General features: G+C 33.7%; 46 protein-coding genes, 2 tRNA genes and 5 pseudogenes (1 of these 53 only partly in view). 38 read left to right on the forward strand and 15 right to left on the reverse strand.

What is annotated here, in order from left to right:
• The 7 genes and pseudogenes from uvrA to GQ590_RS04815 form a co-directional block, all read left to right on the forward strand.
• Window positions 1-314, forward strand: partial view of an excinuclease ABC subunit UvrA gene (gene uvrA, locus GQ590_RS04785; protein ID WP_160406366.1) — the 3' portion only. The gene continues 2,536 nt to the left of window position 1, outside the view; only the last 314 of its 2,850 coding nucleotides appear in the window; the start codon falls outside the window, past its left edge; it ends in the stop codon at window positions 312-314.
• Between the two features lie 182 nt (window positions 315-496).
• A complete protein-coding gene (gene plsY, locus GQ590_RS04790; RefSeq protein ID WP_160406300.1) occupies window positions 497-1,099 on the forward strand; it encodes a glycerol-3-phosphate 1-O-acyltransferase PlsY in 603 nt (200 codons plus the stop codon).
• 211 nt (window positions 1,100-1,310) lie between these two features.
• On the forward strand, window positions 1,311-1,916 hold the full coding sequence (gene recR, locus GQ590_RS04795; RefSeq protein ID WP_065635214.1) for a recombination mediator RecR: 606 nt from the start codon (window positions 1,311-1,313) through the stop codon (window positions 1,914-1,916).
• A gap of 66 nt (window positions 1,917-1,982) precedes the next feature.
• On the forward strand, window positions 1,983-2,801 hold the full coding sequence (locus GQ590_RS04800) for a pyridoxal phosphatase (protein WP_160406299.1): 819 nt from the start codon (window positions 1,983-1,985) through the stop codon (window positions 2,799-2,801).
• Window positions 2,802-2,822: 21 nt separating this feature from the next.
• Window positions 2,823-3,530: a tRNA pseudouridine(65) synthase TruC gene (gene truC, locus GQ590_RS04805; protein ID WP_160406298.1), complete on the forward strand. Its 708-nt coding sequence runs from the start codon at window positions 2,823-2,825 to the stop codon at window positions 3,528-3,530.
• A gap of 866 nt (window positions 3,531-4,396) precedes the next feature.
• The gene (locus GQ590_RS04810; RefSeq protein ID WP_160406297.1) at window positions 4,397-5,290 is read left to right on the forward strand and encodes a hypothetical protein; all 894 of its coding nucleotides are present in this window, start codon (window positions 4,397-4,399) and stop codon (window positions 5,288-5,290) included.
• Window positions 5,291-5,435: 145 nt separating this feature from the next.
• Window positions 5,436-5,571, forward strand: a pseudogene (locus GQ590_RS04815) (IS481 family transposase); the annotation flags it as partial.
• A 275-nt stretch (window positions 5,572-5,846) separates the two neighbouring features.
• Here GQ590_RS04815 and pyrE read toward each other — a convergent pair.
• Both pyrE and rph read right to left on the reverse strand, forming a co-directional pair.
• The gene (gene pyrE, locus GQ590_RS04820; protein WP_160406296.1) at window positions 5,847-6,494 is read right to left on the reverse strand and encodes an orotate phosphoribosyltransferase; all 648 of its coding nucleotides are present in this window, start codon (window positions 6,492-6,494) and stop codon (window positions 5,847-5,849) included.
• A 13-nt stretch (window positions 6,495-6,507) separates the two neighbouring features.
• On the reverse strand, window positions 6,508-7,224 hold the full coding sequence (rph, locus tag GQ590_RS04825) for a ribonuclease PH (protein ID WP_160406295.1): 717 nt from the start codon (window positions 7,222-7,224) through the stop codon (window positions 6,508-6,510).
• A 157-nt stretch (window positions 7,225-7,381) separates the two neighbouring features.
• Between rph and GQ590_RS04830 the strand changes: the two genes are divergently transcribed.
• Genes GQ590_RS04830 through GQ590_RS12235 form a run of 3 tightly spaced genes read left to right on the forward strand, consistent with a single transcriptional unit; the run spans window position 7,382 to window position 8,607 of the window.
• Window positions 7,382-8,248, forward strand: a complete 867-nt coding sequence (locus GQ590_RS04830; protein ID WP_160406294.1) for a YicC/YloC family endoribonuclease — start codon at window positions 7,382-7,384, stop codon at window positions 8,246-8,248.
• Between the two features lie 11 nt (window positions 8,249-8,259).
• Window positions 8,260-8,442, forward strand: coding sequence for a hypothetical protein (locus tag GQ590_RS12230; RefSeq protein ID WP_202112877.1), 183 nt, complete (start codon window positions 8,260-8,262; stop codon window positions 8,440-8,442).
• A 27-nt stretch (window positions 8,443-8,469) separates the two neighbouring features.
• Window positions 8,470-8,607, forward strand: coding sequence for an EamA family transporter (locus GQ590_RS12235; RefSeq protein ID WP_202112878.1), 138 nt, complete (start codon window positions 8,470-8,472; stop codon window positions 8,605-8,607).
• 185 nt (window positions 8,608-8,792) lie between these two features.
• Here the strand turns inward: GQ590_RS12235 and GQ590_RS04840 are convergent, their stop codons facing one another.
• Complete coding sequence (locus GQ590_RS04840; RefSeq protein WP_160406293.1) at window positions 8,793-8,972, reverse strand: ribbon-helix-helix protein, CopG family; 180 nt, start codon at window positions 8,970-8,972, stop codon at window positions 8,793-8,795.
• Window positions 8,973-9,934: 962 nt separating this feature from the next.
• On the opposite strand from GQ590_RS04840, the gene GQ590_RS04845 reads away from it, so the two are divergent.
• Genes GQ590_RS04845 through GQ590_RS04855 form a run of 3 tightly spaced genes read left to right on the forward strand, consistent with a single transcriptional unit; the run spans window position 9,935 to window position 10,891 of the window.
• A complete protein-coding gene (locus GQ590_RS04845; protein ID WP_160406292.1) occupies window positions 9,935-10,444 on the forward strand; it encodes a hypothetical protein in 510 nt (169 codons plus the stop codon).
• Window positions 10,423-10,692, forward strand: a complete 270-nt coding sequence (locus GQ590_RS04850; protein ID WP_160406291.1) for a hypothetical protein — start codon at window positions 10,423-10,425, stop codon at window positions 10,690-10,692. The genes GQ590_RS04845 and GQ590_RS04850 overlap by 22 nt, the downstream gene beginning before the upstream one ends.
• Complete coding sequence (locus tag GQ590_RS04855; RefSeq protein WP_160406290.1) at window positions 10,685-10,891, forward strand: hypothetical protein; 207 nt, start codon at window positions 10,685-10,687, stop codon at window positions 10,889-10,891. The genes GQ590_RS04850 and GQ590_RS04855 overlap by 8 nt, the downstream gene beginning before the upstream one ends.
• Before the next feature lie 430 nt (window positions 10,892-11,321).
• On the opposite strand, the gene GQ590_RS04860 is transcribed toward GQ590_RS04855, so the two are convergent.
• A tRNA-Cys gene (locus tag GQ590_RS04860) sits at window positions 11,322-11,395 on the reverse strand.
• 327 nt (window positions 11,396-11,722) lie between these two features.
• Here GQ590_RS04860 and GQ590_RS04865 point away from each other — a divergent pair.
• The gene (locus GQ590_RS04865; RefSeq protein WP_160406289.1) at window positions 11,723-11,914 is read left to right on the forward strand and encodes a thermostable hemolysin delta-VPH; all 192 of its coding nucleotides are present in this window, start codon (window positions 11,723-11,725) and stop codon (window positions 11,912-11,914) included.
• A 211-nt stretch (window positions 11,915-12,125) separates the two neighbouring features.
• On the opposite strand, the gene GQ590_RS04870 is transcribed toward GQ590_RS04865, so the two are convergent.
• Window positions 12,126-13,271 carry a glycerate kinase gene (locus tag GQ590_RS04870; protein WP_160406288.1) on the reverse strand — a complete coding sequence of 382 codons (1,146 nt, stop codon included), beginning with the start codon at window positions 13,269-13,271 and terminating at the stop codon, window positions 12,126-12,128.
• A gap of 16 nt (window positions 13,272-13,287) precedes the next feature.
• A pseudogene (locus tag GQ590_RS12850) lies at window positions 13,288-14,531 on the reverse strand (GntP family permease).
• Window positions 14,532-14,889: 358 nt separating this feature from the next.
• On the opposite strand from GQ590_RS12850, the gene yegQ reads away from it, so the two are divergent.
• Window positions 14,890-16,233 (forward strand): tRNA 5-hydroxyuridine modification protein YegQ, encoded by a 1,344-nt coding sequence (gene yegQ, locus GQ590_RS04880; RefSeq protein WP_160406287.1) that lies wholly within the window; start codon window positions 14,890-14,892, stop codon window positions 16,231-16,233.
• A 69-nt stretch (window positions 16,234-16,302) separates the two neighbouring features.
• On the opposite strand, the gene proA is transcribed toward yegQ, so the two are convergent.
• The 4 genes from proA to gpt form a co-directional block, all read right to left on the reverse strand.
• The gene (gene proA / locus GQ590_RS04885; protein ID WP_160406286.1) at window positions 16,303-17,556 is read right to left on the reverse strand and encodes a glutamate-5-semialdehyde dehydrogenase; all 1,254 of its coding nucleotides are present in this window, start codon (window positions 17,554-17,556) and stop codon (window positions 16,303-16,305) included.
• Window positions 17,557-17,622: 66 nt separating this feature from the next.
• The gene (gene proB, locus GQ590_RS04890) at window positions 17,623-18,732 is read right to left on the reverse strand and encodes a glutamate 5-kinase (protein ID WP_160406285.1); all 1,110 of its coding nucleotides are present in this window, start codon (window positions 18,730-18,732) and stop codon (window positions 17,623-17,625) included.
• Window positions 18,733-18,759: 27 nt separating this feature from the next.
• Window positions 18,760-20,016, reverse strand: a complete 1,257-nt coding sequence (locus tag GQ590_RS04895; RefSeq protein WP_160406284.1) for an alpha/beta hydrolase — start codon at window positions 20,014-20,016, stop codon at window positions 18,760-18,762.
• Between the two features lie 20 nt (window positions 20,017-20,036).
• Complete coding sequence (gpt, locus tag GQ590_RS04900) at window positions 20,037-20,570, reverse strand: xanthine phosphoribosyltransferase (protein WP_160406283.1); 534 nt, start codon at window positions 20,568-20,570, stop codon at window positions 20,037-20,039.
• Window positions 20,571-20,718: 148 nt separating this feature from the next.
• On the opposite strand from gpt, the gene GQ590_RS04905 reads away from it, so the two are divergent.
• The 18 genes and pseudogenes from GQ590_RS04905 to serC all read left to right on the forward strand — a co-directional run bounded on the left by GQ590_RS04905 (window position 20,719) and on the right by serC (window position 36,225).
• Window positions 20,719-22,182 carry an aminoacyl-histidine dipeptidase gene (locus GQ590_RS04905; protein ID WP_065636665.1) on the forward strand — a complete coding sequence of 488 codons (1,464 nt, stop codon included), beginning with the start codon at window positions 20,719-20,721 and terminating at the stop codon, window positions 22,180-22,182.
• A 666-nt stretch (window positions 22,183-22,848) separates the two neighbouring features.
• A complete protein-coding gene (locus tag GQ590_RS04910; protein ID WP_160406282.1) occupies window positions 22,849-23,130 on the forward strand; it encodes a hypothetical protein in 282 nt (93 codons plus the stop codon).
• 54 nt (window positions 23,131-23,184) lie between these two features.
• The gene (locus GQ590_RS04915) at window positions 23,185-23,679 is read left to right on the forward strand and encodes a hypothetical protein (RefSeq protein ID WP_160406281.1); all 495 of its coding nucleotides are present in this window, start codon (window positions 23,185-23,187) and stop codon (window positions 23,677-23,679) included.
• A gap of 79 nt (window positions 23,680-23,758) precedes the next feature.
• Window positions 23,759-24,169 carry a GH-E family nuclease gene (locus GQ590_RS12455; RefSeq protein WP_202112879.1) on the forward strand — a complete coding sequence of 137 codons (411 nt, stop codon included), beginning with the start codon at window positions 23,759-23,761 and terminating at the stop codon, window positions 24,167-24,169.
• 16 nt (window positions 24,170-24,185) lie between these two features.
• Window positions 24,186-24,626 carry a hypothetical protein gene (locus GQ590_RS04925; protein ID WP_160406280.1) on the forward strand — a complete coding sequence of 147 codons (441 nt, stop codon included), beginning with the start codon at window positions 24,186-24,188 and terminating at the stop codon, window positions 24,624-24,626.
• Window positions 24,627-24,648: 22 nt separating this feature from the next.
• Window positions 24,649-25,068, forward strand: a complete 420-nt coding sequence (locus GQ590_RS04930) for a tol-pal system YbgF family protein (protein ID WP_160406279.1) — start codon at window positions 24,649-24,651, stop codon at window positions 25,066-25,068.
• Between the two features lie 56 nt (window positions 25,069-25,124).
• The gene (locus tag GQ590_RS04935) at window positions 25,125-25,973 is read left to right on the forward strand and encodes a hypothetical protein (protein ID WP_160406278.1); all 849 of its coding nucleotides are present in this window, start codon (window positions 25,125-25,127) and stop codon (window positions 25,971-25,973) included.
• Window positions 25,974-26,013: 40 nt separating this feature from the next.
• Entirely contained in the window at window positions 26,014-26,868 is an 855-nt protein-coding gene (locus GQ590_RS04940; protein ID WP_160406277.1) for a hypothetical protein, read from the forward strand.
• Window positions 26,869-27,149: 281 nt separating this feature from the next.
• On the forward strand, window positions 27,150-27,728 hold the full coding sequence (locus GQ590_RS04945; protein ID WP_160406276.1) for a hypothetical protein: 579 nt from the start codon (window positions 27,150-27,152) through the stop codon (window positions 27,726-27,728).
• Window positions 27,729-27,875: 147 nt separating this feature from the next.
• The gene (locus GQ590_RS04950; RefSeq protein WP_160406275.1) at window positions 27,876-28,436 is read left to right on the forward strand and encodes a hypothetical protein; all 561 of its coding nucleotides are present in this window, start codon (window positions 27,876-27,878) and stop codon (window positions 28,434-28,436) included.
• Between the two features lie 175 nt (window positions 28,437-28,611).
• Window positions 28,612-29,070 (forward strand): hypothetical protein, encoded by a 459-nt coding sequence (locus GQ590_RS12240; RefSeq protein ID WP_202112880.1) that lies wholly within the window; start codon window positions 28,612-28,614, stop codon window positions 29,068-29,070.
• 5 nt (window positions 29,071-29,075) lie between these two features.
• Window positions 29,076-29,780 carry a HEAT repeat domain-containing protein gene (locus tag GQ590_RS04955; RefSeq protein WP_160406274.1) on the forward strand — a complete coding sequence of 235 codons (705 nt, stop codon included), beginning with the start codon at window positions 29,076-29,078 and terminating at the stop codon, window positions 29,778-29,780.
• Between the two features lie 2 nt (window positions 29,781-29,782).
• Window positions 29,783-29,920, forward strand: a complete 138-nt coding sequence (locus tag GQ590_RS04960) for a hypothetical protein (RefSeq protein ID WP_160406273.1) — start codon at window positions 29,783-29,785, stop codon at window positions 29,918-29,920.
• 264 nt (window positions 29,921-30,184) lie between these two features.
• Window positions 30,185-31,195 carry an N-acetyl-gamma-glutamyl-phosphate reductase gene (gene argC, locus GQ590_RS04965; protein WP_160406272.1) on the forward strand — a complete coding sequence of 337 codons (1,011 nt, stop codon included), beginning with the start codon at window positions 30,185-30,187 and terminating at the stop codon, window positions 31,193-31,195.
• Between the two features lie 66 nt (window positions 31,196-31,261).
• Window positions 31,262-32,041, forward strand: a complete 780-nt coding sequence (gene argB / locus GQ590_RS04970) for an acetylglutamate kinase (protein WP_160406271.1) — start codon at window positions 31,262-31,264, stop codon at window positions 32,039-32,041.
• Window positions 32,042-32,146: 105 nt separating this feature from the next.
• A pseudogene (locus tag GQ590_RS04975) lies at window positions 32,147-33,364 on the forward strand (argininosuccinate synthase); the annotation flags it as partial.
• 243 nt (window positions 33,365-33,607) lie between these two features.
• Entirely contained in the window at window positions 33,608-34,981 is a 1,374-nt protein-coding gene (argH, locus tag GQ590_RS04980) for an argininosuccinate lyase (RefSeq protein WP_160406269.1), read from the forward strand.
• Window positions 34,982-35,139: 158 nt separating this feature from the next.
• Window positions 35,140-36,225 carry a 3-phosphoserine/phosphohydroxythreonine transaminase gene (gene serC, locus GQ590_RS04985; protein WP_160406268.1) on the forward strand — a complete coding sequence of 362 codons (1,086 nt, stop codon included), beginning with the start codon at window positions 35,140-35,142 and terminating at the stop codon, window positions 36,223-36,225.
• Between the two features lie 74 nt (window positions 36,226-36,299).
• Here serC and GQ590_RS04990 read toward each other — a convergent pair whose 3' ends face one another.
• Window positions 36,300-36,659 carry a DUF4156 domain-containing protein gene (locus tag GQ590_RS04990; RefSeq protein WP_160406267.1) on the reverse strand — a complete coding sequence of 120 codons (360 nt, stop codon included), beginning with the start codon at window positions 36,657-36,659 and terminating at the stop codon, window positions 36,300-36,302.
• A gap of 216 nt (window positions 36,660-36,875) precedes the next feature.
• Here GQ590_RS04990 and GQ590_RS04995 point away from each other — a divergent pair.
• The 5 genes and pseudogenes from GQ590_RS04995 to GQ590_RS05020 all read left to right on the forward strand — a co-directional run bounded on the left by GQ590_RS04995 (window position 36,876) and on the right by GQ590_RS05020 (window position 40,797).
• Window positions 36,876-36,952: transfer RNA gene (locus tag GQ590_RS04995), tRNA-Ile, on the forward strand.
• Window positions 36,953-37,004: 52 nt separating this feature from the next.
• Window positions 37,005-37,901 (forward strand): ParA family protein, encoded by an 897-nt coding sequence (locus GQ590_RS05000; protein WP_160406266.1) that lies wholly within the window; start codon window positions 37,005-37,007, stop codon window positions 37,899-37,901.
• 41 nt (window positions 37,902-37,942) lie between these two features.
• Window positions 37,943-39,239 (forward strand): annotated as a pseudogene (locus tag GQ590_RS12855) (replicative DNA helicase).
• Between the two features lie 16 nt (window positions 39,240-39,255).
• A complete protein-coding gene (locus tag GQ590_RS05015) occupies window positions 39,256-39,834 on the forward strand; it encodes a ParB family protein (protein ID WP_160406263.1) in 579 nt (192 codons plus the stop codon).
• Between the two features lie 38 nt (window positions 39,835-39,872).
• Window positions 39,873-40,797, forward strand: a pseudogene (locus tag GQ590_RS05020) (integrase core domain-containing protein).
• Window positions 40,798-41,037: 240 nt separating this feature from the next.
• Here GQ590_RS05020 and GQ590_RS05025 read toward each other — a convergent pair.
• Genes GQ590_RS05025 through GQ590_RS05040 form a run of 4 tightly spaced genes read right to left on the reverse strand, consistent with a single transcriptional unit; the run spans window position 41,038 to window position 44,229 of the window.
• Window positions 41,038-41,235: a hypothetical protein gene (locus GQ590_RS05025; RefSeq protein ID WP_160406262.1), complete on the reverse strand. Its 198-nt coding sequence runs from the start codon at window positions 41,233-41,235 to the stop codon at window positions 41,038-41,040.
• Between the two features lie 4 nt (window positions 41,236-41,239).
• Window positions 41,240-42,178 (reverse strand): hypothetical protein, encoded by a 939-nt coding sequence (locus GQ590_RS05030; protein ID WP_160406261.1) that lies wholly within the window; start codon window positions 42,176-42,178, stop codon window positions 41,240-41,242.
• A 4-nt stretch (window positions 42,179-42,182) separates the two neighbouring features.
• The gene (locus tag GQ590_RS05035; protein ID WP_160406260.1) at window positions 42,183-43,130 is read right to left on the reverse strand and encodes a hypothetical protein; all 948 of its coding nucleotides are present in this window, start codon (window positions 43,128-43,130) and stop codon (window positions 42,183-42,185) included.
• Window positions 43,105-44,229 (reverse strand): hypothetical protein, encoded by a 1,125-nt coding sequence (locus GQ590_RS05040; protein ID WP_160422550.1) that lies wholly within the window; start codon window positions 44,227-44,229, stop codon window positions 43,105-43,107. The genes GQ590_RS05035 and GQ590_RS05040 overlap by 26 nt, the downstream gene beginning before the upstream one ends.
• Window positions 44,230-44,276: the final 47 nt, after the last annotated feature.

Here is a 44,276-nt window from a genome sequence, read left to right on the forward strand (position 1 = left end):
AGCGAGATACTGGGCGCACTTTATATATATTAGATGAACCAACAACCGGTTTGCATTTTGCTGATGTTAAGCAATTATTAGAACAACTACATTCATTGCGAGATAAAGGCAATACCATTGTGGTTATTGAGCATAATTTGGATGTAGTTAAAACAGCAGACTGGATTGTGGACTTAGGACCAGAAGGTGGTAATGGTGGCGGAGAAATTATTGCCGAAGGGACACCGGAAGAGGTTGCAAAGTCTAAACACTCTTATACAGGAAAATATTTAAAACCATTGTTAGCAAATGTTAGCAAAACAAAAAATAAGTAGCTTAATTATGCACTTAACCTATATAAGGCAGGCAAAGTATGATGCTTGTCTTATTATATGGTTTAATTTATATCTATTTTAGTAAATATCAAAGATGAGTATGGTTATAGATTTATAATGTGTTTGATTAATGTTTAACATTCTATTATCAGCAGGATGTGGCCGATGAAAGGAGTTCTATTTTGACATTGCAAATTGTATTGATGATTATCATTGCCTATTTTTTAGGTTCACTTTCTGGGGCAATGATTATCAGTCACATCATGCATTTTCCTAATCCTTCTGAACATGGATCACACAATCCTGGAGCAACCAATATTTTACGACTCAATGGCAAATTACCAGCCATTTTTGTTTTAATCTTTGACATGTTAAAAGGTGCAATACCCGTTTATATTGCTTATCGACTTGGTATTACGCCTTTCTTTTTAGGGATTATAGGTATTTCGGCTTGTTTGGGGCATATCTTTCCCTGCTTTTTTCATTTTCGCGGAGGAAAAGGAGTTGCAACTGCGTTAGGTATGATGGCACCAATTGGGTTTGATTTTACAGGTTGCTTTATTTTAACTTGGTTACTTACTTTACTAATTACAGGCTATTCTTCGGTTGCGGCGATTGTTGGCTTCCTTATGGCACCAATTTATGTTTGGTTATTCAAACCTGAGCTTACTTTACCTGTAGCAATGCTTTCGTGTTTGATTATTATTCGCCATAATAATAACATTATGCGCCTTTTTAAAGGTGAAGAACCAAAAAGTTATCATCGTAGCAAAAACAAAAGATAGCCTAAAAATTTATACTTAATAATGTTATATATTTTAATATGTGCTTTTATAACATAGATTGTACGCTATAAAGCATCCTACCTACTTATTTTCTGTAATCTTTTTAATTTTATTGTTAGTTAATTAAACAATAGAATAATTCTTGTTTGATAGATTTTTTAAAAAAGGTATTATTATCTTAAAACTCAAATATGTGGAAACCAAATAATTCATGCAAATAAGTCCATTATTAGAATCGCTTATTGAAGCGTTACGTTGCTTACCAGGTGTTGGCCCAAAATCGGCGCAACGAATGGCTTTTCATTTATTACAACGAAATCGACAAGGTGGCATTAAACTAGCTCATGATCTGCATGATGCAATGATAAATATAGGTCATTGCAAAGAATGCCGAACATTTACCGAGCAAGATACTTGTACTATTTGTAAAAATGTTCGCCGCCAAAGCAGTGGCCAGCTTTGTGTGGTTGAAACGCCAGCAGATATAGTGGCAATTGAACAAACTGGGCAGTATAGTGGTCGCTATTTTGTATTATTAGGGCATTTATCACCTTTAGATGGTATTGGTCCTAGTGATATAGGCCTTGATTTATTAAAAAATAAGTTAGCAACAGAATCAATAAACGAAGTTATTTTAGCAACAAATCCAACAGTTGAAGGTGATGCAACAGCTAATTATATTGCGCAAATGTGTGCAGAATTTAATGTAACAGCAACAAGAATAGCTCACGGTGTTCCAGTTGGTGGTGAACTCGAAATGGTAGATGGTACTACCTTATCGCATTCGTTTGTTGGTCGTCAAAAAATTGAATTATAATTTTATTGAAGTTTTAGCACTTAGCTAATCCTTATAGCTAAGATCAGAAATGAAAAGAGGTATTATATGAAGTATAAAGCCGTTGCCTTTGATATGGATGGAACATTACTTAACAGTAATCGTTTAATTTTGCCAGAAACAGTAGATATAATTAAAAAAATCAGCGATAAAGGTGTGAAAGTGATTTTAGTTTCAGGACGTCATCATTCGGTGATTTATCCTTATTACTATCAACTAGGTTTATCAACGCCAACGATTTGCTGCAATGGTTCTTATCTTTATGATTTTGAAAACCACCAAACTTTTGCAGCTAAACCAATGACAAAAGATCAAGCTAAAACACTATTACAATTAGTTAAAGAGTATAAAATACATACTTTAATTTATACTGATAAAATGATGACTTATGAATTGTTAGATGATCATCTAGAAAGCTTTTTTAAGTGGGTGGATGCATTACCCTCCTTTTTACAGCCAGAAATTCAAAAAGTTGATAACTTTGAAAAAATGATTGACGATGCGGGTGCTATTTTTAAATTTGCAACAAGCAGTCATAACATACCGGCTTTACAACAATTTTCAAATGCAGTTGATTCCTTAGGTATGTTTTCGTGTGAATGGTCTTGGTCAAACCGTGCAGATGTTGCAGTAAAAGGCAATACCAAAGGAAATGGATTAACTCACTGGGCAACGCACGAACGTATTGATTTAAAAGAAATTATTGCATTTGGTGATAGCTATAATGATATCAGTATGTTATCTATTGCAGGATTAGGTATTGCGATGGGTAATGCTGATGATGAAGTGAAAGCCAAAGCTAGTTATGCTATTGGTGATAATAATAGCCCAAGTATCGCTCACGAGCTTGAAAAAATCTTTTTATAATTGATTTTTTTAAAATATTTTATGTTTGAAATTCTTTATCAAGACAATTATTTAATAGCTATTAACAAGCCATCTGGTTGGCTTGTGCATCGCAGTTGGTTAGATAAACATGAAACCACAGTTGTAATGCAAACCTTACGGGATCAGATTGGGCAACATGTTTTTCCTATACATAGGCTAGATAGACCAACATCAGGAGTTTTGTTGTTTGCGCTTTCTAGTGATGCTGCTAGGATGATGTCAGAGCAATTTGCGACAAAAAAAATTGAAAAAACGTATCATGCAATAGTGCGAGGTTATCTTGAAGGGGAATCTGTGATCGATTACCCTTTAGTTGAAGAATTAGATAAAATTGCCGACAAATTCACTAATAAGAATAAACCCGCACAAAACGCAGTGACTTCTTATCGCTCCATTAGTAAAATCGAAGTTCCAATTAAAGTTGGTAAGTTTGATACAGCAAGATACAGTTTTATAGAATTAAAACCACAAACAGGACGTAAACATCAATTACGTCGTCATATGAAACATATTTTTCATCCGATCTTGGGTGATAGTAAGCATGGTGATTTACATCAAAATCGTGCATTTGTGGCTTATTTTAATATCAAACGACTAATGTTACATGCCAGTAAACTAGAAATTACCCATCCCATCGACAATAAAATAATAACGATTGAAGCTAAATTAGACCAAAATTGGCAAGATATTCTTATCAATTTTAAATAAGAATTATGGCAACTTTATTATAAATAAAATAATTGTTACTAATTTGGCTAAACGCTTTATGGTTGTCCGACTATTTAAAACATGCTAAACAAAACCCGATTAGAGTTTTTCCCTTTAAGCAGTAAGAATAAACGTTATAAAACGATTAGCTGAGTATTAATATCTGTTTAAACTTGAAAAGTCCATTGAAAATAAATTAAGGCGACAAGCTAAAGGCGATAACAAAACTTATCTAAGCGAAATGCGACAGGCAGATACCTAAAGTTTGCCGTTACTTAAAAATCAAACCAAGCAACAAACCAAAGAATATTCATCTGTTTATATCTATTTGATTTTTATTATTTTTATACATAAACGTAGTGCACTCCTGAAACTTTTTCACAAAAGTTATAATATATTGATTTTTTTAGATAAACTGTGCGATAACCGGTATATCAAGCAAAAATCACCTTCCCATAAACCAGTGGAAAAGCCGAAAACGTGATACCAACTTTGAATTGAGATGCGGTATAAGCAGCCAATATTGGGCGATGCAAAAGAGTGAAAATAAAAGCTTAAACGTTTGATTAATTTTATCATACCGTTAAACCACATAAAGCGATTTCAGGAAAACACCTTATGCATTTTTAGCGGATTATTTTAATCATAAAGTGTAAATAACTTGGCGGTTTTCTACAAATAGCTTTAAATTTACTAAAACTTTACATTTTAAAAACTTTGATTAAAATACTGTAGCCACTAATAACCTATTTTTTTACTTATAAAAAATCATAGATAATTGATCATTATCATAAAAATTATTATTTTTATTAATAATAATTTAGACAGTTAAGATAAGGTTGATTATAAAAGCAAGGGATAAAATTATGGAATCATCTTTGAATCATTATCAATTCTCGCAAAAATTTAATTTAGCATTAACAATTGTGCTCACGTTTATTGGTATTATTGCTGCAATTGTACTAGGTATTATATATTCGATTATATCTTCGTATTCACCATTGATTATTATTGATGCTGGTATAGTAATCGGTATGGCTTATATCTTAACGTTTATCTCTGGTAAATTTACTAAATTGGCCAAAATTCGTAATGTAAAAGTCAACTTTTTGATGACGTTTTTTCTCTGCTTATTTGCTTATTATTCTAGTATTGTAACTTTTGAAACCATTATCTTAGGAATGGATTATTTTAACGCTTCACTATTTTTTTCACCTTGGAAAGTGGTTGATATTATGATGAATGATATCATTCCTTACCGTGAAATAACTATTACTAAAGGTAAAATGTCACGAGGGCAGATATCTGGAATTTTTCTTATAATCCTTTATTTAATTGAGATGGCTATCTTTTTTATTCCTGCTTTCTTTGCGTTATGTATAAATGATTATTTTTGTGAAGATTGTCAAACTTGGTATTCTAAATCAACGTTGAGCTCATTTAGTGACTCTACATTAGAGTCTCAAATCCTTAACAATCAACAAGGTAATTATGCAGATGTATTGAGTAATATTGTTTTTTATAAAAATGAGGATGATCTTATCAATAATGTAGATCCAAATATAGAACAACAAGATGCATTATTCTATTTTTATTGCCAATGTCCAAAATGCCATCAAAAAAGTATATTGACTATTGAGAAAAAACAACTCAAAAAAGGTGATAAAGGTTTTGAAGTAAAAGGTGCTCCTGATCCTATTTTAGTTAATGCTATTTTTATTGATAACAAAACTGAAGCACTTTTTGAATCGCAAAAATAAACATACTACAAAAAAGGGACTGCTGTCCCTTTTTTATTAGCCGATATAAATAAAATGTAATAATTATAGTATCGTGTTTTAAATAAAATATTTTTATTTAATCAGATATTTAATTTGTTTTATAACGTAAAAAAAAGAGTCAGAAATGAATCAAATAGCAGAAATTATTAAACCTAAATTAAGACTTTTAGAATTAGCCAAGCAACAAGGTAACATTCAACAAGCTTGCAAAGTCATTGGGGGAGGGGCGAGATAGTTATTATCGCTTTAAAAAACAGTATTGAGCAATGATTTAAGCTTTACAATCGAGAAGAGCGCATTCTGACAAATATTATTATAGAAAGACACCATGGCAAACGTGGAACGGAGCAAAGGGGCTAGTAAAGGAAAGCAATTAGAGAATTTATTTTGTGCATGGAAAACGCATTTTGTTAAAATGAATACCGATGAGTTAATAAGTTTCTGTCAGGTTAAGTTTGAGCTAAAACTTGTGGACAGAAATAAAAAGCACCTTTCGATGCTTTAATTTTTATAAGATAAAAAAAGTAAATAGCTATTACTTTATCCCATATTCAGACCGATAAGCCTCAACTAGCGTTACTTGATCTTTGCGAGCAGGATCTTTGTAAAGGTATTGGATCAAATCATCTAATGTAATAATTGAAATAACATCACAATGATAAGTTTGTTTAATTTCTTGAATGGCTGAAAGTTCACCACGACCTTTTTCTTGGCGATCAAGGCAGATTAATACGCCTGCAAGTTTAGATTTATTGTCTTCTAAGATCCGCATAGATTCACGAATTGCGGTACCAGCGGTAATTACATCATCAACTAACATGACGCGCTGTTCATAAATAGAGCTACCGACTAAGTTACCACCTTCACCGTGATCTTTGGCTTCTTTGCGATTAAAGCAATAAGGCACATCAACATTATGGTGTTCAGAAAGGGCGACCACGGTTGATGAAACGATTGGAATACCTTTATAAGCAGGACCAAAAATCACATCATACTCTAAATGAGCATCCATTAATGCGGCAGCATAAAAACGGCCTAACAATGCAAGATCTTTTCCGGTATTAAATAAACCAGCATTAAAGAAGTAAGGGCTTTTTCTACCTGATTTTAACGTGAATTCGCCAAATTTTAAGGCTTGCCTATTTAATGCAAATTCAATAAATTCACTTTTGTATGATTTCATTGATTTTCTCCAATTAATCTTTTAAGGCCTGTTTTTGAGCATCAATAATGGTTGCTATTCCATTTTTTGCTAATGCTAACAATTTTAATAACTCTTCATGACTAAATGGCTCGCCTTCTGCTGTGCCTTGTATTTCAATGATTCGTCCATCATCGGTCATAATAATATTCATATCGGTTTCAGCGTTTGAATCTTCTATATATTCCAGATCACAAAGCGCTTCACCTTCAACAATACCAACAGAAACAGCCGCAACTAGCGATTTAATTGGATTTTGTTTAATTTTGCCATTGGCTAGCATTTGGTTAATAGCATCATTTAAAGCAACACAAGCACCAGTAATTGAGGCCGTTCGAGTACCGCCATCGGCTTGAATAACATCGCAATCAAGTGTAATGGTATGTTCGCCTAACAGCTTTAAGTCAATCATTGCTCGTAATGAGCGAGCAATTAGGCGTTGAATTTCCATTGTTCGGCCTGTTTGTTTACCTTTAGCGGCTTCACGTTGTGTTCTTGAATTGGTTGCACGAGGTAACATGCCGTATTCAGCAGTTACCCACCCTTGGCCTTGCCCTTTTAAAAAACGAGGAACGCCTTCGTCAACAGTAGCATTACAAAGCACTTTGGTTTCACCAAATTCAACTAATACAGAACCTTCTGCATGCTTAGTATAATGACGGGTTATTTTTATTGGGCGGACTTGTTCCGCAGATCGACCAGACGGGCGCATGCATTTCTCCAACAGTTTCTGTTTAAAATTAGTTTTGAGTTAATCATTTAGGAGGACATCAACAAGATAAGTCGATGTTTAGCCTAAGCTAAGAGCGCATTATACAGAATTTATGATACAATGCCCAGCAAGTTTTTTACAATTTTAGGATGTTATTATGATTTCAAGTATGACTGCTTATGCAAGAAAAGAGCTAAACCAACCATGGGGGAGCGCTTCTTGGGAATTACGTTCAGTTAACCAACGCTACTTAGAAACATATATTCGTTTGCCAGAGCAATTTCGTTCACTTGAACCTATCATTCGTGAAAGATTACGAAACCGCCTAACTCGTGGAAAGATAGAATGTAATTTACGCTTTGAATTAGAACCATCAGCACAACATCAAGAGCTTTCATTAAATAAAGAGCTAGCTAAACAAATACTTAATGCGGCAAGTTGGGTACAAACGGAGCATGACTCAGCGCAAATTAACCCTATTGATGTATTGCGCTGGCCAGGTGTAATGTCGGCAAAAGAGCAAAACTTAGATACCATTTCGCAAGAAATTTTAGCGCTACTTGATACTGCAATTGATGAATTTATTACGGTGCGTGAACGCGAAGGTAAAGCACTTTGTGATCTTATTATCAAACGATTAGAAGCAATTACAGCAGAAGTCGGCAAAATCCGTCAATGGATGCCTGAAATTCTTGAATGGCAAAAAGAGAGGCTAAAAAGTAAATTAGAAGAAGCCAATATTGAACTTGATAATTCTCGTTTTGAACAAGAAATTGTTATGCTTGCACAACGTATTGATGTTGCTGAAGAACTTGATCGTTTAATGACACATGTTAAAGAAACCTATTCTATTTTAAAGAAAAACGAAGCAGTAGGACGCAGACTTGATTTTATGATGCAAGAGTTTAATCGAGAATCTAACACAATTGCCTCTAAATCAATTAATGCTGATGTGACAGCAAGTGCGATTGAACTTAAAGTGCTTATTGAACAAATCAGAGAGCAAGTACAAAACATTGAGTAATCACCCATTTAATGAATAATACATTGGGTATTTTAGCTGTCATATTAGCATCTATTTTATGGGGCACAACGGGCACAGTCGCTAGTTTTGCGCCCTCACTTTCCCCTTTGCTTATTGGTTCGTTAGCAATGGGCGTTGGTGGCATTTTACCCATACCCGTTATGTTACTCACAAGGACTGCATTATTTGACTAACTAACCAATATTGTGGTTTGTATTTATATGGCATTGATCCTCATGTTTATGGGGTATTTATGTTATGGCTATGGTTTATCTAAAATATCGGCTAGCTCGGCTATTACAATCAGCTTATTAGAGCCTGTTATTGCAGCTATATTAGCGATGCTAATTTATTGGTGAACAGATGTCTTTAGCCGGGTGGCTTGGCGTTATATTGATTTTTCTATATCTTATTGTTGTGACTCTATCAAGCGTCACAACAATATCAACTTCGAGATAGAAAGGAATTAAAAGAATTTTGTTTTCTTTTTAGTTTTACTAAAGATAGTCTAATAACTGATCCTCGCCTACGTTTGTAGGCTTTTTTATAGTGAATCTTTATACAATTGAATAGCTTCTTCTATAATTTTGCTTTGTGATTTGCCCGTTCCGTTGCTTAACGCTATTATTGTATCTATCGTTTCAATCGGTAGTTTGTAGCTTTTGGATTTTACGCCTCGCTTGTCATCACTTCGCTTTTGAATTTCAGCCCTTGATAATGCCATTTCGTCACCTTGATTTTTAATTAATCAATTGATATATTAAGGTCATCGGCGGGGTCGCACCCCCGCCTTTGATTGGTTAATAGACTGGAAATGATACCAGCACTATAACCAAGAGAATTAAGATCCGAATCATCTTCTTTCTCCCTTAAGCCCCCGTCTTAGGTCGGGGGTTTACCTCATCAGTGCCTTACTGATGTTTATCATTATAGTAATACCTACCTACAAAGTCAACACTTTTCTTAAATAAATTTCAAATAAAATCAAAATAAATCAATAACACGCTTGAACTATTGGCTATTTTCATATCTGAATTATTAAAAATGAATAATCGGGAACAAAATCGATCAGGTGACCCAAAGCGTGCTACACCGCACCCGCCTACAGGGTTTTTTACGTGAAATTTTTCAGTTAGATTTTATTACAAAACAAAGTGTAAAAGCTTATTGAAAAAAGGATCCTAAAGAATCAATATAAAACTGAAATAAAAAATATTAACTCATAGCGCGGCCTTATGTTGTCATAATAGAGTTAGAAATAACTAACTGTTCTGGCAGACTCGAAAATTACTAAAAAGTAAATAAAAATATGCATGACTAGTTAATTAAATATGAAAAATTGTTACCAAATAAAAACTTTTCTGCTAAAACTCTAAGTGAAAAGAGCCGGCATCTTATGATTATAAAGAGCAAGATCGGCTTTTTAAAATTAAATGAAATAAAACTATTCATCTGAAAAATGTTATTGATGAATATGTTATCGCAGATAAGCCTTGCATGGCTAAGATAATGTATTCATTGTTAGGAGATTTTTTAATGACGCAATGATTTACGGTTTTATTGATAACAATTTTGGCTGAAAAAATACCCAGCTCAACATGTAAAGCGTGCGCGTTTGCTGTTTGATGAATTTATGCTAATGTATAATCGCGCCAAAAAACATCACCGGCATACTTAAGCGGCGCTATGATGCTTGCGCTTGTTACAGCACAACGACCGGGCGATTTGCTTGGGATGGGGTTTGACAAAGAAAATTGTTTTATAAGAGATGAACATTTATTTATTCATCAATTAAAGGGCAGAAAGTATATAGAAGTTGATGGTGAACAACGTTTAATAAAACACGGATCAAAACTTGCGCTACCGCTTGATTTAACTCTTGATCCTGTAAAAATAAGTATACAAGATGCGATTATTTTATGCGGCGGTAATCATTATTTTATAGAAACTAATGATGAAAAAGTGCAGTACTGGCGGCTAAATAGGGATTTTTGTAACTTACGTGATTCGTTATTTAAAAAAAATCAATGGGAGGGTTATAACCCGCCTAGTTTTTTTGAAATTAGATCGTTGGCGGAACGTTTATACCGAGATCAAAAAATTAACACCCAAATTTTACTTGGTCATAAATACCGAAGCACTACCGATCTTTACAATGACTTAAGAGGGAGAGAATGGCGATATCTGAAAATATAAAAACTTACCGGGTTTATGTACTAAAACAAAGAAAAGGCGGTAGCGAAATTCTTGCAGAAACAAGAACGAATACCGTCAGCTTTGAAATAGCAAAAACAGCTTTTTGGCAATTATACAATCAGCAGTACGATAGCAAACACCTTTTATTAATGACATGCAATAGTAAAAAAATTAATGTATATCGTTATCAGTCAAAAATGGGGGACGATTGCTATCTTTCGAAAGATGCAGAGCTGAATAATGAATAGAGAAAAGCAACGAAAAAACGAACAAGCGTACCGATCTCGAAATGCTGGGCGACCGCGTCTACCGGGTGCGTATTTGACAGAAGAAGAAAGTTTATTATTAAAAGAATTAGCTGTTATTTATGGAGCTCAGAAATCAGCAATATTTGAAGGTCTCGCATTGCTGAAAGAAAAATTGGAGAAAGATAACAATAATAATTGACTCATGGTTCGGCCATTATGTTGTCATAATAGAGTTAGAAACAACTCAACTGATCTGGCAGATTTCAGAATTACTAAAAGGTAAACTATATGAAAGGTTTTCAATTCTCTCACTATATTTCAAGAATGGCGCTAAATAACGTATCTATTGCAGTTGTGATAAGTCGGCTTATAAACTAGTTGCAGAAAAAAGCAGCTATAAAATTTGTGGAACAATCACAGTTTATTTAACATTTGAAGCTTATGACGCTTTACCGCACGATCCTTATAATAGCATTGATAGATTTTTTACATGTGCTTCGTTTTATGGAATTGAATATCATTAACAAAAAGCTAGCTCGCTAGCTTTCAGTTTATCTAAACTGACCGCCATTTTACAGCCACTTGTTGTTATCTACTTAAGAAATTGTTAGATAAATTATTAATTTTAATGGAGGCGCGTCCCGGAGTCGAACCGAGGTAGACGGATTTGCAATCCGCAGCATGGCCACTCTGCCAACGCGCCTTAGAGGGCTATCTGAATAGGTTGCAGATATTAGCATTGACCTAATTAGCCGTCAAGTTTAAATAGGTTATAATTACATCAATCACCTCATTTTTATTCTAATTTCTAATAATCTTTATAACATGTTAATTTTTGATTTATAAATATAGAAGTAATAATTCGACTATTGAGTAGAAATAATTCCAATTTAAAGTGGATATATTTTATAAAAACCCTTTTTAATCAAGATTTTTTATTTACTTCTATCTAAAATAATATTAGCTAGGTTTTAGCTGTGATATGTTAATATCAAATTTTATTAAATTTACCAAACGGAACCGTAAATCTATGGGGTATTTTAATTATCATGCCAAAGCAAAGAAGTTAATCAAAGATGGGGAGCTTGTTAAATATGAATTTGTTGATAATTGGAATGGTATTAAACCTGCTTTAGTTTTATATTTTAAAAATACTAACCCTATGCCAATTAGAGAATATCGATGGAATGAATATTTACCATTGTTGAATAATAGCGATTAATTTTATACCAAAAAATAGCTTAGGATTTTTTAAAATAATTATTTATCTAGTTGAAGTGCAATATATAGCCGTATTCGATCATCAAATTTAGACAGATTTAACCCAGTTAATTTAGCAATACTATTTAGTTAATATCATTATGTTAAATAAAAAGAGGAATAGTATTGTCAATATGCTATTCCTCTTTTGATATTAATTTATTTGTCAGATGCTATATTTGAGTTATTTTAATTAAACGAGCTATGTTTTCACTAGCTCGTTCTATATTTTTAAAACCGCCAGCAAGTAACTCTTCTATTGTTGCAGCAGTTGGAATAATGCCAAAAATAGTATCAATACCTTCAGGATAGAGATCTTCAATATTTTTTCCAATTGTACCAGCTAAAGCTATTACAGGAACTTGCTGTGCTTTAGCAACTTGAGCTACGCCAAAAGGTGTTTTGCCAAATTTAGTTTGGAAATCAATTCCTCCTTCACCAGTAAAACAAAAATCAGCACCTTTTAATTTGTTTTCTAAATCACTATAACGAATAACAATATTAATTCCTTTTTCCATTTTACTGTTAGTAAATGCCATTAATCCTGCGCCCAATCCACCAGCAGCTCCTGCACCAGGAATTGTTGAAACATCTTTTCCTAATTGTGATTTTATTACAGATGAATAATGCTGTAGATTTTTATCTAATTGCTTAACCATTTCAGGTGTTGCACCTTTTTGTGGTCCAAAAACTTTTGATGCGCCTTTTTCTCCACATAATGGGTTTGTAACATCACTAGCAACAATAAATTCTACATTATCAAGTAATGAGTTAACTTCAGATACATCGATTTTTGCTAATTTATCTAAGACCCCACCACCTTTACCTAATAATTGATCGTTTTTGTCATAAAACTTGACGCCCAAAGCTTGTGCCATTCCTGCACCACCATCATTGGTGGCGCTACCGCCAATACCTAAAATGATCTTTTTTACCCCATGCTTTATACAAGCCAAAATTAATTCACCTGTTCCATAAGTGGTTGTGATTAGTGGATTACGGCTTTCTTTGGGTACAAGTTGAATTCCACTTGCTGACGCCATTTCAATCACTGCAGTGGTTTTATCTCCTAAAATACCAAAATGGGCCATAACTTTATTGCCTAGAGGTCCAGTTACTTCACAAGTATGTAATGTTCCATTTGTAGCATCAACTAATGATTGTGTAGTGCCTTCGCCGCCATCGGCCATTGGTACATGAACAAATTTAGCATCAGAAAATACTTTTTTTATACCTGATTCCATTGCTTCACAAACTTCTTTTGCTGTTAGACTTTCTTTGAAAGAATCTGGTGCAAGTACAAATGTTTTTTGTTTCATAAAGTTAATCCTGATATTAAATAATAAAGCCATATAATAAAGTTGCAATAATTGTCATTGTTCCACCAACAAGCGCTTGGTATGGGATTAATTTCATACGCTGTTTAATTGACATATTCATGCTGTTACCAGTGACATGGAAGTAATTTCCTTGAGGTAATGAATCAATAACTGTAGCACCTGTATGCATCATGACAGCAGCACTAATTGCTGGTATGCCCATATTCGTAATTGTAGAACCGAAAGTTCCTGTTGCTAAAATAACTCCGGTTGAAGTTGAAGCAGTCGCTGTAGCCATTAGGATGCCTGAAATTGGTGATAAATAATAACCAGAAATCCCCATTGATTGAATTATATGAATAACTTGTCCAGCAAGATTTGATGCACCAATTAAACCTGCAATTGCTCCTGCACCGATTAAAATAAGAACAGTAGGTGTCATCTTATCTATTCCTGATTTTGTGTACATTGCTATTTTACGATGTTGATCCATAGCAAACATACCAATCATTCCCACTATTGGTAGTACATATAATGCGTCAATTTTTAAATTAGCCAAGGAATCAATATGACAAATATTACCAATTGGGCTAATCATTAGCAGTATTATTGCGGTAACTGGAGCAACAATAGCTTTGATTAAAGACGGAGTATTTTTTTTACTTTCTGGTTCATCTTTTGCTAAAGCAAGCACTTCTTGAACAGCGATTTTATCTCCTTTATTCTTGATTAATGAGGCAATAACAACAGTTGCAGTTAATCCAAATATAGCTAGAATAAAACCACCTATCATGATATCACTTAAACTTAAATTAAACCATTTGCTGCGGCAATGGTGTTAGGGTTAGGCGATATAATATTTCCTGCTTTACCTCCAACAGATAAAGCTAACAATAGAGCCAATCGCGATATACCCATTTTATTCCCAACAGATAAAGCAATCGGTGCAACAATTAGCACCGCTACAGGAATAAATACACCAGATGCAGTAATGATTCCTGTTGCAAGCGCTAAAGCTAATAGCGCTTTCTTTTCCCCTAACTTTTTAACCACAGCTTGAGCTATAGTTTCGGCTGCACCTGATTCCATCATGACGCCAGCTAAAATACCATCAGCCAATACTCGAATTACTGTACCCATAATACTTTGTGTGCCACTAACTAAGATTGAGACCGTTTGAATTAAATTTGCACCGCCAATAAATGCTCCAATTATTGCACCAAAAAATAATGAATAAACAGGATTTATTCCTCGTAAAATTTAAAATATTGCAAGAAATAATCCTATTAGAGCACCATACCAAGAAATTATTTCATTCATTAGATTTCCTCTTATTTTATTTCTATACAGATAATTTGTGATATTGGTTAATTTTATTATTGTACTAGGCATTATACTATGTAGTTTTGCATAAAAATCATATTTTAAAATTTAAAAAAATTAGGCATAGTTACAAAATAGTGTGAATTTAATCACATTCTTTACTAAAAAGATGTTCTAATAAGCATAACTATTTAATTAATTTGCCAACTGATAAGCTAAAGCGTAAAATGCCCATCCTATTTTGCTTAACCTATTACTAATAAGTAATACTGACTTGAAATCAGAGGCATTTTTAATGACAACTTTATATACAAAACCAGAGTTACTTTCTCCTGCCGGTTCTTTAAAAAATATGCGTTACGCTTTCGCTTATGGAGCGGATGCGGTTTATGCTGGTCAACCTCGTTATAGTTTACGTGTACGAAATAACGAATTTAATCATGAAAATTTAGCTATTGGTATTAATGAAGCTCATGCTCAAGGCAAAAAGTTTTATGTGGTAGTTAATATTGCTCCTCATAACTCTAAACTAAAAACTTTTATTCGTGATTTAGAACCTATTGTAAATATGAAGCCTGATGCTTTTATCATGTCTGATCCAGGCTTAATTATGTTAGTTCGTGAACATTTTCCTGAAATGGAAATTCATTTATCGGTGCAATCCAATGCGGTTAACTGGGCAACGGTTAAGTTTTGGCATCAAATGGGATTAACTCGTGTTGTGTTATCCCGTGAATTATCGCTTGATGAAATTGCTGAAATCCGTGAAAAAGTTCCTGAAATGGAGCTTGAAGTGTTTATCCATGGTGCACTTTGTATGGCTTATTCTGGTCGTTGTTTGCTTTCTGGTTATATTAATAAGCGTGATTCAAACCAAGGCACTTGCACTAATGCTTGCCGTTGGGAGTATAAAGTTGCAGAAGGTAAAGAAGATGAAGTAGGACAAATTGTTCATAAATGTGAACCAATTCCTGTGCAGGAAATTGAACCTACGTTAGGAATTGGTAAAACTACCAATAAGGTCTTTATGCTTGAAGAATCAGGTAGGCCTGGCGAATATATGCAAGCTTTTGAAGATGAACATGGTACTTATATTATGAATTCAAAAGATCTAAGAGCGGTCGAGTTGGTGGACGATTTAACTAAAATTGGTGTGCATTCTCTTAAAATAGAAGGGCGCACTAAATCATTTTATTATTGTGCAAGAACCGCACAAGTGTATCGCCAAGCTATTGATGCGGCGAGTGAAGGGAAGCCATTTGATCCACGTCTATTAGCCGAACTTGATTCTTTAGCTCATCGAGGCTATACCGAAGGTTTTTTACGTCGCCATAAACATGAAGATATGCAAAACTATGTACATAGCCATTCTGTGTCGGACAGGCAACAGTTTGTCGGTGAATTTAGTGGTGAGCGTTTAAATGGTCTTGCTGAGGTTATTGTTAAAAATAAGTTTTCAGTTGGTGATAGTGTTGAAATGATGACACCAAAAGGTAATAAAACCTTTATTATTGAACGTATGGAAAATAAAAAAGGACAGCCTGTACCTGCTGGATTAGGTGATGGACATATTGTTTATATTCCAATTCCTGAAGAAATCGATTTAAACTTTGCATTATTGATGCGTAATTTTGCTTAGTTTTATTAAGCAGAATAACTGTTCGGGTGACCGAACGGTTATGTTAGCTTTTATGCTAATTTTGATTTTTTATTGGCGAATCAAATCATCACCATAACCGATCCATTTATAAGTCGTTAGCGCTTCAAGTCCCATTGGCCCACGAGCATGCAATTTTTGTGTACTAACCGCAACTTCAGCACCTAACCCAAATTGCCCACCATCAGTAAAACGTGTCGAGGCATTGACATAAACAGCAGCTGCATCAACTTGATTTACAAATTGTTCTGCGTTAATTAAGCTACGCGTTAAAATTGATTCTGAATGACCTGTACCATATTCGCGAATATGTTCTATAGCCAGTTCAAGCGAATCAACAATAAGCACATTCAAATCTTTTGATAACCATTCTTGTTTTAATTCCTCGTCTTTAACGGGCAAGACAGCTGCTGTACCTGTTTTTAATATGTCATAACAGCTTGCATCAGCATGTAAAATCACATTATTATCTGCCATGATCTGGCTAAATTTAGGTAAAAACTGCTTTGCAATATTTTGATGAATTAATAGCGTTTCAAGCGTATTACATGTGCTTGGACGCTGAGTTTTGGCATTGACAATAATTGGTAGGGCTTTATCAAAATCAGCTGTTTCATCGACAAAAATATGACAAACGCCTATACCGCCCGTAATAACAGGAATTGTTGAATGTTCAAGGCATAATTTGTGTAAAGATGCACCTCCACGGGGAATAATCATGTCAACGTATTTATCAAGTTTAAGTAGCTCATGAACATATTTACGATCAGGATCATTAATACATTGAACAGCTGTTTGCGGTAAACCAGCTTGTTTTAATGCTTTTTGGATAACAGAAATTATGGCTGCATTGGTATTGATTGTTTCTTTTCCACCACGAAGTATTGCTGCATTACCTGTTTTTAAGCACAAGGCTGCAATATCAATTGTTACATTTGGCCGTGCTTCATAAATCACACCAATAACGCCTAAAGGCACTCTATGACGTTGTAGCTTTAATCCATTATCTAAAATTGAACCATCAATCACTTGACCAATAGGATCAGTTAAGGAAACCACTTTACGTACATCATTGGCGATAGATGTTAACCGTTCAGGTGTTAAAAGTAGACGATCTAAAATAGCTTCGTTTAAACCTTGTTCTTTTGCTGTTTGGATGTCTTTTTCATTTGCACTAAGTATGCTTGCACTATACTGTTCTAATAAATCAGCAATAACTATCAAAGCATTGTTTTTTATAGTGGTAGAACATTGCGCTAGTTGATATGAAGCAAATTTAGCTGTCTTTCCAATTTGATTTAACATATGTTTGCCTTTATCTGTATTCTTTAATTTTTGTTATGCTATGTTTAATTTAATTGTATTATTATGTTAATTGACAATCATATCATCACGATGAACAGCTACAGAACCATATTCATAGCCAATAATTTGACTAATTTCTTGAGAATGATGCCCTGCAATTTGTCTTAAAGCATCACTGTTATAGCGACTGACACCACGTGCAATGCGTTTGCCTGATTTATCACAAATATCAATAACTTCACCACGAGAAAAATCTTTTTCTACGTTGATAATCCCTTTAGGTAACAGCGAACTACCATTATTTAATATTGCATTAACTGCACCATCATCTAAGCGCACTATGCCTGCTTTGGGTGCACCAAAAAGCCAGTGTTTTCGATGCTCTAGTGGGGTTTTCTGTGGTATAAATCGTGTACCGACAGATTGATTATTGATAATATCAATAATGACGTTGGCTTTGTTTCCTGCGGCAATTATGACTTCAATGCCAGCACTACCAGCAACTTCAGCAGCTTGTAGTTTTGTACTCATTCCTCCAGTACCTAGCCCTGAAACACTATCACCTGCGATGCTTCGTAAATTATCATCAATATGATCAATTGTATGAATTAGTTTGGCACTTTTATCAGATCTTGGATCAGCAGTGTATAGACCTTCAATGTCGGTTAATAAAATCAGTTTATCAGCTTCAGCTAAAATGGCGGCTAGTGCTGATAAGTTATCATTATCACCAACTTTAATTTCTGCGGTTGCAACAGCATCATTTTCATTGATGACAGGAACGATATGATTATCTAACATTGCTTTTAAAACGTCTTGTGCATTTAAAAATCGTTCACGATCTTCCAAATCGGCTCGAGTAAGTAACATTTGACCGATATAAATCTTATAGATGGAAAATAGCTGTTCCCAAAGTTGTATTAATTTGCTTTGTCCAACAGAGGCAAGTAATTGTTTGGATGCAACGGTATTAGGTAGAGTAGGGTAGTTAAGATATTCACGACCTGCGGCAATTGCGCCTGATGTAACAATAATAATTTTATGCCCATCTTGATGTAAAAGTGCGCATTGTTGAATAATTTTAATTATTTGTGCTTTATCTAATTGCTTAGTGCCACCAGTAAGCACACTAGTACCTAATTTAACAACAATTGTTTGTTGTTTTTTGTTGCTCATAATATTACTCTTTTGTTTAAACGTGAATTATAGAACTGACTCCATCCATTTTACTGATTGTGTTAACGCTTGATGCAAGCTTTTTTGTAATTGTTTTTTAGGAACAGTTACTACTTTGTTTTGTTTCGTTGAATGAATCAATTTTGCTTCGCAAAGGTTACTGAGCTTATCATCTTCAAAAATGATATTCATAACAGGAACTTGGCAAGCATGAGTTAAAAGCCCTTGATTTTTTAGTGAAAAATAATTTAATTCTGCTGCCAATTGTTGGTTGGATATTGATGGTAATCCTAAACGACTAGCTAGCATATCTTTGTAACTATTAGGTAGATTTTTTTGTAACGTTTTATCAACAAAAATTTGGTGGATGAGTGGAGTAAAATTAAATAACCCTTTTATTTTATTTGGCATTAAATATGCTAAACGTGTTGCAATGTGTGAGCCAAACCGAAATCCTGCAACAATAATACGATTATTATCAACCCAAGGAATGGATGGAAGTTGTTCTATTATAGCTTGATGAATTTGGCTACTATTTTGTGATAAAGCAAAGTTACGGCTATAACCAACAGTTGGCAGATCAACCGTTAGCATAGCAAACCCATTAGGTGCTAAAAATTCACTAAAATAACGGTAATAATCAATTTGTAAATTACCTAATGCGTTACAAATTAGCACAACAGGACAAGTCTTTTCCGTCTTTGGTAAATGTAACATTGTCTTAATATTACGATTATCAACTTTAAATTCAAGTTCTTTAATCAAAAAAGGGGAAAAGTTAATTGCTTTTGCATAAGTTTGGTAAGCGCAAGTTTGGGCGTGCATTGCAAGTTCGTCAGTTTTAAAATGTGGATAGCTAGCAATACTTGATAATTCACTGGCAATAAGATAATAATTGAGTAAATTATTTTTATCTTCACCGGTAAGATTCGTTTTATCAATCGATTCCGCTTTAGCTTGCCATGCTGCTGCTTGATTTAAAAACTCATAAACCCAGTTACCAGATTGGTAACCAACGACGGTATCTAACCATTTATCATTGGTGTGTAGTTTAGTTGAAGCGGCAATTTTTGCTAAAACCGCTTCAGCTTCTAATTTTGGTAATCCTCGCCAATGCCATAAAACCGCATTAATAATTCGATACCATCTTGAGTCAATCTCACCGTCTAAGGCGCTAATGCTACTACCATCACCACTATCGATACGATTAATAAGCGTTGATGTTTCGGGGTAATCAAATTGTGGTTTAAATATTTGTGCTGTTAGATTTTCGATGGCTACCATAACGAATTTAATTTTCTTGATTATTTGTTATCGCAAATCGGTTTAACAAACATGACACCGGTATCCCAAGGCTGTTCTATCCAAGTATCTTGCGCAATATCAATCACATAATCATCAACAAGGGGCTTACCAGCTGGTTTTGCAAAAATAGTGACAAAATGAGCTTTTGGATACATTTCGCGAATTGTATGAGCGGTGTTACCTGTATCAACTAAATCATCAACCACGATAAAGCCTTCTCCATCACCGTTGGCTTGTTTTAATATTAGTTTTTCACGTTGGTGATCATGATCATAGCTTGAAATACAAACCGTATCAACATAGCGAATACTTAATTCTCGCGCTAAAATAGCAGCTGGAACAAGCCCACCACGGCTAACGGCAATAATGCCTTTCCATTGGTTTGCAGGTAATAAACGCTCTGAAAGTTGACGACCATAGGATTGTAACATTTCCCAGGTGACGTTGAATTTTTTCTTTTCAGCAATAAGTTCTGCTTTTTGTTGTTTTTTGGCTTTAATTTCTTCTTCTGTTAATGTTTGTTCTATTGACATGAGTAACCTGCAATTTTAATCGGATATACGAATATAATAAATTAATATTAATGGACTAAAAATAGATGTAAAATTGCACCTTATTATAGAGTGGTTAGATAAAAAAAACCACTCAAATTTATTACTTACTTAATATTGGGGTTATATTATGCTTTCTACACTAAAACCTAGTTCTGTTTGGCAAATTTTTAATGATATTTGTAATATTCCACATCCATCTCATCATGAACAAATGATAACTAAATATATTGTCGATTTTGCCAATACACATCATATTGATTGCAAACTTGATAAAGTGGGTAATATTTTATTAACTAAGCCCGCTACCAAAGGTATGGAACAGTGCCCATCAATTGCTTTACAAGCACACATGGATATGGTGCCACAAAAAAATGAAGGTACTATTCACGATTTTTTAACCGACCCAATTCAAGCTTATGTTGATGGTGACTGGGTAAAAGCCAAAGGTACTACATTAGGCGCAGATAACGGAGTGGGGCTAGCATCTGCACTTGCTGTTTTAATTGATCCATCAGTTGAACATGGACCGATTGAAGTATTAGTAACCGTGTCAGAAGAAACCGGCATGCATGGCGCTTTTGGTTTACAACCTAATTGGCTAAAAAGCCAATATTTAATTAATACCGATTCTGAAGATGAAGGTGAAATATTTACGGGTTGTGCTGGTGGCGTTGACTTTACAACCACCTTTGCTATTACTTATGCGGTAATGCCAGAAAAGCACGATTGCTATATGAATCTTTCACTTAAAGGATTAAAAGGTGGACATTCCGGGTGTGATATCCATCTTGGTCGAGGTAATGCAATTAAATTAATGGCTCGCTTTTTAGCGCAATATGCGCAAGATATTTCCTTTAGATTAGCTGATATAAAAGGTGGATCATTGCGTAATGCGATTCCAAGAGAAGCCTTTGCTGAAATCACACTAAATAAACAAGATCTACCTAAATTACAAGCCATTGTTCAACAGTATCAAACTATCTTACACAATGAGTTAGGTCATGTTGAACCGACTATTGAAATCACTTTATCAGAAGTCCAGTCCAATAAAGTAAAACGCGTATTAACTACTGAACATCAAAATAAAATCATCAATTGGCTAAATACAGCACCTAATGGCGTGGTTAGAATGAGTAAACAGCTAGATGGTGTGGTTGAAACTTCACTTAATTTAGGTATTGTTAATATTGAAGATAATCAATTGAATGTTCATTTTTTAATTCGTTCTCAAGTTGATAGCGCAAAAGATGCGGTTGTATCAACATTGATATCGCTTAGCCAATTAGCAAATGCTAATTATGAAATTAGTGGAGGGTATTCTGGTTGGGAGCCTAATTTAGATTCACAATTGTTACAACTTGCAAAAAATAAATATCACGAAATTTTTTCTCAGAAAGCGAAAATAATGGTGATTCATGCAGGGCTTGAATGTGGTTTATTTAAGCAGAGTTACCCAAATATGGATATGATTTCAATTGGACCAACAATTGTTTCGCCGCATTCTCCAGATGAAAAAGTCAATATTCAAAGTGTTTACCGATATTGGGAATTATTAATAGCGATCTTAAAATCGGCAAACCATCTAAAATAATCTAACGCGTACCTACCGATCTTTATCGGTAGGTATTTACACTCCATAATTAAAATAATCCCCTAAAAACTCATAAGCCGTTTTGCCTAAAATTTCTTTATGCGGTTTAACCGTATTATAAAAATCAATAAAACAGTTAAGCTTTTGTTTTCTCTCTTTTTGAATCGCTAAATATTTGTTGATTAGGCCACCTTTCAATTTAAAGCTTGTATCACTCTTTTCATTTTTTTATCTCAAGACGGTATAGACTCCTGAATATTTTTTACAAAATTTAACTTAAAAAAAGAACAGTCGAGTAAATACCCAATAGTGATTACACCGTTTACCTAAAAAATTACACTTTTATTAGTGTGTTATATTCAGAGGAGTGATGTTATTTAATGTTAAATGAGTTTTTTGAGATTATAAATAGCATGTTTTAGATAGAGATCGCATTTTGACAGGCTGTTTTTTATAGCGTTCATTCTAGCAGATTAAAAGAACTGATAGCTTCAATCGGGCTTTATTTAGCACATTATAAGTGGCTAGGTTATTGAATATAAAGCGTTTAGCTAAATTGGTAACAGTTATTTTTCTTGATGATATCAGCGACTATCGCTTGTTTGCGATAATAAGTTAATTTTTTTATGTATATTTATTATAGTATTATTCAAAAAGTGATTAATTATGAGCAAATATAACTTTCAGTTTAAAGAGTACAATTGGATAAAGAAGAGTTTAGATTCAGAAGAAAACACACTCAACAATATCAAAGAAAACTATTTAGATAATAATCTTAACAAAGAAGAATTAGAATTAATTAAAAACCCTAAAAAATGGGCTGAATATGCCTTTTCAAGCCTTAATTATCAACAATATTATGTGACAATCTTAGCCGGAGAAACTCCCTTAGCTTGCATAAACAATTCATTTTATGGAATAGACATTACATATTATAAAAAATCCTGATGGCTCAACTAATATTTTAACTACAGCTTACCCTAAAATAATACCTTAAAAAAAATGAAATTTGATTTAATCATTGAAAAACCATTAACGAAACTAACTGACTTTAAGTTTGAGTTATATGATAAAGATTCCTTAACAGAGGCACTTTCTATCATTGAAGATGCTATTTATGAAACTCATAAAATAAAGTTTTATTTCAATTTACTAGGTGAAGTATGGAACGTTACTGTATTTGGTGATCTCTCTGTTTTCTTGGAACAATTAGATGATATATTAAAAGTCACAAAAGGTATTAAAAAACAACATATCTTAGATTTTTACGAAGTAGGAACAAATAGAAAATTACTTTTAATTCATGATAAAAAAATAGTTGAAATTAAAAACATTTCAACTACTGGTTGGAAACCTTCTATAACCGCCGAAACACAAGATGACTTAGACAATCAAATATTATTTTTTGTGAAGAAATTAAAAGGTATTGTAGAAATAATATGCCCAGAAGTGAATCAAATAGCTATAATAAAAGAGTGGTACAACTTATTTCAATAAAATTAAACGTGAATTGTAAAACTAAACAAGACAAATAGAAGACTGGCACACCTACTTTGTTGGCAAACTCGCTTGGTGGGTGCATAATGCTAAGCCTTGTTTGAGCGGTGGCATAAAAAAACTGGAAAATTCCCTAAAAAATATTAGCAACAGGCTTAAATACTTAGGGCGAACACCCGGTAAAAACAGCAGAACCGGCAGGGAAGTATTTGAAAGGATGGAGAAAAAAGGTACAGCAAGAATAAAAGACGGGCAAAAACAATTTTGGGATAAACATTCTAATAAGTGGAGGGATATAAAATATGCGGATATGTCCCATAAAGTAGACGCCGTAAGTTGGTGGAACAGAGTAGGACGAAAATTTGGCGCCAAAAGCGAAGAAGTACGAGAATGGATGCTAAACAGTAAAAATTACGAACTCGAATATTATAAAATTAACCGCAGCAGAGGTGGAAAGTTAAAAGAAACGTATAAACCTCCGCTAAAATAAAAAAGAGATAAAAATTATGGCAGTATTAGACAAAAAATTACAGGATGAAATTGAAACATTAACCGATTTGGCTTATGAAAAATTTCAAAACAATGAAATTGAACAATCTTTTAAATTGTATGAACAAGCATGGAATTTATACCCCGAACCCAAAGAGAATTGGAATGAAGCATACAATACCGCAAGTTATGTTGTTAATAAATGTTTTGTAATAAAAGATTTTGAGCGGGCAAAAAAGTGGCTTAATAATATGATTATGGTCAATAATAACTTACATTTAGATGATGAAGACTTAGGTTTCTATCTTGGCAGGTATTATTTTGAAACCGGCGACTACGTAAAAGCCAAAGAAGAATGGGATGATGCTGTGTCTGAAGCAGGCTATAGAGTTTTTAAAGGTGAAGACCCCAAATATTTAGATTTTTATCGACATCCTGAAAAGTACATAAAAAATTAAACAGCAAAAAGGTATAAATAATATGGAATTATCAGATGAATTATACGATCAAATCGTTTCCAAATTAGAACAAGGAGACCAATATGCCGAAGCAGGAGAATATAACAAAGCGATTGAAAAATACGAATCTGCTTTAAATTTAGTTCCCCTCCAAAAAGAAAACTGGGAAGTCAGTTTACATATTTACACGGCAATGGCAGATAGTTATTTCAATCTAGGCAATTATCAACAAGCCAATAACAACTACGAACAAGCCTTAAAATGTCCTGACGGATTAGAAAACGGCTATGTGTGGTTAGGACTTGGAGAAACGTATTATGAATTAGAAAATATGGATAAAGCCAAAGATGCGCTTATGAGTGCTTATATGCTGGAAGGAAAAGAAATTTTTCAGGACGAAGACGACAAATATTTCTCCCTGATACAAGATTCTATTGGATAAATATAGAAGCGGAAGCCATTGCAAGGGTGGGAAGACTATCCAGAAGCATTAAAATTATGAAAATAAAATATAGAATTGTTAAGAATTTTAATAAAGAAGAACAAGATGAATTAGAAAGGTTAGGAATTAATGTATCAGAAGGGTGGGATTCATTTGAAATCGAGGAAAATAATCAAAATTTTGAACGAATCAAAAATATGCTGAATAAGGATTGGGATAATATAACCCAAAAGAAAAGTTATTTTTCAGAAAAAGATAGAGCATTAGCCCCGTATTTAAATATATATGCAAATAAAATGTTGGGATATGCAAAACCAGATGACGAATCTATTGTAGATGAATACGAATATTCATTTGATATATACCCTTATTACAAAGGTGTCTTTGAAATAATTAAGACTGACAAACAATTTGGAATATTAAGAGGAAATCAAATCGGCTATTATTCTTTAGAAGATGAACCTAATTGGAGAGGAAATGAAATTGCCTCGGCAAATAACATTGAAGATGCTTTTTTTGTAAAACCCGAAGTTTTTGAAAAAATATTTAGACCTTTAAATATTAAATCTTTGCCAGTTATAAACTATAAAACTCAAACCAAATTAGAAAATGTTGTACAAATAGTTCAACAAGGAATCAGTAAATCTCACTTAATTATTAATAAAACTCAAGTCAAAGAAAAAACACATATTGTAAATTGGGATATTGATAAATATGTATTAAGCGATGATTCTTATTATCCATCTTTTGATTCTTCACCCGGTGAATTTGATTTTTTTTATACTCATGAGTATTTTGGTACAGGAGGATTAACTCAAAGAAATACAATAATTTCAAAAAAACTTTATAACATATTAAAAACTAACAATATTAAAGGTTTAAATTATTATCCTATGAAAGGATAATAGAAAAAGTTTAAAAAATTGATACATGGATTTAATCAATATGAAAATAAAATATCGATTTTTTAAAAATTTTTCCTTAAAAGAAGTTTGTAAATTAAAAAATATAAATATTTATGTCGATGTGGGATGTGATGCTTTTACATTCTATGAAAATGACGAAACGAACGAGCAACTTCAATCCATATTCGGAAGCAACTATAAAAACTATGTTACTGTTGTCAAAACAGAATTTTCAGAAAACGAAAGAATTAATGCCGATTATTTATCAATTAAGTCTAGTAAAATTTTGGGATATCCTCAACCAGAAGACTTAGATGGAAATGATGAATTGGAAAAATTTCCTTTTAATGTTTTTCCTTATTTAAACAATGTATTTGAAATAACAAAAAGAAGTGAAAATTTTGGAATTATTAGAGGAAAGCAAATTGGAAGTATCTCACTATTAAGCGAACCTAAATGGAATAAAAAAAGTATAGGAACAATATATTGGCTTGAAGATACATTTTTTACTACACCTTCAATTTATGAAAATATATTTAAACCACTGAATATACAAAGCAAAAGTGTAATTGGGTATGGTAATCAAAAACCTCTAGTTACAGTAGTTCAATTGTTACCACAAGGAATATCCTCATCTAAATTAAATATAAATGATAATAATGTAGATGAGAAAACACATATCCCAGAGTGGGAAATGACTAGGTTTCATTTAAACAATAAAGGATTTTTTCCGTCTTTTGAAAATCATCCTGGAAATTTTGATTTTTTTGTATCTCAAGAAAATTTTGGTTCCGGTCATGCCAATTATAAAGAAGTCTTTGTATCGCAAAAGCTATATCAACTTTTAAAAAATAATAATATAAAAGGACTAGATTATTACCCAGTAAAGAAATAGTAAGCCGAAAATTTACACAGTTAGGGAAAGTAACAGAAAGAACAGCAAAAAAATATATTGATGAACTCACTAGCAAATACGCCCCCGGTACGGTTATCAAAAACACCGAACGTAATGCGGAAGCCATTGCAAGAGCAGGAAAAAAATTAGACGGGCAAATGATTTTAGAAGTACCTAGACAAACAGAAAAAATTTCCAAAGAAGTTTTAGAGTACGCGGCAAATAAAAAAGTTACAATAAGAGATATAAACGGAAACATATTAAATTAAAAGAAGCAAATTATGATAAAATATACAGATTACTTCCGAAAAAAAGTAAGAGAAGAATATCTTGCAGTTGGTTGTTGGGACACATGGAATAATACTAAATTTGAGAAAAAAGTAGAAAAAGGCAAACTCACCTCTGAAGAAGTCGCTAAATATAACCACGAGCATTTATTGGGATATGAGTTTTGCGTACTACACTCCGAAAAATCACTTTACCCCTATTGTTACGTTACGATAGTGCCTAGAAATAAACATGTTGGCGTTTATTTTATCGATAATGAAGGAAGAACATATCTAAAATATCTTTTCGATGAAGTAAAAGAAGATCGCACCCTATTTTTAGAAGAAGTTTGGTTTTATCAATTTATCCCAGGAAACAGCAGCGAAGAGCAAGAGTACCGTATGCACTTTGCATTTGATCAGGACGGAACATACGCTGCCCGAAAATATATCGATTCTAAGGGGAAATACGAAGATTACAAAGGCAATCAAAAACTCGACTTTTCAGGCTTATACGAAAAATATCCCGAATTTGGACAATACGAAGGCATAATCCAACTCGAACGCCCGGTATTGAATGATATTATCTCTTGATAACAAATCAAAAATAGGCATCTTATAAAGGTGTACGTATACTAGATGATATTTCTAAATTACCCGGATTATAAAATTAATTAATAATATTAAGCACATATGTACACATTAAAATTCGCAGAATACAATGACACTATGAAAGAAGTAATGTCTGAAGAAGATACTTTAGAGAATATAGTAGATCTTAGCCTTGATAGGAAACCAACAGCAGAAGACAAAAAACATCTCAAGAATGCAGAAGATTGGGCCAAATATGCTTTTGATAATGATAAAGAATACTATGTCACCTTTTTTAAAGATGGTGAGCCTATAGCATGCGTAAATAATTATTTTAGAAAGATAAGTATTGATTTTCTAACTTATCATAATGGTGAATTGTTTATTTATCTTTTTATGGTCTACGATAAAGGTAAAGATTCACATAATAAGGATGTGGATGGAAAGATATTTTTACGTCAGATTGAGTTATATGATGAAGATGCAGATAAAAGAATAACCAACAAAGTTCTTTTTAGAGATAATGGCATTATGAATGTTAAGACCATTACAAAAACAAAAAGACCGGAGTTTGGAATGAATTATGAAGAAAAAGAAACCCAAGTAAACTTATCACATAATTGGCTAAGAAAACCCCAAAATTACACAGATTACGAATACTTATTTGATTATCAAAACATTTTAAAACCTGAATATTTAGATTTACCATAATATTTTATTGTGCATTCTTTTAGTTATCAAAAACACCGAACGTAATGCGGAAAAATTTCCCAAAAAGTACTAGACTATGCTGAAAGTAAAAACGTTACAATAAGAGATATAAAAAGTCTATAATTTTGAAGTTGAAGACTGGCACACCTACTTTGTTGGCAAACTCGCTTGGCTGGTGCATAATGCTAAGCCTTGCTTTACTGATACAATTAAAAAAGTTGTAAAAGACCCAGTAGGTACTTTTAGGGATATAAATGGAAGACTACACAATAGTAAAACAGGGCGTTTTACCGAAGATCCTAACAAGAAAATTAAAGCTCCAAGTTATAGGAGAAATATGGAAGAAAGAAGAAAAGCCCTTTTAAGAGATGCGAAAGACCCCAAAAGTGGATTGAGTAATAGAGCTAGAAGACAAATATTGGATTCAAAAGGGAAAAAAGTTCCAGAAGGTTATGAAGTTTCACATGAAAAACCTCTTTATATAAGAACTACACATGCGGGTAAAAGAAAACTAGATAAGGCGAAATATATGAAAACACAAAGAAAATCGGTTCATAGAGATAGACATAAATTCTGTGGTGATCAATACCATAAATATGGACCAGCAAATAAACCCAAAAATCCTAAACCATAAAGCATATGAATATTAATTTATTAAAGGAAAAATATTTAGAATTAATAAAAATGGAAGATACTGATGACGGTATATTCGATTTTGGTGATCTATTATTAAAATCTGATGATGAAAAGGTTTTAGAATTTCATTATGAAATAATAAAATCTACAAAAGATAAATATTTACTTACAGATTTATTAACTTTTTTCGTAAAAAGAAAAGATAAAAACAAAGTAGGTAATTTTTTAGTAAAAAAATATGATAAAGAACAAAATGTATCTCTAAAAAGTGAAATAATAAAAATTCTAGGAGAAATAAAATATTCAGGAACAGAAGAACTCGCCATCCAAGAAATAAAATCTCCTGAATATGAATTACGATATGCCAGTATCATTGTATTGGGCTGGATTGGTAATTCAAAAGACTTAGGGTATTTAAATGAACGTATGTTAAATGATCCGGAAGGAACATTACGTCAATGTGGAGCTGCTGCGATGAGGCAAATTTGGTTTCGTCATAAATCAACGAAATTAAAAATAACCCAATATATCAATAGTGCGATAAGAAATGAAACAAATCCCGATGCTTTAACCGGCATGATTATCACCATTCAAGATTTATATAGAAAGAAATTAGGAATTAAAGAAAGTCATTATGGCGATCTATCGGGAGATGTTACCAAAGCAAAAGAAAAATGTATTAAAGAATTAGATAAAATATTGAGTTAAAGATGAAACTATTTTTATATGACATTGAAACAGACGAAGAAATAGAACCCGAAGAATATGCATTAGATGAAGCATTAGATGAATTTTATTACCTGTCGGAAGAGGAACATTCTGCTTCTTTTAATATTGATACAATTTAGTGTTCGGTTATTTTTTATGTTTTAATCCTCTTTTACTTTTATTATGGGAAATTTTCTACTTTTTTGCTGTACTATTTTAAGGATAGCTACTGTAAACAACGCGAGGAGTTTTTAAACATAATACGTTGAAATATTAAAAGTCTGCAAAAAAATTAATGAAATTAAATTCAAAAAAAGTGAATAAAAATTCATTTTATACTTGTGCTAGTTTTATAAATAGCCTACTATATATCCATTATTGCATAATAATAGATAAGGATAGGTATGTTAAAGGCAATTATTATTGGTGCGAGTGGCTATGCTGGTGCAAAATTAGCTTATTATCTACACAAACATCCACATATTGAACTTATTGCATTAACTGTATCAGAGAACAGTCAAGATGGTGGCAAGCTGATTTCTGATTACGATTTACATCCCCAATTAAAAGGTGTTGTTGATTTACCACTTACTGCTACCGCAGATTATTCCTCTTATATTAATAGTGTTGATGTCGTTTTTTTAGCAACTGAACATGCTGTCAGCCACAATATAGCTCCTTATTTTTTAGAACATGGCTGCACTGTTTTTGATTTGTCGGGTGCGTTTAGAGTTAATTCTGCTACTTTTTATACCGATTATTATGGTTTCACCCATCAACATCAAAAATGGTTAGATAAAGCAGTTTATGGTTTAGCTGAATGGAATAGCGAAGAGATCAAAGGAGCTCAACTTATTGCAGTTCCTGGGTGCTATCCTACGGCTTCTCAATTACCGCTAAAACCATTAATCGAGGAGGGGCTATTAGATAATTCACAATGGCCTGTTATTAATGCTGTGAGTGGGGTAAGTGGAGCAGGAAGAAAACCTTCACATAATAATCTATTTTGTGAAGTCAGCTTACACGCTTATGGATTATTTACGCATCGTCATCACCCCGAAATTGCAACACATTTAGGTCAAGAAGTGATCTTTACACCTCATTTAGGCAGTTTTAAACAAGGTATTCATGCCACAATAACTTGCCGAGTAAAAGAAAGTGTAACATCACAAGACGTTTTGAATGCTTTAAATAAATACTACCAAAATAAACCGTTAATTAGAGTTTACCAAAAAGATTGGCCAGCATTAAAGTCTGTCATTGGTTTGCCTTATTGCGATATTGGTTTTGTATTGAAAGATCGTCATTTAATATTAATTTCTGTTGAAGATAACTTATTAAAAGGTGCTGCAGCGCAAGCGGTGCAATGTATGAATATTCGATTTGGTTTTGATGAAACCACATCATTATTATAAAAATGAACTAATTCTATGCAAAATTTTGAACGTGTTAACAATAAGTTAAATTAATAGGGAACTAAAATGAAACCATTAGTTATAAAACTTGGAGGCGTATTACTCGATAACAAAGATGCTTTAAGTAAATTATTTGTTGTCATTAGCGAATACAAAAAAAATTTTCAACGTTCATTAATCATTGTTCATGGTGGGGGTACGGTCGTTGATTCCTTGATGGACAGGCTTTCTTTACCTGTGGTACGCCGAAATGGACTGCGTGTAACGCCCGCTGACCAAATCGATGTTATTGTTGGTAGCCTTGCAGGTAGTGCTAATACCACGTTGTTGTCAGAAGCAAAAAAACAAAAAATAGCTAGTGTTGGGCTCTGTTTAGCTGACGGTAATAGTGTGGAAGTTAAACAAATTTCAGAGGATTTAGGTTATGTTGGTGAAGCCAAAGCTGGCGATCCTACATTAATCAATCTACTTATTAATTCGGGTTACCTTCCCATTATTAGCTCGATTGGTATTACTCAAGCGGGACAAATGATGAATGTTAATGCCGATCACGCAGCGGTAGCACTAGCTAAGACCTTAAATGCCGATTTAATATTATTGTCTGATGTCGTTGGCGTACTTGATGAAAATAAACAACGCATCGAATCATTAACACAATTGCAAGCTGATCAGCTAATTGCCAAAGGTATTATTACCGAGGGGATGATAGTGAAAGTCAATGCTGCTTTTGAAGCGGCTAAAGCCTTAGGGCGAGCTATTGATATTGCTAGTTGGAAAGAATCTGACAAATTAATTGAACTATTTAACGGACAATCAGGTATAACAGGCACAAGAATTATTGCTTAAGTATTGAGCTGCTAGTATATTAATTTAGCTATCTATATTTGAATATTAAAAGAAAACATCTTTAACTCATTTATTTATCGTCAGTTAATTTAGAAAGGGTATAACATGAAAAAAAGTGGAACAAAAAAGGTTGTGTTGGCTTATTCGGGCGGTTTAGATACATCAGCAATTATTCCTTGGCTAAAAGAGAATTATGGCGGATGTGAAGTTTATGCCTTTGTTGCCAATGTAGGGCAAGATCCTAAAGAATTAAAAGATGTCGAAAAGAAAGCCAAAGCATCGGGAGCAGTTGCTTGTAAAGTGGTTGATTTACGAGAAGAATTTGTTAAAGACTATGTATATCCAGTATTAAAAACTGGGGCGTTATATGAAGGTACTTATTATCTTGGTACCTCAATGGCTCGTCCAATTATTGCAAAAGCGCAAGTTGAATATGCGTTAGAAGTCGGGGCTGATACACTCTGTCACGGTGCAACAGGTAAAGGTAATGACCAAGTGCGCTTTGAAACCACTTATACTGCACTAGCTCCACAACTTAAAGTGATTGCACCTTGGCGTGAGTGGGATTTACGCTCACGTGAAGCTTTAATTGATTATTTAAAAGCCCGTAAAATTCCAACTACTGCAACAGTTGAAAAAATTTACAGCCGTGACGAAAATGCATGGCATATTTCAACCGAAGGCGGTGTCCTTGAAAGCACATGGAACCAAGCTAATGCCGATTGCTGGGCTTGGACTGTTTCGCCAGAAGATGCACCAAATAAACCAGAATTAGTGACTATTGGTATTGAAAAATGTGAAGTCGTTTCAGTTAATGGTAAAAAATTATCACCTTATAACTGCGTTGCAACATTAAATAAAATTGGTGCTAAACATGGTGTTGGTCGAGTTGATATTATTGAAAACCGCTTAGTTGGTATCAAATCACGAGGTTGTTATGAAACGCCTGGTGGTACCATAATGATGACAGCATTGCGTGGTTTAGAGCAATTAATCTTAGATCGTGACAGCTTTAAATGGCGTGAGCAATTAGGTTTAGAAATGGCCTATGTTGTTTATGACGGGCGTTGGTTTGCTCCATATCGTCGTTCTATTCAAGCTGCAGCCGAAGTCTTAGCACAAGACATGACTGGCGAAGTCGTGGTTAAACTCTATAAAGGCAATGCAACAGCGGTACAAAAGAAATCGCCAAATAGTCTATATAATGAAGAGTTTGCTACATTTGGGGAAGATGAAGTTTATGATCACAGCCATGCAGGTGGGTTTATTCGTTTATTCTCGTTGTCATCACGCATACGAGCTTTAAATGAAGAAAAGAAAAAACAACCAGCCCAAAAGGCTAAAACAACTAAAAGTCCAAAACCAGCGACTAAAAAAGCAGTCACAAAAACGAAAAAATAAGCGCTAGTATCAAAAAATCAAACTACTATAATAAATATATACAGGTTAAATCCTGTATATATTATTTTTATTGTTGATAAAATCAAATTTTATTATAAATATAAACACATAAAAACGATAAATTAAAATCGTATAACTAATCATTAAAATAATATTGAGGTAATTATGGCATTATGGGGTGGACGTTTTAGCCAAGTGGCAGATCAAAGGTTTAAACATTTTAATGACTCATTGCGCTTTGACTATCGTCTTGCTGAGCAAGATATTATCGGTTCGATTGCTTGGTCAAAAGCATTGGTGACCGTTGACGTTATATCTTATGATGAGCAAAAAAAACTAGAAAAGGCCTTAAACGAATTATTACTTTCGGTCCAACAAGATCCCAAACAGATTTTACAAAGCGATGCCGAAGACATACACAGCTGGGTTGAGCAAAAACTAATCGAAAAAATCGGTGATTTAGGTAAAAAATTACATACAGGACGAAGTCGTAACGACCAATCGACAACTGACCTAAAACTATGGTGTAAAATACAAGTTTCATATTTAATTAACGCCGTTAATCATTTGCGACAATCACTAGTTGCAACAGCCGAACAACATCAAAATGCGATTATGCCAGGTTACACTCATCTGCAACGAGCCCAGCCAATAACGTTTGCTCACTGGTGCTTAGCCTATTTTGAAATGCTTAGTCGTGATATTAGTCGCTTAGAAGATACACTAAAACGCCTTGATGTAAGCCCTTTGGGCTCTGGTGCATTAGCAGGAACTGCCTATCCAATGGATCGTGAACAATTAGCGCATTGGTTAGGGTTTACGCAAGCTACTAATAACAGTTTAGATTCGGTGTCTGATCGTGATCACATTATTGAACTATTAAATAATGCTTCAATAGGCATGATACATCTATCGCGTTTTGCTGAAGATCTTATTATTTTTAATAGTGGCGAAGCCAATTTTGTTGAACTATCTGATCGCGTGACTTCGGGGTCTTCACTCATGCCACAAAAAAAGAATCCCGATGCATTAGAGCTGATCCGTGGCAAAGTAGGGCGAGTTGTTGGTGCACTAACAGGAGCAATAGTGACTTTGAAAGGATTACCTTTGGCTTACAATAAAGATCTACAAGAAGACAAAGAGCACCTATTTGATGCGCTTGATACTTGGCTTGAGTGTTTAGATATGGCTATGCTAGTGTTAGAAGATATTAAAATTAATTACACCAATTGCCAAGAAGCGGCCAAACAAGGTTATTCTAATGCAACTGAATTAGCTGATTATTTAGTTGCCAAAGGTATACCGTTCCGTGAAGCTCACCATATTGTTGGTGAAGCGGTGATAGAGGCTATTGCAAAACAAAAAGCACTTGAAGAACTTTCGCTTGAAGAACTACAAAAATTTAGTCCAGTTATAGATAATGATGTTTATCCAATATTATCATTAGAATCATGCCTAGCTAAACGCTGTGCCAAAGGTGGCGTTTCACCACAACAAGTAAAATTAGCAATTGAAGTTGCAAAGCAACAATTATCATAATTAACTAAACTCCTCAATAACATTATGCCAGCATCTGCTGGCGTTTTTATGCCAACATATTCACTTCTATGCTATTTTTTTATAAAAAATCTGATTGTATATCAGTGCAGACAGTGCAAGAATAGAACTCTTTTTTGAATGGATCAAAGTGAATTGCAATGAATAAAAGTTATAATTTTAGTGCAGGTCCTGCAAAATTACCTGCAGATGTATTAAAACAAGTTCAAGTTGAATTATTAAATTGGCATAATACTGGCGCATCAGTCATGGAATTAAGCCATAGAGGTAAAGATTTTGATGCATGCGCTATTGAAGCAAGCAATGATCTGCGTCAAATCTTAAACATCCCTAATAATTATAAAATCCTTTATTGCCAAGGGGGAGCTAGAGCACAATTTGCCGCTGTACCACTAAATATTTTGGGAAATAAAACCAGTGCAGATTACATTAACAGCGGTTACTGGAGCCAATGTGCTGCCAAAGAGGCTAGCAAATATTGCCAAATTAATGAACAAAATGTCATCATTAAACAAGATGGATTAACAGCAATAAAACCCATGTCCGAATGGCAATTAAATGATGATGCAGCTTATATACACTATTGCCCAAACGAAACAATCGACGGTGTTCAAATCTTCGAAGAGCCTAATTTTAACAACAAAACTGTTGTTGCCGACTTATCTTCATGCATATTATCACAACCTATTGATATAAACCGATATGGCATCATTTATGCTGGAGCACAAAAAAACATCGGCCCTTCAGGTATCACTATAGTTATTGTGCGTGAAGATCTAATTGGCTATGCACAAAAAATCCTACCATCAGTATTAGACTACAAAATCTTATTAGACAATGACTCCATGTTTAACACACCACCTACATTTGCATGGTACATGTCTGGCTTAGTATTTAAATGGATCAAAAAACTTGGTGGACTAAAAGCAATGCAACAACGAAACCAAACCAAAGCGCAATTACTATATCAATTTATTGACCAATCTGATTTTTATCAAAATACGGTTGCTAAAGCCAATCGATCAATAATGAACGTCACCTTTTTATCGCCAAATGAAGATCTGGATAAAAAATTTGTAAGTGAAGCAACGCAAGCTAACATTATAGGTATAAAAGGTCACCGAATTGCTGGAGGAATGCGTGCATCTCTTTATAATGCCATGGATCAAGACGGCGTAAATTATTTAATTGATTTTATGCAGCAATTTGAAAAACAAAATAGCTAAATTAACTCAAAATATTACAAGTCATTACTATCAGCAAAAAGGGAGACAAACCTCCCTTTTTCATTTAATCAGCATTATTTACAGCTATAAACTTCACCAACCATAACGGCATCTGTTGGTGCAATATCAGAAATATATTGCATTGAAGTATCCTGTGCATTATAAATCACATTGCCACCCATCGCAGCCGCCTTATTCATCAATTCTGTTGCAGCATCACGAATAAGTTCGCTATGTGTTTTAAGACCAGAAAAGAAACTACTACGGCGTCCTTCTGCTTTACCCAATAATTGACAAGAAGCAGCAGGTTTAGTATCTATGAATTGAACATGACTACCGGCAGAAGTAGTTTGATAGTTAGAACTACTACAAGCACCTAAAAACAAAGTCGCAACCATCGCAACACCAATGAATAATAATTTTTTTATAGACATAATATTTCCTCAACCAATAAAACAACAATCAATAATAAACTAAATTATTGTAGCAGTTTAATTAAATAAAAAATATCAGTAATTAAACTTGTATAAAACCCAATAAATAACAGGACAATAAATAATCAAACCGTTCTATTTTATTAATTAACTATAGCAAATTCGATTTAACTCTATTATAATCGCAACCCTACTAACTCAGTAGCACATCCAAATGGCCCCTTAGCTCAGTTGGTCAGAGCAGTCGACTCATAATCGATTGGTCACTGGTTCAAGTCCAGTAGGGGCCACCATCTCATGATTTTAATGTTTAATAAATTTTTTAATTTTTTAAGGGTTAATATCATGAAAAAAAATGCAACAGTGATAACTATAGCCGATACTAAAGGCGGTTCTACCAAATCTACTACAGCAGTTAATATTGCTGCTTTTATAGCACATTCGGGGTTAAAAACACTATTACTGGATTTTGACTTAGAGCAGCCTACAGCTTGTTCATATTTTCCATCGCAAAAAGAGGCTCCATATGGCATTTATGATTTTCTTATAATGCATGAAACAGATTTAGATAAACTAATATCTGCGACAACAACACAAAATTTAGATGTTATGTCATCAAACAGTGTTAGACAAGAAATTGTTTCCCATTTAAACGCTTCGGCCGATGGTATTATCCGTCTAAAATCATGCTTAAAACTTCTCAAAAACGAGTACGATGTGATAGTTATTGATACGGTCGGAACAATTGATCCAACGGTCAATATGGCAGTACTTGCTTCTGATGTGGTTTTATCTCCGCTAGATCCTTCCATGCCAGGCGTTCGAGAATATCTGCGAGGCACTATTTCTAATTTATTTAGAAGTTTGATTCCTTTTACGGATTACGGAATAGAATTACCTCCTGTTTATACGTTTTTTAATCGAGTAGAAGAAAATAATGATTGCCGTCGTATAAAAGAACTTTTTAATCAACAAATCAAATCTCTGCCACCCTTACCCTTTAAAATTACTGTTTTAGATAAAGATATTAAAAAGAAAAATAGTTACAAAGTTGCCGCATCCCTCGGTATTGCAGCATTTCAACATTATACCGAACCAACAAATAAAGTAGCTCATCCATATAAAATAACAAAAGCCCAAGCTCAAAGTATCAAAGACGATATTTATTATTTGTGTCAACACCTATTACCTAGGTATCAGCCACAATTTGATGCATTTATGAAAACCGAAATTACTCATTAATCATTTTTATTTCTGTTCACAATAAATAACAAGGTGATTATATGAATAAGCAATTTTTTTATTCTAATGATACTGAGCGATCAGTATTAGGTGCATTATTAATCGATAATAGCTGTATTGATGATACATTTGAAATAAAAGTGGATGATTTTTATATACCACAGCACAAATTGATTTTTAATGCCATAGTTTCTTTAATTCAAGAAGGTAAGCATGCGGATATTCTGACTGTATCTCAGGCTCTTTCCGAAGAACAACTAAAAAATTGTGGTGGTTTAGCATATTTAGCTGAGTTGAGTAGAGATACACCACGAGCAACAAATTTTAAACACTATGCATCAATTTTACGCAATTATACAAAAGCTCGTAGTGCAAATAATATTGCAAAAACATTGATAAAAAAGCTCACAAAAGCGTCATTTAGTAATTCAGACAGCAGTAATCAGATTATAGCACAAACGGAATCCGAACTTTTTCAGTTGGGACATGCTGTAGATAATCAAGATGAGCAACTTATACCAGCAATGTTGAATAATATTATGACATTTTTGGAAACGGAGCACTCTCCATTTATTCCAACAGGTTTTAAAAATTTGGATTCTAAAATAGGTGGGTTGGAACCCAAGGAAATTACAATTATTGCCGCAAGACCTTCCATGGGGAAAACAGCATTTCTTATTTCATTGATTTACAATCAAATAATAGCGCTTAATGATAATCCTAATTTACCTATACAACCTGTTTTTGTTTTTAGCTTAGAGATGGATGCACAATCGTTGATGTTGCGATTATTAGCTACATTATCCCATGTACCATTTATCGATATAAAAAATAAAAATCTTGACGATAGTGATTACGGAAAAATTTCTTATTATTGATGATAATGCGTATTTAACTCCAAGCATTTTCAGACGTAAAGTTCAGCGTTATACACGTTTATATGGCCAACCAATATTTGTTGCAGTTGATTATGTACAGTTAATGTCATCAGGTGAAAAAAACAATGAAAATCGTGCTGTTGAAGTGAGCAATATTAGTAGACAGCTAAAAATTCATTGTAAAGATTTCAATATTCCTTTAGTTCTGCTTTCACAATTAAACCGCTCAGTTGAATCTCGTTCTGATAAACATCCTCTTTTGTCTGATTTGAAAGAATCTGGCAGTTTAGAGCAAGATGCGACAACAGTAATATTACTGTATCGAGATGAAGTCTATAACGAAAACAGTGAAGCTAAAGGGACTGGTGAATTAATAGTGGCCAAAGCTCGTAATGCAGCGACTGGTAAAGTAGCAGTCAAATTTGATGGGCCATACATGCATTATCAAAATTTAGTTTAAGGAAAATATTAATATTATGGTAGAACAAAAATCATCTGTTGATGTTATGCGTGAACGTATATCTACAGGTTTCCCAGACGGTGATAGGGCAACCACTAAAATTACATTGAATGAAATGCCTATGCGGGTCAATCTTGACGAATTAAGACCTAGTCAGGTATTACCACGCCTGAAAAAAAATGAATCATATGAAGATATTAAAGAATCTATTCGAAAAAAGGGACTTGATCATGCTCCTGCCATTACAAAAATACCAGGAGAAGAGGGCTATGTAATTTCAGATGGGGGAAATACACGATTACAAATTTTGAAAGAGTTGTATGAAGAAACTGGCGATAAACGCTTTTATACAATTAATTGTATTTTCAGGCCTTGGGGCGGAGAGCTGAAATCTATTGTTGGACATTTAACTGAAAATGGCCTTCGTAGTGATTATACATTCATAGAAAAAGCATTGGGTGTTTCAAAGAGTAAAGTTTTGTATGAAGAAGAAGTAGGTAAACCACTATCTTCACGAGAGTTGAGTGAGTGTTTAAAAAATCATGGATATCCTATTTCTTATGTATTAATCTGTAATAGTCTTCACTCAATCTGACATTTGCGTTATTTTATAACACAAAAGGAGAGTCATAAATGAATCAAACCGCCAAAATCATTAAACCTAAATTAGGACTTTTAGAATTAGCTAAGCAACTCGGTAACGTTCAACAAGCTTGCAAAGTCATGGGATACAGTCGAGATAGCTATTATCGATTTAAAAAATTGTATGAGCAAGGGGGTGAGCTTGCGCTTCAAGAAATCAGTCGCAAAAAGCCTATCGAAAAAAATCGGGTAGAGCCACATATAGAACAAGCCGTTGTCAATATGGCCTATGAATATCCAGCTTATGGGCAACATCGAGTTGCCAATCAACTTCGTCAAGAAGGCATCATGGTGTCAGGGAGTGGTGTACGCTCTATTTGGCTACGTCACGATTTAGAAAGTTTTAAAAAACGCTTAATAGCTCTAGAAACCAAAGTGGCACAAGAAGGATGTGTGCTCACGGAAAATCAATTACAGCCCTTGAAAAAGCCAAAGCATCACGAACAGTCTGATTGCAGCCGATATGCTCAATGATAAAGTGCTTTCTTTCTTTTACAGCGAACAAGTCCCCCTTTTACGCATTCTTACAGACCGAGGAACGGAATATAATGGCCATAAGGAGAGCCATGCTTATGAACTTTATCTTAATCTAGAAGATATTGAACACACCAAGACCAAAGCCTACAGTCCACAAACTAACGGCATTTGTGAGCGATTCCATAAGACGATGAAAACAGAATGTTATGATATTTTATTTCGGCGTAAGATTTACACACAATTGAGTGAAATACAAAACAATATTGAGCAATGGCTTGAGTTTTACAATCGAGAAAGAGCGCACTCTGGAAAATATTGTTATGGAAAGACACCATGGCAAACATGGAATGATGCAAAGGGATTGGTTAAGGAAAAGCAATTGGAGAATTTATTTTACTCATCGGACACGCATTTTGTTAAAATGAAGGCCGATGAGTAATACGTGTCTGTCAGATTAAGTTTGAGCTACTAAAGTTGAGCAATGGCTTGAGTTTTACAATCGAGAAAGAGCGCATTCTGGAAAATATTGTTATGGGAAGACACCATGGCAAACATGGAATGGTGCAAAGGGGTTGGTTAAGGAAAAGCAATTGGAGAATTTATTTTACTCACCGGACACGCATTTTGTTAAAATGAAAGCCGATGAGTAATATGTGTCTGTCAGATTAAGTTTGAGCTACTATACATTAACAAATAGTTCCCATTTAATATTAGCACTGTAAATTCCGACATAATAGGCAGGTTCTTGCTTATACTGCTTTGGTATTTCAATTGCTTGCATAGTTTCTTTAATTATTTGTTTATCTGTTTTTTGTGCTTGTCCGCAAGAAAACAGAAAACAACTAAGTAAAAACACGCTGATTAATTTTTTCATCATGAATTTATCTTATTACCTCTAACTTGTCAGATCCTTCAGGTATATGGAAACGGAATAAATAACTTCCATTAGACTCCTTATTATTTTCTTTAAAAATTGCTTTAAATTTAATTCCGTCAGAAAAATCATCTTTGTCTTTTTGTCTTAATTTTACAATCCTATTATTGGGTTCAATTATTATCTGATAGTCTTCAATCGGTAAAATTTGTATATCATCAAATATCTTTGAAAACTCCCCGTTGGTTAAAGAGTCTTCTTGAAAAGAATTTTCAATTTCTTGTTGAGTAGCATATAGACAGATAAATTTTTCTTTCTCTCTGGGCATGATTGCTTGAAGGTAAGCTTCTGTATTATTTTTTTCTAAAATAGTACGCAACGCCTCTATTTTTTTAACTACTTTTTGTTCCAAATCGGGGACTTTGGTTAAATCTTTAGATTTTGTCCAACCTGTCATTTGATAAGGCACTTGCGCTTCAAATTCAAACGATTTTTCAAAATAAGGTAAATCTTTAGTCTGTTCATAAGGCAGTTCGAAGTTTAGTATATGGATTTCAGGATCTTCCTTATCCCTAAAATTTTTATTGTAAAATAATCTCAATCTAAAAGCGGCATACTCGCCTAAAACAGCCTGTCCATTCGGGGGATAAATGCGAAAGGTTATTTTTTGTTTACCACTGCCCAAAATTCGATAGTTTAATGGGACAATGAGACTGGTAATTTTACCTTGATAATGGGCAAACATTTGTACATCATTAACAAATAGTTCCCATCTAATATTAGAACTGTAAATTCCGACATAATAGGCAGGTTCTTGCTGGTACTGCTTTGGCACTTCAATTGCTTGCATAGTTTCTTTAATTATTTGTTTATCTGTTTTTGGTGCTTGTCCGCAAGAAAACAGAAAACAACTAAGTAAAAACACGCTGATTAATTTTTTCATCATGAATTTATCTTATTACCTCTAACTCGTCAGATCCTTCAGGTATATGGAAACGGAAGTAATAACCTCCAGTAATCTCCTTTTTATCTTCTTTATCAATTGCTTTAAATTTAATTCCGTCTGTAAAACTATCATCGTCTTTTTGTCTTAATTTTACAATCCTATTATGGGGTTCAAGTATTATCTGATAGTCAGTAATCGGTAAAATTTGTATATCATCCAATATCTTTGAAAGCTGCCCGTTGGTTAAAGAGTCTTCTTGAAAAGAATTTTCAATTTCTTGTTGAGTAGCATATAAACAGATAAATTGTTCTTTCGATCTGGGCATGACTGCTTGAAAGTAAGCTTCTGTATCCTTATTTTCTAAAATAGTACGCAACGCCTCTATTTTTTTTACTACTTTTTGTTCCAAATCGGGGACTTTGGTTAAATCTTTAGATTTTGTCCAACCAGTCATTTGATAAGGCACTTGCGCTTCAAATTCAAACGATTTTTCAAAATAAGGTAAATCTTTAGTCTGTTCATAAGGCAGTTCGAAATCTAGTATAGGGATTTCAGGAACTTTCTTATCCCTAAAATTCTTTCTATAATATAATCTCAATCTAAAAGCGGCATATTCGCCTAAAACAGTCTGTCCATTGGGGGGATACATGCGAATGGTTAATTTTTGTTTACCGCTGCCCAGTATATTATAATTTAGTGGGACAATGGGACTGGTAATTTTACCCTGATAATGGGCAAACGTTTGTGTATCATTAATAAATAGTTCCCATTTAATATTAGCACTGTAAATTCCGGCATAATAGAACGGTTCTTGCTGGTACTGCTTTGGTATTTCAATTGCTTGCATAGTTTCTTTAATTATTTGTTTATCTGTTTTTGGTGCTTGTCCGCAGCCTTGTAATAGTAATAAGCAGGCTACAAGAACACTAGCTGTTTTTTTTATCATTTTCATTAAAATATTTTTTTCCTCCCAAAATAGGTTCTTTCGGTGCTTCAACAATAACGATATCTTTCGATCTTTTAATACCGTATTTATCAAATTCAGCATTAATTTCCAGAATAATTTTGATACCCGTAAACTTTACAGCTCCTTCTAAATAGGGACCCTTTTCATCTGCCGCAAAACCGAGTGTGGGTTCAAAAAAACTGCTGGCTTTTGCGCTAGCCCCTGCTTTCATAGTATGTTCATCCCCCCAAAGTAACCAGGTTTTTATTTTCCACTCTCCTTCTGCGGAAAGTTCTACCTCTAAACCAAAGCGACCATTGGCTTTTACACTGTAATTATTTTCGTTAAAAAATTTAAATCCTGTTTTTTCATGATATAAACCCGATACTATGATTTCAAACCCTATTTCTCCTATTGCTGATACAGCGAATACAGCATTTATATTTAAGGCAACCAGTGCAGTATCTACCGTTCTCACTATGCGTCCAATATACGGCATTCTGGAGGCAATCGCAATTAGGTCTAACGTTCCTTTTCCGGTTAAAAAAGGAGAAAATTTTAAGTGTGCTTCTAATTGACGAACTACCGACAAGGGGGAAGGGGGATTGTATACGTTTTTATAATTTAACTCAAAACTTACGGATGGAGAGCCTATTTCTAACATTACGGGTTGTCTTTTAAGTTTAGCAGCAAGGGATGCACAAGCGTTTTGCATATCTTTCGGTAAAAAATTAAACCCATTTTTTGCTTCATTTCCTCCGATTAACTTATTTATCTTATTTTTTATTTTTAAAAATGTTTTAAGAATAGGTCTTATTTTTCCTGCAAATTCATATGAAATCTCTTTTTGAACATTATTATAAGTTACACCTCCACCTACTTTGAATTTAGTCTCTAAATTTCCATCATATCCGTCTATATCACCAGCTTGTGCCTTATTCACAGCATCATCAACTCGTGCTTGCCTCATTGTAACCCATGAATCTCTATATTTTATTGGATTTTTACAGGCATATTCAACTTTAAATTCCCACTCAATATCGGGGTATACATTAATCTTTACAGGAATGCTGTATCGGCAGGTTTCTGCCATTACCAAAACCATATTAATAAAAAAACGGCGGAGTTATCCGCCTGTTTTATTTATCTTAT

The organism is Gilliamella sp. Lep-s35, from assembly GCF_009795845.1.
Classification (GTDB): Bacteria; Pseudomonadota; Gammaproteobacteria; order Enterobacterales; family Orbaceae; genus Gilliamella.

What these genes read in the sequence shown, in the direction of transcription:
- GQ590_RS04895 (WP_160406284.1), bottom strand. Translation starts at nt 20,016, where the DNA reads ATGGTAGCCATCGAAAATCTAACAGCACAAATATTTAAACCACAATTT.
- GQ590_RS04810 (WP_160406297.1), top strand. Translation starts at nt 4,397, where the DNA reads ATGGAATCATCTTTGAATCATTATCAATTCTCGCAAAAATTTAATTTA.
- GQ590_RS12235 (WP_202112878.1), top strand. Translation starts at nt 8,470, where the DNA reads ATGGCATTGATCCTCATGTTTATGGGGTATTTATGTTATGGCTATGGT.
- GQ590_RS04840 (WP_160406293.1), bottom strand. Translation starts at nt 8,972, where the DNA reads ATGGCATTATCAAGGGCTGAAATTCAAAAGCGAAGTGATGACAAGCGA.
- GQ590_RS04845 (WP_160406292.1), top strand. Translation starts at nt 9,935, where the DNA reads ATGATGCTTGCGCTTGTTACAGCACAACGACCGGGCGATTTGCTTGGG.
- GQ590_RS04850 (WP_160406291.1), top strand. Translation starts at nt 10,423, where the DNA reads ATGGCGATATCTGAAAATATAAAAACTTACCGGGTTTATGTACTAAAA.
- truC (WP_160406298.1), top strand. Translation starts at nt 2,823, where the DNA reads ATGTTTGAAATTCTTTATCAAGACAATTATTTAATAGCTATTAACAAG.
- GQ590_RS04955 (WP_160406274.1), top strand. Translation starts at nt 29,076, where the DNA reads ATGAATATTAATTTATTAAAGGAAAAATATTTAGAATTAATAAAAATG.
- GQ590_RS04930 (WP_160406279.1), top strand. Translation starts at nt 24,649, where the DNA reads ATGGAATTATCAGATGAATTATACGATCAAATCGTTTCCAAATTAGAA.
- GQ590_RS04870 (WP_160406288.1), bottom strand. Translation starts at nt 13,271, where the DNA reads ATGAAACAAAAAACATTTGTACTTGCACCAGATTCTTTCAAAGAAAGT.
- GQ590_RS05025 (WP_160406262.1), bottom strand. Translation starts at nt 41,235, where the DNA reads ATGATGAAAAAATTAATCAGCGTGTTTTTACTTAGTTGTTTTCTGTTT.
- GQ590_RS04915 (WP_160406281.1), top strand. Translation starts at nt 23,185, where the DNA reads ATGAAATTTGATTTAATCATTGAAAAACCATTAACGAAACTAACTGAC.
- GQ590_RS05035 (WP_160406260.1), bottom strand. Translation starts at nt 43,130, where the DNA reads ATGAAAATGATAAAAAAAACAGCTAGTGTTCTTGTAGCCTGCTTATTA.
- GQ590_RS04990 (WP_160406267.1), bottom strand. Translation starts at nt 36,659, where the DNA reads ATGTCTATAAAAAAATTATTATTCATTGGTGTTGCGATGGTTGCGACT.
- gpt (WP_160406283.1), bottom strand. Translation starts at nt 20,570, where the DNA reads ATGTCAATAGAACAAACATTAACAGAAGAAGAAATTAAAGCCAAAAAA.
- GQ590_RS04940 (WP_160406277.1), top strand. Translation starts at nt 26,014, where the DNA reads ATGAAAATAAAATATCGATTTTTTAAAAATTTTTCCTTAAAAGAAGTT.
- proA (WP_160406286.1), bottom strand. Translation starts at nt 17,556, where the DNA reads ATGTTAAATCAAATTGGAAAGACAGCTAAATTTGCTTCATATCAACTA.
- GQ590_RS04800 (WP_160406299.1), top strand. Translation starts at nt 1,983, where the DNA reads ATGAAGTATAAAGCCGTTGCCTTTGATATGGATGGAACATTACTTAAC.
- GQ590_RS05040 (WP_160422550.1), bottom strand. Translation starts at nt 44,229, where the DNA reads ATGGTTTTGGTAATGGCAGAAACCTGCCGATACAGCATTCCTGTAAAG.
- GQ590_RS04830 (WP_160406294.1), top strand. Translation starts at nt 7,382, where the DNA reads ATGATTTCAAGTATGACTGCTTATGCAAGAAAAGAGCTAAACCAACCA.
- GQ590_RS05000 (WP_160406266.1), top strand. Translation starts at nt 37,005, where the DNA reads ATGAAAAAAAATGCAACAGTGATAACTATAGCCGATACTAAAGGCGGT.
- GQ590_RS12230 (WP_202112877.1), top strand. Translation starts at nt 8,260, where the DNA reads ATGAATAATACATTGGGTATTTTAGCTGTCATATTAGCATCTATTTTA.
- GQ590_RS04910 (WP_160406282.1), top strand. Translation starts at nt 22,849, where the DNA reads ATGAGCAAATATAACTTTCAGTTTAAAGAGTACAATTGGATAAAGAAG.
- GQ590_RS04935 (WP_160406278.1), top strand. Translation starts at nt 25,125, where the DNA reads ATGAAAATAAAATATAGAATTGTTAAGAATTTTAATAAAGAAGAACAA.
- recR (WP_065635214.1), top strand. Translation starts at nt 1,311, where the DNA reads ATGCAAATAAGTCCATTATTAGAATCGCTTATTGAAGCGTTACGTTGC.
- serC (WP_160406268.1), top strand. Translation starts at nt 35,140, where the DNA reads ATGAATAAAAGTTATAATTTTAGTGCAGGTCCTGCAAAATTACCTGCA.
- proB (WP_160406285.1), bottom strand. Translation starts at nt 18,732, where the DNA reads ATGAGCAACAAAAAACAACAAACAATTGTTGTTAAATTAGGTACTAGT.
- rph (WP_160406295.1), bottom strand. Translation starts at nt 7,224, where the DNA reads ATGCGCCCGTCTGGTCGATCTGCGGAACAAGTCCGCCCAATAAAAATA.
- argH (WP_160406269.1), top strand. Translation starts at nt 33,608, where the DNA reads ATGGCATTATGGGGTGGACGTTTTAGCCAAGTGGCAGATCAAAGGTTT.
- GQ590_RS04925 (WP_160406280.1), top strand. Translation starts at nt 24,186, where the DNA reads ATGGCAGTATTAGACAAAAAATTACAGGATGAAATTGAAACATTAACC.
- GQ590_RS05015 (WP_160406263.1), top strand. Translation starts at nt 39,256, where the DNA reads ATGGTAGAACAAAAATCATCTGTTGATGTTATGCGTGAACGTATATCT.
- pyrE (WP_160406296.1), bottom strand. Translation starts at nt 6,494, where the DNA reads ATGAAATCATACAAAAGTGAATTTATTGAATTTGCATTAAATAGGCAA.
- GQ590_RS04905 (WP_065636665.1), top strand. Translation starts at nt 20,719, where the DNA reads ATGCTTTCTACACTAAAACCTAGTTCTGTTTGGCAAATTTTTAATGAT.
- yegQ (WP_160406287.1), top strand. Translation starts at nt 14,890, where the DNA reads ATGACAACTTTATATACAAAACCAGAGTTACTTTCTCCTGCCGGTTCT.
- argB (WP_160406271.1), top strand. Translation starts at nt 31,262, where the DNA reads ATGAAACCATTAGTTATAAAACTTGGAGGCGTATTACTCGATAACAAA.
- GQ590_RS04950 (WP_160406275.1), top strand. Translation starts at nt 27,876, where the DNA reads ATGTCTGAAGAAGATACTTTAGAGAATATAGTAGATCTTAGCCTTGAT.
- GQ590_RS04945 (WP_160406276.1), top strand. Translation starts at nt 27,150, where the DNA reads ATGATAAAATATACAGATTACTTCCGAAAAAAAGTAAGAGAAGAATAT.
- GQ590_RS05030 (WP_160406261.1), bottom strand. Translation starts at nt 42,178, where the DNA reads ATGATGAAAAAATTAATCAGCGTGTTTTTACTTAGTTGTTTTCTGTTT.
- GQ590_RS04865 (WP_160406289.1), top strand. Translation starts at nt 11,723, where the DNA reads ATGGGGTATTTTAATTATCATGCCAAAGCAAAGAAGTTAATCAAAGAT.
- GQ590_RS04855 (WP_160406290.1), top strand. Translation starts at nt 10,685, where the DNA reads ATGAATAGAGAAAAGCAACGAAAAAACGAACAAGCGTACCGATCTCGA.
- GQ590_RS04960 (WP_160406273.1), top strand. Translation starts at nt 29,783, where the DNA reads ATGAAACTATTTTTATATGACATTGAAACAGACGAAGAAATAGAACCC.
- argC (WP_160406272.1), top strand. Translation starts at nt 30,185, where the DNA reads ATGTTAAAGGCAATTATTATTGGTGCGAGTGGCTATGCTGGTGCAAAA.